Genomic DNA, 56,618 nt, shown 5'->3' on the forward strand with positions numbered 1-56,618 from the left:
AAGGTGGACATCCCGGTCGCCACGGGTGAACGCATCCACGACCGCGTCGAGTTCCGCGAGCTGTTCGAGAGCTAGGCCGTCGCCCGAGGGTGCGGCACTACGGGATGCTCGGGACGGGCCATGCGGTCACCATACCCTCCCTGGGTATGGCGACCGCACAAGGGTGGTCTGCCTCCGGTCAGTTCCCCACTGCCGGTGCTTTCGCGCTGCGGTAGGTGGAGATACCCAGCGCGAGCAGCCAATAACTGAGAATCGCGCCCATGAGAGCGGTGGTGCCCCAGCCGTTCGCCGCGTAGAAATTCGCCGGAGAATTCCCGAAGAACAGGGACGGCACGAAGGCCAGATTGATCCCGGCCAGGACATAGCCCGACCTGCTGGTCCAGCGCGGCAGGAGTTCCGTGCGGGAGACGGCGAATCCCAGCGCGGTCAGAAAGAACGCGAGCATGAGCCGGGAGATCGACCCGTAGAGAATGTAGGTGCCGCTGACGTCGATCGTCGGGTCGATCGGATGGTCGGCGGCGATCACCGCACCGGCTTCCAGACCGCTGGAGACCAGCGTGATCGTCGTGTAGACCAGCCCGGCGGTGAAAGCCATGGAACCGGCCCACTCGTACGCGGGATTCACGCGCTTCACCAGTTCACGGAAGGCCGTCACGAACACCAGCAGAAACGCCAGCGCGACGATCCCGATCAGCAGCCGGGCCAGCACATTCGCGTCCGGCGGCGGTCCCGAATAGATGAAGTAGAGCGGAACTTCGACGATGAGAGCGACCGCGGCGGCGATTCCCGCACCGCCCGCAAGACGCCTGGCCGACATTTCGTTCATGGTGTCCCCCGGAATTTCCGTGTGGTGGATTCGGTACACCTCGAATCCTGCCGCCGACGGCACACACAGTCCCTGGGCCTGAGGACCGGATCGGGGGTGTGCCTGGCGACACCCTCACCTACGGCCCCAAAAACGATCGAGGGGCGGTTCCGGATTCCTCCGGAACCGCCCCTCAACCAACGACTCAATCGAGTCGGGACGACAGGATTTGAACCTGCGACCCCTTGACCCCCAGTCAAGTGCGCTACCAAGCTGCGCCACGTCCCGTCGCGCTTTCCTGCGGTGAACCGCGTGATCGCGCGAACAGCAGCCTACCCCACGGTCGGGGGTGCGCCGAAGCCGGTGCCGGGCGCGGGACAATCGTCGTATGAGCGACACATCCTCGGACGGCGCGGACGGTACGAACGGGGTGCGGGACCGGGACGGTGAGGGCCGGGCGCGCAATGCCCGGCCCCGGGACGGGCTCGGGCGGCCGCTGCCCTACGGCGTGGACGGCGTGGCACGGCAGCCCGAGGGCGTTGTGCGGGCGCCGGAGGAGACCGTCGTCGAGGCGCAGGCGTTGCTCGACGAGGGGAAACCGTTCCACGCGCACGAGGTCTTCGAGGACGCCTGGAAGTCGGGGCCGGACGAGGAGCGTGCCCTGTGGCGCGGGCTCGCCCAGCTCGCGGTGGGACTGACGCACGCGGCCCGGGGGAACGTCACCGGCGGCGCCCGGCTGCTGCGGCGCGGTGCCGGAGGCGTGGAGGAGTGGTCGTCCCTGAACGGGCGGGCGCGGCCGTACGGGATGGATCTCGCGGGGGTCGCCGCCTGGGCGCGCGAACTCGGCGACGACGTGGAGCGGGGCGGCGGGAACGTCGACGCACGGGCGCGGGCGCCCCGGCTGCGCGGAACGTCGTAGCCGGTCGATGCCGTGTCGGTACCGGTCGATGATGCCGTCGATGCCGTGTCAGTACCGGTCAGTACCGGTCGGTGTACTGACTGTCAGTGGCGTGAGGCAGACTCGGGGGCGTGCGAAAGATTCATGTCATCGGTATCGGCGCGGGCGACCCCGAGCAGCTCACCCTCCAGGCGGTCAGGGTGCTGCGGAGCACCGACGTGTTCTTCATTCTCGACAAGGGTGAGGTGAAGTCCGACCTCACCGGGCTCCGCCGGGACATGCTCGACGCGCACATACCGGAGGGGACGTACCGCCTGGTAGAGGCTCGCGACCCGGAGCGGGACCGGAAGGCCGGGGGTGCCGCGTACTCCCCGGCGGTCGGGGACTGGCGCAGCGCTCGCGCGGACATCTACGAGCGGCTGATCACCGAGGAGTTGGGCGAGGACGAGAGCGGCGCGTTCCTGGTGTGGGGGGATCCCTCGCTGTACGACAGCACGCTCGGGATCCTGGAGGAGATCCTGGAGCGGGGCGCGGTGACCTTCGAGTACGACGTCGTGCCCGGCATCAGCAGTGTCTCGGCGCTCGTCGCCCGGCACCGCACGGGGCTGAACCGGGTGGCCGGGCCGGTGCAGATCACCACGGGCCGGCGGCTGTCCGAGGGGTTCCCGGAGGGGGTGGACGACGTGGTCGTGATGCTCGACGCGCGGCAGACCTTCCGGCAGTACGCCGACGACGACATCGACATCTACTGGGGCGCCTATATAGGTACCCCGGACGAGATCCTCGTCTCCGGGCCGATAGCCGAGGCCGCCCCGCGCATCGAGCGGTTGCGCGCGGAGGCCCGTGAGCGCAAGGGCTGGATCATGGACACGTATCTGCTGCGCCGGCACCCGGCAGCGGAGTAGGCGCGGGCAGGCACCCGAGCGGACCCGCCCACTGTGCAAGGAGGGTCCATCGGTGTGAAGGTGACCTCGTGACAGTCGCCGAGGAAACCGCGCTGCCCTCCGCGCAGCAGCCCCCCGTGCTGGACTCGCGCCGCCGCAACGTCGTCTTCGTGACGATCGTGCTCGGCATGCTGCTGGCGGCCCTCGACCAGACGATCGTGGGCACCGCCCTGCCGACGATCGTGTCGGACCTGGGCGGTGCCGCGCACATGTCGTGGGTGGTCACCGCCTATCTGCTGGCGGAGACCGTGGCGACCGTGCTGGTCGGCAAGTTCGGCGACCTGTTCGGCCGCAAGGTGGTCTTCCAGGTCTCGGCGATCGTGTTCATCACGGGTTCGTTCCTGTGCGGTCTCGCCACCAACATGACGTTGCTGATCGCCTGGCGCGCGGTGCAGGGCATCGGCGCGGGCGGGCTGATGGTGACGGCGATGGCGCTGATCGCCGACGTCATCCCGCTGCGGGAGCGCGGCAAGTACCAGGGCGCGATCGGCGCGGTGTTCGGCGTGGCCACGGTCATCGGACCGCTGCTGGGCGGCCTGTTCACCGACCATCTGACCTGGCGCTGGGCGTTCTACGTCAACGTGCCGATCGCGATCGTCGTCGTCATCGCGGCGGCCCGCACCATCCCGGTGGTCAAGTCGGCCGTACGGCCCGTCATCGACTATCTCGGCATCGCACTGGTCGCGGTCGGCGCCAGCTCCCTGATCCTGGCGACGAGTTGGGGCGGCAACGAGTACGCGTGGGGTTCGGCGACCATCATCGGCCTGTTCGTGGGCGGCACGATCGCGCTCGGCCTGTTCTGCTGGGTAGAGACGCGGGCCGCCCAACCCATGCTGCCCATGCGGCTGTTCGGCAACCCGGTGTTCGCGGTCTGCTCGATCCTCAGCTTCATCGTCGGCTTCGCGATGCTCGGCGCGCTGACGTATCTGCCGACCTATCTCCAGTACGTCGACGGCGACTCGGCCACGGTCTCCGGTGTGCGGACGCTGCCCATGGTGATGGGGCTGCTGATCGCGTCCGTGTTCAGCGGCAACGTGGTCAGCAAGACCGGCCAGTACCGCCTCTTCCCGATCATCGGCTCCGCGGTGATGGGCGTCGGGTTGTATCTGATGTCCCTCATGGGTCCGGGCACCGGGGCGTTCCTGGAATCGGTGTACATGTTCGTGCTCGGCACCGGCATCGGGCTGTGCATGCAGGTGCTGACGATCGCCGTGCAGAACACCGTCGAGTACACCGACCTGGGCACCGCGACCTCCGGCGTCACCTTCTTCCGTACGCTGGGCAGTTCCTTCGGCACCGCCGTCTTCGGCACGATCTACGCCAACAGCCTGGCGCCCAACCTCAAGGACGGCATCGCGTCCGCCGCGAGGACGAGTGCGCTGAACCCGGCCGTCATCACCAAGGCGGCGACCAGCCCCGAGGGTCTGCACAAGCTGCCGCACGCCGCCGCCGCGCCGATCATCAACGCGTACGCCGACACCATCCAGACGGTGTTCCGGTGGACGGTCCCGGTCGCGGTGATCGGTTTCGTCGTCGCCCTGTTCCTCAAGCAGGTCCAGCTGCGCGACAGCGCGCGGATGGGCTCCACCGACATGGGCGAGGGCTTCGCGTCCCCGCGCGGCGGTGACTCGCAGCGCCTCCTCGAAGCGGCCGTGGGCAAGGTCATCGGCAGCACGGACCTGGACACGGCCCGGCGGATCATCACGGACTCCGACACCCGGCTGGACATCGCCGGCGCCTGGGCCGTGATGCAGGTCGAACTGTTCGGCCGGCTGGTCGGCCACGCCAGCCTCGGTCTGATCGCCGCCCGCCGGCACATGCCCCCGGAGGTGCTCCTCCCGGTCTTCGACCGCATGGTCGAGGAGGGCTACCTCACCCGCACCGGTTCCCTCCTCTCCCACACCTCGGCGGGCGAACGCGAGGCCGAGATCATCGGCAGGGCGTGGGGCAACTGGCTGGAGGCCCGGGTCCAGCAGGACATCGGCCGCCCCTCGGGCACCGACCTCCGTGCCGCGGTCGACACCATCGCCAAGCGCCTGCTGGTGGAAGACCTCAGCTCCGGACTCCCGCAGCGCCCGGCGGAGTTGGCCGAGAGCTCCACCTCCTGAACGGGAACTCCACCTCCTGAAAGGGGACTCCGCCTCCTGAAAACCGGGTGCCGGGCGAGCGGAGCCGCTGTCACACTCACGGCATGTCCCCGACACCCGTGCGCTTCCACGACTCGCGCGCCACGCTCGCCGACTTCGCGTCGTCGGTGCTGGTCCGGTGTCCGCGCTGCGAGCGGATCGCCCACTTCGAACAGCGCCCGTGCACCACTCCGGACGCCGCCGGCAAGAGGTACCCGCACACCCGCCTGGTCTGCCGGTCCTGCGGCCTGTGCCGGATCAGCGTCGGCGCGGTCCACTCCTCGCGGTACTCCAGCGCCTGTTCCTGCCCGTCCCTGTGGCTGCGGACCGGAACCCGGCACGGGGAGCTGTGGGCGTACAACCTCCAACACCTGGGCCTCATCAGGCGGTTCGTCGCCGCCGACCTGCGCGAACGCGCGTCCTGGTACGACACCGGCCGGAAGATGACGCTGGTCGCCCGACTCCCGGCCTGGATCAAGAGCGCCAAGAACCGGGACGAGGTACTGCGCGCGGTGCACCGCCTCCGGGCCACGGTCATCACCCCGGGCTGAACCCCGGCCACCCCGGCCACCCCAGCCACCCCAGCCACCCCAGCCACCCCAGCGCCCCGGCGACATCAGGCACCACACGCACCCCCTCCGGCAACGGCGGCCGTCCTACGACCACCACCGGGACGCCCGCCTCCCGCGCGGCCGTGAGTTTGGCCGCCGTAGCCGCTCCCCCGCTGTCCTTCGTCACGACCACGTCGATCCGGTGCTCGCGCAACAGCGCCGCCTCGTCGGCCACCGTGAAGGGGCCGCGCGCGAGCAGTACCTCCACGTCCGGTGGCATCGGGGGCTCGGGCGGCTCCACCGACCGTACGACGAAGTGCAGTTGGGGCAGGTGGGCGAAGGCGGCGAGGCCCAGGCGGCCGGTGGTGAGGAGGATACGGCGGCCGAGTGCGGGCAGCGCGTCGGCGGCCTCGGGCAGTGAGGCGACCATGTGCCAGCGGTCTCCGGGGACCGGCCGCCAGCCCGGTCTGCGCAGCACCACGGCGGGAAGTCCGGTGTCCGTCGCGGCCCACGCCGCGTTCGCGGTGATCGACTCGGCGAAGGGGTGCGTGGCGTCGACGACCGCGTCCACGTGCTGCTCCCGCAGCCACTCGGCCAGCCCCTCCGCGCCGCCGAACCCGCCGATCCGTACGTCCCCGGCCACTGCCCCGGGCCGCGAGACCCGCCCGGCGAGCGAAGTCGTCACCCGGGCCTCGGGACGCCGTACCGCCAGCTCGGCGGCCAGCTCTCGTGCCTCGGTGGTACCGCCGAGGATCAGGATGTGCGGGAGCATGCGGCGAGCGTACGAGGTCACGTCAGCGCAGGAGGAGTTGCAGGCCGCCGATGATCGTCGCCGCGATCACGATCCGCTCGAACAGGCGCTGGTTGATGCGGTTCACGGCCCATTTGCCGATCAGCGCACCCGGCACGACGAACGCCGCGAGCGCTGCGTCGAGCAGCAGTGAGTGGCCGTCGATCAGGCCGAGCCCGACGCTGAAGGGCACCTTGGTGACATTGACGATCAGGAAGAAGAAGGCGGACGTGCCGAGGAAGCCCAGCTTCCGGAAGCCTGCCGAAAGCAGGTACATCGACATCACCGGGCCGCCGGCGTTGGCGACCATCGTCGTAAATCCGCCGAGCACTCCGTACGAGCTGGCTTTCACCCGGCCGGACCGGGTGGCCACCGAGTCCGGATCCTCGTCGGTCTCGGCCTTGCGGCGGCGCCACAAGGTCACTCCGGCCATGAGCAGCAGGATCGCGCCGATCGACGTCCGTACGACCGCGTCGTCGGCCCACACCAGGAACAGGGTCCCGATCACGACCCCCGCCGCGACCGCCGGGAACAGTCGCCACAGGGTGGGCCAGTGGGCGTGCCGACGGTAGGTGAGGACCGCGAGGACGTCGCCGACGATCAGGATCGGGAGCAGTACGCCGGTGGAGGCGCGGGCGGGCAGGACGGCCGCGAAGATCGCCAGACTGACCGTGTTGGCCCCGCTCACGGCGGTCTTGGAGAAGCCGACGAGCAGGGCCGCGGCGGCGAGCGCGGCGAATTCCCAGCCGGATATGTGCCAGAGCGTCATCGTGTTCATGCGAGGACCGATCGTATGTCCTTACATCTGTCCGCGTAAGGAGTGTCTCGCCAGGTGGCCCCTGCCACACCTCCGTGGATCATGGCGCCGAACGGGCGGTGTTAGTTTCTGACCGTGGCCGACACCCGCGCGCATGTCCTCCCCGGTACCCGGAGCACGATCACCGCACGCGAGTGGCCGCACGAGCGCCCGCGGTGCGTCGCCCTCGTCGCGCACGGATACGGCGAACACATCGGCCGGTACGCCGAGTTGGCCGCCGTGCTGGTGGCGCACGGTGCCGCCGTCCTCGGGCCCGACCACCAGGGTCACGGCGAGTCGGGCGGTGAGCGGGTGCTGATCGGCGACTTCGAGGACGTGGTCACGGACCTGCGCTCCGTCGCCGACCTGGCCCGCGCCACCTACCCGGGCGTCCCGCTCGTCCTGATCGGCCACTCCATGGGCGGCCTGATCGCGTCCCGTTTCGCGCAGCGCCACGGCGACGAGCTCACCGCGCTGGTGCTGTCGGGGCCCGTGATCGGGGACTGGAGGCTGCCGGGCAGGCTGCTCGCCCTCGACGAGATCCCGGACGTCCCGATCAGCCCGGCCGCGCTCTCCCGTGACCCGGAGGTAGGTGTGGCGTACGCCGCTGATCCGCTGGTCTGGCACGGTCCAATGAAGCGGCCGACGCTGGAGGCCTTCGCCCGCACCCTGACGACGGTCGCCGACGCGGTTGACGTCGGCTCGTTGCCGCTGCTGTGGCTGCACGGCGCTGACGACCGGCTCGTCCCGCTCCCCGGCAGTCGCGTGGGCGTCGAGCGGTTGAGCGGCGGCGAGTTGACCGAGCACGTGTATCCGGGTGCCCGGCACGAGCTGTTCCACGAGACGAACCGGGCGGAGGTCTTCGCGGACCTGATCCGTTTCCTGGACGGTGTGTTGAGCGGCGGCACGCGCTCAACATGACCGTGCCGAACTGCTCGCACACCCCAACTGGGCTGTCACATCACGGCACTTGACCTGGGCGCCCCGCGCACGGCACCGGGCCGACCACTGGTTCATTCAGCGGGCGACGCTGCTGCTGGTCCGGCGGTCGGGCATCCGGCGGTTCCTGGACGTCGGCACCGGGATACCGGCTTCACCCGACCTCCACCAGATCGCCCGGCCCACCGCGCCGGACGCGCGCATCGTATACGTCGACAACGACCCGATCGTCCTCGCGCACGCGGCGGCGCTGCTGCGCGGCACGCCCGAGGGCGCGACGGAGTACCTCCAGGCCGAGGCCCGCGAACCCCTCACGATCCTCGAACAGGCCGCCCGCCGGTTCCGCCCCTCATGGCCGCCCCGCCGGAAACAGCGCCCGCACCTCCCATCCGCCCCCTGCGCGCGGACCGGCCCGGAGTTCACCGCCGAGTGCCGTCACCCGTTCCGTGAGGCCGACGAGACCGAAGCCGCCGCCGTGCGCGGCGGCCGGGAGCTGGGTGCCGCCGCGGCCGTCGTCCGTCACCGTGACCTCCAGCCGGCGGCCCGCCCGGCGCAGCCCCACGGTGACCTCGGGGGCGTCGGCCGCGTGCCGCCGTACGTTCGTGAGGGCCTCCTGTACGACGCGGAAGGCGGCGGCCTGCACCTCGTGCGGGAGGTCGTCGGGGAGTGCGGGGTCGCGGTGCAGGGTGACCTTCTGGACCGGGCTCGCGAAGCCGTCGACGAGTTCGGCGACGGCCGCGAGGTCGCCGGCCGGGCGGCGGTCGGCCGCGTCCGGTCCGGCGTCGCGCAGTACGCCGACCGTGCGCCGCATGGACGCCAGGGCCTCGGTCGCGGCGCGTTCGATACCCGACAGCACGGGGTCGAGGTCAGCGGGCCTGCTGGTCGCCATCATGCGGGCCACCTGGGTCTGCACGAGGATGCCGGTGACGTGGTGGGCGACGAAGTCGTGCAGGTCGGCGGCGATGGCGAGGCGTTCGGCGCGCCGGGTCTCGGTGACCGCGACGGTACGGCGGTAGTCGAGCGAACGCAGATAGCCGGCGAACCCGGCGATCGCGCCGACGAGGACCAGTCCGACCGTCGTGACCAGCAGCAGGTTGTCGTCGGTGAGCGAGTGGAAGTAGCGGGCGGGCAGGGCGAGCAGCGCGAGGCCGTCCAGGACGCCGCACACCGCGGCCCAGGGCCGCTGACAGTGCCGTACGGCGATGAAGGTCAGGGTCAGCAGGATCACGATCTCGCCGGGGCCGAACAGCTCCGCGTGATCGGCGAGGATCGCGCCCGCGCTGTACAGCAGCGAGAGGACGGCGGGCACGGCGGTGCGCAGCTGCGGGGTGAGCCATGGCGGGCGCCGGGCGACGGGCCACAGGACGGCGGCCAGGCCGGTGCCGAGCACCAGGACCGCGGGCCAGGCCGAGCGGCCGGTGGAGGCGGTGAAACTCAGGTCGTAGGCCGCGAGACCGAGCAGGGCGCCCACGGCGAGCCCCCGTGCGCAGCCCCGGCCGGTGACGGATCTCATGCTGGTCACGGTATGCGAGGCGTGGTGGGGTGGGATCGGCCGAACGGTCGAGCGGGGTGCCGCGAACCCTGGCCGTTCGGCCGAGGCGGGCCCGGGTCCGGGCCGACGAGAGTGGGACCGCTTCCTCCCCTCCCACCCTTCAGGAGTACGTGATGCAGTCCACCAGGTTCGTCATCGGGGTGATCGGCGGCGCGGCGGCCGCGGTCGCCCTCGGTGCGCTCGGCACCCATCTGCTGTCGGGCACGCAGTCCACCACCGAACTCGACGCGCACAGCACGGTCACGGTGGACGGCCACAAGGCGCTGTCGGCGGACATCGTGGCCGGCCGGGCGCAGAGCAGGTACCACCCGCTCCCCTGGGTCGGCGACAAGGTCTCGGGGGTCACCTGCCCCACCGGCCTGAAGGCCGTCGCCGGAGCGACCGTCACCTGCACCGGCAGGAAGAGCGACGGTACGGCGGTCGACATCCCGGTCACCGTGGTCAAGGCCTCGGCGGACTCCGTCACGTGGAAGTTCGACCGCTCATGAACGCCGTCCTGGCCGGTGTCGGCCTCGTCAAGAAGTACGGCTCCACGACGGCCCTGGCGGGCGTGGACGTGGAGGTCGGTGCCCGCGACTCCCTCGCGATCATGGGCCCTTCGGGGTCCGGCAAGTCCACGCTGCTGCACACCCTCGCGGGGATCGTCCGCCCGGACGGCGGGCAGGTGCTGCTGCGCGGTGAGCGCATAGACGACCTGGGCGAGAACCGGCTCAGCGCCCTGCGCCGCAAGAGGTTCGGATTCGTCTTCCAGTCCGGCCAGTTGCTGCCCGAACTGCCCGCCGAGGAGAACGTCGCCCTCCCGCTGATGCTGGAGGGCCTGCCCCGGGCGCAGGCGGTGGAGCGCGCCCGGCGCTGGTTCGCCCCGCTCGGTCTGGACGGTCTGGAGCTGCGCCGCCCCGGCCAGTTGTCCGGTGGTCAGGCCCAACGGGTCGCCATCGCACGGGCGTTGGCCGTGGCGCCGGACGTGGTCTTCGCCGACGAACCGACCGGCGCCCTGGACCAGGCGACCAGCACGGAGGTCGTACGGCTGCTGACGTCGGTGACCCGTGAGCAGGGTGCCGCGCTGGTGATGGTCACGCACGACGCCGAAGTGGCCGCGCACTGCGACCGGGTCCTGCGGGTCCGGGACGGCCTGATCAGCGACTACAGCCAGTTCACCGTCAGTTGAGCCTCCGGAGTCCCCGATGCGTTCCCCCGTCCTGCCCCTGACCTGGCATCTCGCCAAGGCGTCCGGCCGTCGCGGCCGACAGAGCCACCTCCTCGCGGCCACTGCCGCCGCCGTCGGCTCACTCGTCCTACTCACCCTGCTCGCCGCCTACTTGGGCGCCGGGGCCCGCGCCGACCGCACCGCCTGGCGCACCCCCGCCCCGGACCGCCACGGCACCGCGGTCCAGGCCCTCGCCACGACCTACGTCCGCGACGAACCGATCACCGTCGTCTCCCTCGCCCAACTCCCCCACCACACACCGACACCCGCCCCACCCGGCCTCAACTCCTTCCCGAAGCAGGGAGATTGGTACGTCTCCCCGGCCCTCGCGCGACTCCTCCACACCCTCCCCCCGACCCAACTGGCCGACCGCTTCCCGAAGTCGACGTCCTACGGCACGATCGGCGCCGCCGGGCTCGCCTCGCCCGACGAGCTGGTGGCGGTGATCGGCCGCGCTCCCACGGACCCGGCGGTCGCCAAGTCGGCGGGCGGGCAAGGGATTTACGACGTGGGGCTGACCGCGCGGTCCGTCGTCTCCGGGTTCTCCGGTACGCGGCGCAGCGTGTTCACCGTCGACGACCAGGGCGCCGTACTCCTCGGTGTGGGTCTCCTGGTCGTTCCTGTGATCGTGCTGGCCGCCGCGGCCGGGCGGCTCGGTGCGGCCCGCCGGGAGCAACGCCTGGCCGCGCTGCGGCTCGCCGGGGCGACTCCCCGGCAGATCCTCGCCATGACCGGCGTGGAGGCGGCTGTGGTGGGTGCGGCCGGTGCCCTGGTGGGTGCGGTGGCCTACGGGGCGCTGCTGCCCGCGCTCGCCCAGGTGCCGTACGGCATCGGGACCTGGTACGTCGGGCAGTTGTGGGTGGGGTTGCCGTGGGTGGCGGCGGTCGTGGTGGGGGTGGCCGGGCTGATCGCGGTGAGCGCGATGTCGACGCTGCGTCAGGTCGCGTCCTCGCCGCTCGGGGTCGCCCAGCAGTCGGACCCGCGCCGCACCCGGCTGGTCCGGCTCGTGCTGTTCGTGGCGGTGCTGGTCTACATCCGGGTGAGCACCCACGGCAGCACCCTCAAGCCGGGGACGCTGGTCGCGCTGATGGTGCTGTTCTACGGCGCGTTCTGGATGTTCGGGCCGTGGCTCGTGGACCGGCTGGGCCGGGTCGTGGGACGGTTCGCGCGCCGTCCGGCGACCCTGCTGGCGGCCCGCCGCCTCAGTGACGATCCGCGCGGTGCCTGGCGGACGGTCAGTGGTCTGGTGCTGGCCGGGTTCGTCGCCGGGTTCTTCACCGTCGGTCTGCTCGGCATCGTCGGTCTCGACCATCGGGGCCAGGTCGCCGTACCGACCGCGAGCGCCGCGGACGCCCGGCACGCGGTCGGCGAGGCTCGCCGACTGCTGCGCGCGGCGGGCGTCGAGGCGACCGTGGGCACGGACGACGACGGGTTCCTGCTCGGCGGCAGCGACGGCGTGGTCGCGCATGTCTCCGGCGGACCGGCCTCCCTCGACACGGCCGTCACCGCCCTCCAGCCGCTCGGCGCGGGACGGTTGCCGTACGCGGGTGCCTACGCGGAGGCGCAGGACGCGGCCGTCAGCGACCGTCTGGCCCAACTCGGCACCGCCACACTGGCGGTGAGCTTCCTCGTCGCGACGGCCTCGGCGGGTCTGACCGCCGCCGCGAACGTCCTGGACCGGCGCCGTACGTACGGTCTGCTGCGTCTGTCCGGTGCGCCGCTGAAGGTGCTGGACCGGGCCAGGGTCCGCGAGACGGTCCTCCCGCTGGTCGTGCTGGCCGGCGGTACCACCGCGACCGGTCTGTACGCGGCCGTGCAGGTCAACAAGGCGGCGGGCAGCACGATCAGCACCTCCGGCGCCGTACAGCTGGCCGTCTGCGTGACCCTGGGCGCCCTCGCCATGCTCGCCGCGATCGGCGCGAGCCGCCCGTTGCTGCGCGTGGTCACGGCGGACCCGGCCCGGGCGACGGACTGACACCGACCGCCCCCTCCCCTCTGAGGCATGATCGACCCATGACCGTCCCCTCCCCGCCCATCCGTGTGCTGATCGCCGACGACCAGGAGATGGTCCGTACCGGTTTCCGGTTCTTCCTGGACGCGCAGCCCGACATCACCGTGGTCGCCGAGGCCGTCGACGGCGAGGAGGCCGTGGCGCTGGCCCGGCGTGAGCGGCCCGATGTGTGTCTGCTGGACATCCGGATGCCGAAGCTGGACGGTCTGGCGGCGACGCGGTTGCTGGCGGGGCCGGACGTGGCCGATCCGCTGCGGGTGGTCGTGGTGACGACCTTCGACCTGGACGAGTACGTGTACGGCGCGTTGCGCGGCGGTGCCTGCGGGTTCCTGCTGAAGGACTCGGGGCCGACGCTGCTGGCGGAGGCGGTCCGGGCGGCGGCGGCCGGTGATTCGCTGGTCTCGCCCTCGGTCACCGTCCGGCTGCTCAGGCATCTCACCGACACGACGACGGCGGCGCCCGAACCGGCCCCGCCCGCACCGGCGTTGCGCGAGCCGCTCACGGACCGCGAGGCCGAGGTCGTCCGGCTGGTGGCGCTCGGCCGGACGAACGCCGAGATCGCGGCCGAGCTGTATGTCTCCCTGTCCACGGTGAAGACACATCTCTCCAGCGTCCAGCTGAAACTGGCCGCGCGGAACCGCGTCGAGATCGCGGCCTGGGCCTGGCAGCACGGTCAGGTGCGGCCGGGTTCCTGAAAGCGCTCAGGCCGAGATGTCCACGGCCGCTTCCGCGTGCGTGACGAAGTCGTCGACCAACCGGTGGAAGAGCGCGGCGAGTTGGCGCAGGTCCTCGGAGGACCAGTCCGCCAGCGCCATCTCCATGCCCCTGCGGCTCGCGTCCCGGATGCGGTTGATGGCGGCCAGTCCGCTGTCGGTGAGCTGGATGCGCTGGGCTCGGCCGTCGTCGGGGTCCGGGATGCGGACCACATGGCCGAGTTGCTCCAACTGCCGTAGCTGGCGGGTGACATGGGAGGCCTCCACCGACATCCGGACCGCGAGGACCCCGGGGCGCAGCGGCTCGCTCTCGGCGATGTAGCGCAGGATCGCCACGGCGGCCCGGTCCAGGGGCAGGCCGACCAGCGCCATCAGGCGCTCGTGCTGCCGGGCCCGTCCGGCCAGATAGGAGATCCGGGTCAGGACCCGCTCGATCTCGGCTATGTCCGCCGGGACGGACGCTGTTGCGGGTGGCGGTGTGGACATGTGTCCACCGTAACAGGTACTTGCCTGAGTTAAGCAAGGTCGAAACGATTGCTTGACTTAAGTAACGCATTTATGGTTGCCTAACTCAAGCAAGTCCAGAGCTGGGGTCACCGAAGCGGAGGTGTCCCCGTCGCGCCGTACGCCGTGGGGACGGAGTATGGCGCCGTCACCGGTTCCCGGCGGTCGGAGCACTCCCCCCGTCCGCCGCCGGGGCCGGTGACACCCCTCACGCACATGGAAAGCGAGTCCCCTCATGGCCACGATGAAGTCCGTCCAGACCGGTGCCGTCGACAAGATCGACGTGGTGGACGTCGAGCGTCCGGTACCCGGACCCAAGGACGCCCTCATGAAGATCCGTGCCTGCGGGATCTGCGGTACCGACACCTTCTTCCTGCACATCGGCGGCGGCCCGTTCGGCGCGGGCGGCGCCATGGTGCCGGTGCCCCTCGGGCACGAGCCGGCCGGTGAGATCGTCGAGGTCGGTGCCGAGGTCGACGGTCTGAAGACCGGTGACCGGGTGGTCGTCAACCCGCAGGGCTCCCCCTCCGGGATCATCGGCTGCGGCGGCAAGCACGGCGCCATGAGCGACTACCTCCTGCTGGAGGACTGCGAGGTCGGCAAGAGCGTCACCGTCTTCCCCGACACCGTGCCCTTCGACGTCGCCGCCCTGAACGAGCCGATGGCGGTGGCCCGGCACGCCGTCAACCGTTCGGAGGCCAAGCCCGGCGACAAGGTCGTCATCTTCGGCGCCGGACCCATCGGTCTGGGCGCGGCCATCTGGCTGAAGCTTCGCGGGGTCGAGCACGTCGTCGTCGCCGACGTCATCGCCTCCCGCCTGGAGACCGCGCTCGCGGTCGGCGCGGACGCCGTCATCAACTCCGCCGAGGAGGACGTGACGTCACGCCTGACCGAACTGCACGGGCAGGCCGCCAACGCGCTCGGGCAGCCCCGCCCCGGCACCGACATCTACATCGACGCCGCCGGTGTCGCCGCCGTCGTCAACACCACGGTCGACTCCGCGAAGTGGGGTGCCAAGCTGGTGATGGTCGCCGTACAGAAGAAGGGCGCCGACATCGACCTCGGCGGGATGCTGCGCAGCGAGCTGACGCTGATCGCCTCGCAGGGCTACCCCACCGAGATCTTCGAGGTCACCCAGGAGATCGTCGAGCACCACGAGCGGTTCGCCAAGCTGATCAGTCACCGGGTGCCCTTCGGCGAGGTCGAGCACGCCTTCGAGCTCGCGCTGACACCGGGCGCGGCGGAGAAGATCGTCGTCACCTTCGACGAGTAGACGAGCAGCGGGCGGCGCGCCGGTCCCCCGCCCCCCGGCGGGGCCCGGCGCGCCGCCCGCCCGCCTCGGACAGGACCCCCACACCATGATCCACCGCCTGCAGCGGGTGCTGCGCTGCCATCCCCGTACCGTCGACCTGGTCCTCGCCGCCGCGCTCCTCGCCTGCGCCTTCCCCGGCAGCATGCTGACGATCCCGGGCCGCGATCTCGAAGTCCCTTGGTGGCCCGGCGTGTTGGTCTCGGGTCTCGCCTCGCTCGCCCTGCTGTGGCGGCGCACCCTGCCGCGCACCACCGTGGTGGTCACCCTCTGCTGCGCCATGGCGGTGGCCGCGCTCGGCTACGTCGTCACGGTCCTGGTGATCGGGCCGCTCATGGTCGCGCTGTACACCCTGGCCCTGCGCTCCGAGCGGACCACCGCGAACCTCTTCACGGCCGCCGGCATCACTCTGCTGGTGGCAACGGCCGTGATCGTGGGCCCCAACAGCGAACCGCTGATCCTGAAACTGCTCGGCCCGGTCTTCTGGCTGCTGCTGCCCACCTCGCTGGGCACCACGACCCGGCTCCGCGCGGCCTATCTGGAGGCGGTGCAGGCCCGTGCCGAGCACGCGGAACGCACCCGTGAGCAGGAGGCCCGGCACCGTGTCACCGAGGAACGCATGCGGATCGCCCGCGATCTGCACGACGTCGTCGCCCATCACCTCGTCCTGGCCAACCTCCAGGCCGGCACCGTCGTACGGCTGATGCGCAGCCGCCCCGAGGAGGCAGAGCGGATCGCCGGTGAACTCGCGGGCACCACACTGTCGGCCGTCCGCGAACTCAAGGCCACCGTGGGCCTGTTGCGGCACGCGGACGACTCGGAGTCGCCCTCGGGCCCTGCGCCGGGACTCGCCCAACTCACAGAGCTGGCAGCCTCGTTCGAGCCCGCCGGGCTGGTCGTCAGCGTCAGCACGGAGGGCAGGCCGCAGCCGCTGTCCGCCGGTACGGATCTCACGGCGTACCGCATCGTGCAGGAGGCGCTCACCAACGTGACCAAGCACGCGGGCACCGGTTCGGCCGAGGTGCGGCTCAGCTACTCGCACGACCGGCTGGGCATCACCGTCACCGACCACGGCGGTACGGCGACGCCCTCGTCCCCCGTCACCGGTGGCGGGTACGGCGTGATCGGCATGCGGGAGCGCGCGCTCTCCGCCGGTGGCCGACTCCACGCGGGTCATCGGCCCGAGGGCGGCTTCGAGGTCGTCACCGAACTGCCGTTGCTCCCCCGTTCACCGGCCCACTCCCAGAATGTACTTGCGTAACTCAATCAATCTCATTATGGTTGAGTGAGTCAAGCAAGCTAGCTCGTCCCTGATCGTCGCAGCTCGTTCCCGTTCCCGATGGAGGCTCCGCCATGTCCGACGCCCTTGCCCGACCCGCCGAAGCGGGTTCCTCCGCTCCGCCGAGGTCGAACGCCGTCGTCGCGGTGCTGGCCTTCGCCGGAATCGTCGTCTCGCTGATGCAGACGCTGGTCATCCCGATCATCCCGGAGCTGCCGAAGTACCTGAACGCCTCCGCGTCGAACACCGCGTGGGCGGTCACCGCCACCCTGCTGGCCGCCGCCGTGGCCACCCCGGTCGTGGGCCGCCTCGGCGACATGTTCGGCAAGCGCCGGATGCTGCTCACCAGCATCGTGCTGCTGGTGTCCGGCTCGATCGTGTGCGCCCTGGCCGACTCGCTGGTCCCGATGGTCATCGGCCGCGCGCTCCAGGGCCTGGCCGCCGCGGTCGTCCCGCTCGGCATCAGCATCATGCGGGACGTACTGCCCAGCGACCGGCTGGCCGGCTCCACCGCCCTGATGAGCGCCTCGCTCGGCGTCGGCGGCGCCCTGGGTCTGCCCTCGGCCGCCTTCATCGCGGACCACTACAACTGGCACATCCTCTTCTGGGTCTCCGCCGTCCTCGGTGTCCTGTCCTTCCTGCTGGTCCTGGTGCTCGTACCCGAGTCCAAGGTCCGCACCGGTGGCCGCTTCGACCTCGTCGGCTCCCTCGGACTCTCGACCGGACTGATCTCCCTGCTGCTCGCCATCTCCAAGGGCTCCGACTGGGGCTGGACCAGCGCGACCACTCTGATCCTCGGCATCGCCGCCGTCACGATCCTGCTCTCCTGGGGCTGGTACGAGCTGCGCAGCACGCAGCCGCTGGTCGACCTGCGGACGACCGCCAAGCCGCAGGTGCTCTTCACCAACCTGGCCTCGATCGCCCTCGGCTTCTCGATGTTCGCGATGTCCCTGGTCCTCCCCCAGCTGCTCCAGCTGCCCACCCAGACGGGCTACGGCCTGGGCAAGTCGATGCTGACGGTCGGCCTGGTGCTGGCCCCGCAGGGCCTGGTCATGATGGCCATGTCCGCGGTCTCCGCGGGCGTCACCAAGGCCAAGGGCCCCAAGGTCACCCTGATGATCGGCGCGCTGATCGTGGCCTCCGGCTACGCCCTGAACATCGTCCTGATGTCCGAGGTCTGGCACCTCATCCTGGTGTCCTGCATCATCGGCGCGGGTGTCGGCTTCACCTACGGCGCCCTGCCCGCCCTGATCATGGGCGCGGTCGACCCGTCCCAGACCGGTGCCGCCAACAGCCTCAACACCCTGATGCGGTCCCTGGGCACCAGCTTCGCCAGTGCCATCGCCGGGGTGATCCTGGCCCAGATGACCACCGACTTCGGCGGCGCCGCCCTTCCCTCGGAGAACGGCTTCAAGGTGGTCATGGCGATCGGTGCGGGCGCCGCGCTGCTGGCCTTCTTCCTCGCGAGCCTGATCCCCAAGGCCCGTGCGGCCGTCGAGGCATCGGCCGACAAGGAACCGACCCCGGCTCCGGAGGTCTCCGAGGCCAAGGCCTGAGGCATTCTGGTTCATCGAGCACACGGCGGTCGCCGCCCCGCACCCAGCGGGACGGCGACCGCCCTCGGTCTGCCCGCGCACCCTGCCGTCCCCGAGCGAGGAGTCCACGATGACAACACCCAACTCCCGTGACACAACGGCCGGTTCGGCCATCGCACCGGTCGTGCGGCTCGCCGCCGGTGCGGTGCGCGGACGACTGGAGGACGGACTCGCGGTCTTCCGCGGCATCCCGTTCGCCGAACCGCCCGTCGGGGACGCCCGCTTCCAGGCACCGCGCCCGGTACGCGGCTGGGACGGCGTGCGCGACGCCCTCGAATTCGGGCCGCCGCCCCCGCAGGAGTCCGGCATCCAGGGCCGCCGGGGCGTGCTGACGGGACCGATGGGCGACGACTGGCTGACCGTCAACGTGTGGACACCGGCACCCGATCCGGCGGCCCGCCGCCCGGTCATGGTGTGGATCTACGGCGGCGCCTACAAGTTGGGGCACGCGGGCAGCCCCGGCTACGACGCCCAGCACATCGCGCGCGACGGCGACGTCGTGGTCGTGAGCCTCAACTACCGTGTCGGCATCGAGGGGTTCGCGCGCATCGAGGGGGCGCCCGCCAACCGGGGGCTGCTCGACCAGGTCGCCGCGCTGGAGTGGGTGCGGGAGAACATCACGGCGTTCGGCGGTGATCCGGAGCAGGTCACGGTCTTCGGCGAGTCGGCCGGTGCCGGGTCGGTGGCCTCGCTGCTGGTCATGCCGAGCGCGTCCGGACTGTTCCGGCGGGCGATCGCGCAGAGCATGCCGGACACCTTCTTCTCCGACACACTGGCCCGGGACATCGCGTCCGCGATCGCCGCGGAGGCGGGACTGCGCCCGACGGCCGCCGACCTCGCGACCGTGGCACCGCGTCAACTGACCGGCGCGGGCGGGACGTTGACCGACAAGATGCACCAGTACGAGGACCGGTGGGGGTCGGTCGCGCACACGCCGACGCCGTTCTCGCCCGTCGTCGACGGCGAGGTGCTGCCCACCACCCCCTGGGAGGGCCTGGCGGCCGGTGCGGCCCGGGACGTGGAGCTGATCCTCGGTCACAACCGGGACGAGACCCGTCTGTTCACCGTGCTCGGCGGACAGCTCGGGAAGATCACCGAGGAGGACGCGACGGCGAGCCTGCGCCGGTTCGGGCCCGGGCCCGACGCCGAACAGGTCTATCGCGCCGCCTTCCCCGACGCCTCGCCGGGCGAATTGGACGAACTCGTCCGCTGCGACCGGGTGTTCCGCATGCCCTGTCTGCATCTGGCCGAGGCGCAGGTCGGCGCCGGCGGTCGCGCGTTCGTCTACGAACTCACCTGGCCCGCCCCGGGGTTGGGCGGTGTACTGGGCGCCTGCCACGGCCTCGACGTCCCGTTGCTGTTCGGCAACTTCACCGCCGACCTGGGAAATCTGCTGTTCGCCGATGTCGAGCCCTCCCCCGAGGCGCTGGCGCTGTCGTCCCGGTTCCGCTCGTCCTGGGCGGAGTTCGCGAGGACGGGCGACCCGGGCTGGCCCGCCTACGACACCGAGCGCCGGTCGGTACAGATCCTCGACGCCCACCCCGTGGTCACCGCCTACCCCGAGGAGACGTCACGGCGACTGTGGGAGGGCCACACCTTCCGCGCGCTGCCGCTGACCGCGTGACCGAGGGGGAGGCGTACCGTCACGGGCCCTCTCCCTTCCCGGCGAGCAACCGCTCCAGCCGGTCGAAGCGTTCGTGCAGGGCTCGGACGGCCTCCTCGCCCAACTCCTCTGCGCCGTGGGCGAGATGGTGGCGGCGGCGCTGTTCGCGGCCGACGAACCAGGTGGCCAGCGCCGCGGTGACCAGGCCGTAGGTGGTGATGCCGACGACCATCACCACCGAGCCGACGACGCGGCCCCACAGCGTGACCGGGAAGAAGTCGCCGTACCCGACCGTCGTCGCCGTCTCGATCGACCACCACAGGGCCCTCGGGTAGGTCGTCAGGTTGGCGCCGCGGGCTCCGTGTTCGGCGGCGACCACGGCCCACGAGCCGACGAGCATCACCACGCCGAGGACCGCCGTCGCCCCGCCCGCCGCCTTCAGATGGAGCGAGCGGCCCTCCCGGCCGAGCAGCAACTCGACCGCCCTGGTGAGGAATCCGGGCAGCATGGCCACTCCTTCGCGTCACGGTGCCGGGGCCTGGGGCCAGTGTCGGGGCGGGCGGGGACGCGGGCATGCCGGACGGGGCGTTCGAGTTGCCGTACGACCTGTGGCGTTGTGCGCTGGAGGGCCGGGCGGCCCGACCCGTCCGCCCACGAGACGGAGGGCCGTGCCATGACGGCGGAACCCCGAGCCGTTCCCGAGACCTTCGCGTTCACCTGTGGTGACTGCGGGCACTCCTGGGAGGCCACCTTCCAGGTCATGTTCTTCACCGACCCGACCGACGCCTCCGGCCTGACCACGCAGGAGTACGTCGACGAGGAGGGCAGGGCCATGAGGTCGCCGCTCACCGACGCGGTCTGCCCGAAGTGCGGCGGACGCACGGTGCATGTGGTGGCGGCCGGGCTCGCCGAACGGGCGCGCCGCGCGGAACACGAACCCCGACAGCGCCACGAGCACCACCTGCATCTGCCGCACCGGCATTCCGGGCCGTCCGAGCCGCCGCCGGACAGCGCGCCCTGACACCACACCCCTCACCCGAACGGCCCCCTGCGCTGGAGGGCCGGGCGGCCCGATGGTGCCCTGAGGGGGACTGCCACTCCCCCTGGAGGCCCCGCCATGCACCGTCGCCCGTCCTCCCGCCCCGTCCGCGTCCTTGCCGCCGCCCTGGCGGCGGGCACGCTGCTGACCTGCGCGGCCTGCTCCGGCGGCAGCGGTGGTGCGGGCGGTGACAGCGCCTCGGACGTCGCCGCCTCCCCGCTCGCCGCCGAGTCCCCGCTCGCCTCGCCCCGTACCGGGAAGTCCGCCGCCGCCCTCACCGAGGCGGGAGCCAAGGCCGCGCTGATCACCGAGGCCGACCTGGAGGACAACTGGACCCAGGTCAAGGACGCCGCCACCTGGGGCGACAAGCTCGTCATCGGCAAGGTCGACGTCGGCGCCCTCCTCACCGCGAAGACCAACGCCGCCGACTGCCAGAAACTCCTCGACGCGCTCTACGGCGACGATCTCCTCGGCAAGCCGTCCGGCGCCTCCGCGCTGACCGGGTTCGAGCAGAGCGAGTCCCGGCTGCTCTACCAGGTCGCCGCCTACGACCGCGCCAAGCTCGGCGCCTCCCTGAACTGGCTGAAGACGCTGCCGGTGAAGTGCGACCAGTTCACCGCGACCGACTCCAAGGGCGGCCGGCGAACGGTCCAGGTCATCGAGAACGACGTACCCGCCGTCGGCGACGCCCGGCAGGGTCTCCAGGTGACCGTCACGAGCACGGGCGCCGCCCAACCCACCACGCTCACGCTGGAGTTGGCCGTGGTCCGGGTCGGCACCGACGCGATCACCGTCACGTCGGGCGGCCTTGAGGGCACGGAGTCCGACACGACCGAGGCCGCCGTACGGCAGGGCACCTCGAACCTGAAGGACGTCCTGGCCGGCCGGACACCGCCCGCCCAACCCGGCAACCTGGGCTGAGAGTTGGCCGTCCCCGAAGAACATGTGCCCCATCGCCGCGACCCCTTGGGCCGGGTGATCGACCGGCGGCACAATGGCGGGGACGGCGACGCGGGCGACAGGGAGTCAAGACGTGAGTGACAGCGGCACCCCGGCAGCGGGACCGGCCCGGCTCGACACCGGTGTGGCGCACAACGCGCGTGTGTGGAACCACTGGATCGGCGGCACGGACAACTACGAGATCGACCGGCGGGTCGGCGAGCACGTCGCCGGCCTGTTCCCGGTGATCCGTGAAGTGGCCCGCGCCGACCGGGACTTCCTCGGCCGGGCGGTGCGGTTCCTGACCGGCGAGCGCGGGGTACGGCAGTTCCTCGACCTCGGCACCGGACTGCCGAGCGTCGACAACACGCACGAGATCGCCCAGCGCGTCGCACCGGACGCGCGGATCGTGTACGTCGACAACGACCCGCTGGTGCTGGTCCACGCCCGCAAGCTGCTGACGAGCACGCCCGAGGGCGTCACCGACTACATCGAAGCGGATGTGCGCGACCCGGCGTCGATCGTCCAACGGGCCACTGGCACCCTCGACTTCGACCGTCCCGTCGCGGTGATGATGCTGGGCGTCCTGAACTTCGTCCTCGACACCGAGGAGGCCCGGCAGGTCGTGCGCGACCTCATGGCCGCGGTCCCCCCGGGCAGCTTCCTGGTCCTCACCCACCCCACCTTCGACGCGGATCTCGGCGGCGAGGGCAACGTCCCGGCGATGGAGTTCTGGAACGCGAACGCCACTCCCCCGATCACCGCCCGCGGCCGCGCCGACATCACCGCCTTCTTCGAGGGCCTCGACCTCCTCGAACCCGGTCTGGTGCCGTGCTCTCGGTGGCGCCCGGACTCCGACTCCCCGGCCGTGGTACCGCAGTTCGGAGCAGTGGCCGTGAAACCCTGACGGGGCAGCCGACCGCGCAGGACGCGACCGTGGAGGACGTATGACCACCCTTGCCGACCCACTGCCCGGCGGACGCCCCGGCGAGGTGGAACGCGCCACCGCACTGGCCACGGAACTGACCGGACGGGGAGTGCACGGGATCGTCCTGGCCTACGTCGACACCGCGGGCGTGGGCCGGGTGAAGACGGTCCCGACCGCGAAGCTCGCCTCGGCCGCGGCCTGGGGCGTCGGCATGTCCCCGGTGTTCGACACCTTCCTGGCGAACGACTCCATCGTCACCACCGACGTCCTCGGCTCACCGGACGGCGACCTGCGCCTGTACCCCGACCTCGACCAGCTGGCCGTCCTGGCCGGGCAGCCCGGCTGGGCCTGGGCACCGGTCGACCGGATCACCCAGGAGGGCGAGCGGCACCCCGGCTGCACCCGCACGTTCCTGCGCCGGGTCGTCACGGACGCGGAGCGGCGGCACGGGGTCACCTTCCGGGCGGGCATCGAGATCGAGTGGGTCCTCGGCCTCGGTACGGCGGCCGACGGCGCCTTCGTCCCCGCCACCACGGGCCCGGCGTACAGCGCGACCCGGCAGGTCGAACTGAGCGACTACGGCGCCGAGTTGCTGTCCGCCCTGGCGGCGCAGGGCGTGGACGTGGACCAGTTCCACCCCGAGTACGCGGCCGGGCAGTTCGAGCTGTCGGTGGGCGCGCTCGACCCGGTCGCGGCGGCCGACCGCAGTGTCCTCGTACGGCAGACCGTGCGCGCGGTCTCCCAACGGCACGGCCTGCGCGCCTCGTTCACGCCGGCCGTCCTCGCCCGGGGCGTCGGCAACGGCGGGCACATCCACCTCTCGGCCTGGCGCGACGGCGCGAACCTGCACACCGGGGGCGACCGGCGCTACGGCATGACGGCCGAGGCCGAGTCGTTCGCGGCCGGTGTCCTCGCCCACCTCCCGGCGCTCACCGCCGTGACCGCGCCGAGCCCGGCCAGCTACTTCCGCCTTCAACCCTCCCAGTGGGCGGGGGTGTTCACCGCCTGGGGCCGGGAGACCCGCGAGGCCGCGGTGCGTGTCGTCACCGGCACGGCAGGGCTGCGCGCCCAGGCCGCGAACCTGGAGGTCAAGCCGGTCGACCTGGCCGCCAACCCCTATCTCGCCCTCGGCTGCCTGATCACCGCGGGCCTCGACGGCCTCACCTCCGCCACCGCCCTGCCCGAGGAGACCACCGGCGACCCCGCACACCTCGGCGCGCCGGAGGCAACGGCCCGTGGCGTACGGCGACTTCCGACCTCGCTGGCCGAGTCGGTCGCCGAGTTCCGCAAGGACGAGCTGCTGCGGGCCGCACTTGGACCGGTCCTGGCCGACGCGGTGATCGCCGTACGACAGGGCGAGATCGCGGCCGTGGCCGACCTGGACGACGACCGGATCGCGGCGGCCTACCGCTGGAAGTACTGACGATGGGCACTGGACCGGTCCACGAGGCGCTCGCCGCCCTGGAGTTGGTGGACCACCACTGCCACGGAGTCGTCACCGAGGACCTGGACCGGACGGCCTTCGAGTCTCTGCTCACCGAGGGTGACGTCTGGCCCGGCAGCGGGCTCTCACCGTTCGACAGCCCGGTCGGAATCGCCGTACGCCGTTACTGCGCGCCCCTGTTGGATCTGGAGCGGCACGCGCCCGCCGACGAATACCTCGCCCGGCGCGCCGAGTTGGGGCCGGGCGAGGTCAACCGGCGTTTCCTCGCCGCGGCCGGGACCGGAGTGTTCTGCGTCGACACCGGGTTCGCCCCGCACGCCATCACCACGCCCGCCGAACTCGCCGGGGCGGCGGGCGCGGTCGCCCACGAGGTCGTACGGCTCGAAACCGTCGCGGAGGGTGTGGCCGCGCGGGGTGTCGAGCCGGACGCGTACGCGGACGCCTTTCGGGCCGCCGCCCTGGACGCGGTGCGGCGGCCGGGGGTGGTGGGCGTGAAGTCGGTGGCCGCGTACCGGACCGGGTTCGATCTCGACCCCGCCCGGCCCTCGGACGCGGAGGTGACCCGGGCGGCCCGCGCCTGGCTGGCCCGCGGCGGGCGGCTCGAACACCCGGTGCTGATGCGGGAGTTGCTGTGGACCGCGGTCGACCTGGGACTCCCCCTCCAGCTCCACACGGGCTTCGGTGACAACGACATCCGGCTGCACCGCACGGACCCCGCCCTGCTGACGGACTGGCTGCACCTGACCGCCGACACGATCCCGGTGCTGCTCCTGCACTGCTGGCCGTACCAGCGCCAGGCCGGCTACCTGGCGGCCGTCTTCGAGCGGGTGTACCTGGATGTCGGACTCACCCTGCATCATGTAGGTCCGGTCCGGGCTCGGGCGGTACTGGCTGAGGCGCTGGAGATCACACCCTTCCGCAAACTGCTGTACAGCTCCGACGCCTATGGTCTGGCCGAGTTCTACGGGCTCGGCGCGCTGGCGTTCCGCCGGGGTCTGGGGGATCTTCTCCAGGACCGGGTGGACGCCGACGAACTGGGCCTGCCCGACGCGCTGCGACTGGCGCGCTGGGCGGGAGCGGACAATGCCCGCCGGGTCTACCGGCTATCCGACGGACACTGAAAGTATGATCAAGCAATGTCTGACATGACCGATACCACGCCCGGTTGGCTGTCCGCCGACGACCTCGAACAGGCACGCGCCCGCATGCCGATCCTGTACGTCGAGGCGGTGCCCGTCCGCGTCGACGACAGCGGCGAGGTGACCAGCATCGGCCTGCTGCTGCGCATCGGCCCCGACGGCACCGTCAACCGCACCCTCGTCTCCGGCCGCGTACTGCACCACGAGCGGGTCCGCGACGCGCTGCTGCGCCACCTGGAGAAGGACCTCGGCCCGGTCGCGCTGCCCCGCATCCCGGCCTCGCTCCAGCCGTTCACGGTCGCCGAGTACTTCCCGACGCACGGGGTCACCCCGTACCACGACCCCCGGCAGCACGCGGTGTCCCTCGCCTACGTCGTGCCGGTCACCGGTGACTGCCGGCCCCGCCAGGACGCTCTCGACCTGGTCTGGTTCAGCCCGGAGGAGGCCGCCTCGGAGGCGCTGCGGAGCGAGATGCCGGGCGGGCACGGGGTGTTGCTCAAGCAGGCGCTGGCGCATGTGGGCTGCGTGTCCTGACCGGGATCGTCACCGCGGCTCAGGCAGTGTCGCCGGGGCTGCGCTGACTGGTGCCGGGTTCGCCGTTGTCGCGCCGCCACTCGACGACCAGTTCGTCCTTGGTGCCGAAGCGGACCAGATGCCGGCCCACCACGTCTTCCAGCCGATCGAGGAACTCGGGCTCCGCCTCCACCGCGAGCAGCAACGCCCCCTCGGTGGCGGTCAGCGATCCTGTGCCGTCCTGGAAGACGAGACGCCCCTCCCCGGTCTCCTCGTCCCAACTGGTCTCGCTGCGACGCCCCAGGTGGGAGGCGAGCTGCTTGGCGTAGCGCTGCGGCCGGTCGGTGACGACGCGGGCTTCGGATCGGGACATGACGGCTCCAGGGTGTCGGGGGTGCACAACGACTCGATGGTGCCGGAGAGTTGGGGCCACCGCACGGACACGACACCCGGCGCGATCCGAAACGTATGGATGCCGTGCCCGTCGGCTTCTCCCCTGGGTCAGTTCTTGCCCTTGGTGACGACCCACTTACGGCCCACCCAGTTGCCGACCGTCTCGTAGCCGGAGCGGAAGGAGCCGAGCCAGTTGAGCTTGAGCTCGGCCTCGGCGGTGGACTTGACCGGGGTGTAGCTGCTCGCGTCGGTGTCCGGACCGCCCGTGGTGTTCTTGGCGTAGTACGGGAACGGGTAGACCGGGCGGGAGGCGGTGGTGTTGCCGCCGCTGTCGACGGACTTGGTCGTCAGGCTCGCCGGGGCGTCGCCCTTGGTGACCCAGTCGGTGATCGCGGTCAGCGCGTCGAAGGTGTTCGGGCCCTGGCCGCCGCCGCAGTGCGCGACGCCGGGGAGCAGGAACAGCCGGGCGAAGGACTTGGTGGCCGCCTCGCCGCCGACGGCCTTCTCAACCGCCTTGTAGTAGGCCATCGTTCCCACGGCCGGGATGTGCTGGTCGCCGAGACCGTGCCAGAGGATGAGCTTGCCGCCGGCCTTCTTGAACGCGGTGAGGTCGGGGTCGGTGGCGTCGTACATGCCCTCGTTGGGCCGCATCACCTTGTCGTAGTAGGCGGCCGTGAACTTGATGTCCTTGTAGGTCAGGGCCGGTTGGGGGCTGTCGAAGATCTGGTAGCGCAGGGTCTCCCGGACGAAACCGATGTCGCCGCTGGCGCCGGTCGCGGTGGCCGGGGTGATGATGCCGGCCCAGTTCAGCTCGGAGCCGCGCAACTGGTGGCCCGGGTAGAGGAGTTGGCCGTGCCCGTCGGTGGGTCCGGCGTAGATGCGGCGCAGGGTGGTGACCTGGTCGGCGGTCAGGCAGTAGCTGTCGGTCGTCGACGCCTGACCGGTCGCGCACTGGATGGTGCCGGGGTCCCAGGTGCAGGTGAGCGGGTCGGCGATGATGCCGTCGGCGGGGGCGCCGCAGCCCTTGAGGACGGCCTTGTGGAGGTCGGCGAGGTCGGCGTTGGTGATCGTCGCCGGACCGCCGTTCAGGTAGACGGACTGGGCGGTCCAGGCGTGCGAGAAGGTGTTCAGCGCGGTGAAGTTGTTGGCCGGGGCGCCGGCGATGATGCCGTCGAAGTCGGTCGGGTAGCGCTGCGCCTCGGTGAGGCCCTGGTGGCCGCCCTGGGAGCAGCCGTCGAAGTAGGAGTGGGTGGCCGCCTGGCCGTAGTACCGCTCGATGATCGCCTTGGCCGCCTGGACCAGTTCGTGGTCGGACTTGTAGCCGAAGTCGGCGCTCAGGGTGGGGTCGGTGGAGAAGAGGGCGCCGCCGACCTGGTGGCCCTCGTCGCTGGAGGCGACGGCGAAGGCGCCGGTGGTCAGCGGGACGCAGCCGGCGGAGGCGGGGGCGTTGGTGACGGTGGCGCCGCCGCACAGGCCGCCGCAGCCGAGCTGGAGGTAGTTGGCCTGCCAGCCGGTCTCGGGGAGCTTGATCTCGAAGTGGAGTTGCGGGGCGATGACGCCCTTGACGTCACAAGCGGCCCAGTTGCCAAGGGTGTTGGCGCTCGCGGCGAGTTCGGTGGCCGAGCTGATCTCGAAGGGCACCCCGGGGACGGCGGCGGCCAGGTCGAGTTGGGCGACTCCGGAGCAGGACATGGCCGGTGCGATGCCCGAGGTCGTGGCACCCACCGAAACGGCCTTCGCCGAGGCCGAGTCGGCCGCCTGCGCACCGCCGGTCACGCTGTTGGCCAGCGCCACACTCGCCCCGATCACCAGGGCGACGGCTGCCGCGAGGGTGGCCAGGAAGGTAGCCGAATTCCACCGACACCATCTGAACAGCTTGGGCATGCTGGGCACTCCGTTCGCTCGCCGGACCGGGGTCGTGCAGGCACGGCGAGGAACGTAGCTCTCCGGTAATCCGCAGGCAATAGCGTCGACTGTATTGTTGACGATTTCGTCGAAGACTTGGCTCGATACCGCTGACCAGGGCCGGAGCCGACACCCACCACAACGTTAGTTTTCTTTCTGCGCAACTTATTGATTGTACCGACCGTTAGGTCTAATTTATCGGCTCTCTGGACCTTCGCTCCGCTCACTTACGGAAGGCCGCCGATGTCCTCCCAGACCCAGATCAGTCCCCCGCAGGATGACGAAACACCGCCCTCCACCAGACGCAACGTGCTCGTGATCATCGCGCTCGTGTGGACAGTTCAACTCGTCGCACTCATGGCCGCGTTGTCCGGCATCGCGCAGGCCGACATCGCGATCCACTTCAGAACCACCGAGATCGCGTGGTTCACCCTGATGACCCTGTTGACCGGTACGTTCTTCCTCCCGTTCGTGGTCAAGGCAGCGGCCATCTTCGGCAAGAAGCGTGTGCTGCTCGTGGCCATCGGGCTCGGCCTGGTCGGCGACCTGGTCTCCGCCCTCGCCACCGACTACCGCACCCTGCTGATCGGCCGCGGCATCGCGGGCATCTACACCGCCAGCGCGCCGCTCGCCTACGCCATCACCCGCGATGTGTTCCCCCGCAAGTGGGTCGGTGTCGCCAGCGGCATCCTGGCCGGCGGTATCGGTCTCGTCGCGTTCGGCGGGCCGTTCCTGTCCGGCTGGCTGCTGGACGACTACGGCTTCCGCGGCGTCCTGTGGTTCATGGCCATCAGCACCGCCGTCAGCTTCCTGCTGGTGGGCGCCTTCGTGCCGGAGAGCCCGGTCCGCGCGGCGGCCACCCGCATGGACTGGGTCGGCGGAATCCTCCTCGGCGGCGGCGTCACGGCCATCGTCTACGCCGTCGGCCAGGGCTCCAACTGGGGCTGGGGCAGCGGCAAGTTCATCGGCTACGTCATCGCAGCCGCCGTCGCCCTCATCGCCTTCGTCTTCGTGGAGCGCCGGGTCGCCGAACCCCTGTTCCCCCTCTCCATGACCCGGCGTCGGCCCGTGTGGACCGTCCTGCTGGCCACGTCCATCGCGGCAGGCTCGCTCAGCGCGGTCGGCGTGGTGATCCAGCTCCTGATCCTGATGCCCAACATCCCCACCATCTCGGCGGGCCTCGGCTGGTCCGGAACCCACAACGCCATCGTCACCAGTCCCATCAGCGCCATGATCATCATCGGGGCCGTGGGCACCGGTTTCCTCGCCCGCCGGCTGGACGCACGCATCCTCCTGGGCACCGGCGCCTCACTCGCGGTCCTCGGCTACGGCATCGGCACCCATCTGCACCACAGCGCCGCGCAGATCATCGAGATGGGCGTGATCGCGGGACTCGGCACCGGCATCACCATGGCGATCGTGCCCATCATGATCATCGAGGTGGTCACACCCGAGGAACAGGCGCTGGCCAACGGCGTCCAGAACCTCGGCCAGGGCGTCGCCCAGATCGTCGTCTCCCAGCTGGCCTTCGTCGTGATGGCCCAGCACGGGGCGATCCTCAAGGGCACCCAGTTCTACCTCGACGCCGGCTTCACCAACGGCCTCTGGCTGGTGGTCGGTTGCGTTGCCGTGGGCGCGGTGCTCGTCGCTCTGATCCCCAAGAGCAAGCACCTCGACGAGGTGGAGGTCGGTCAGGCGGCCTGACGTCCGCACACCGTGAAGGCCGTTCTCCCGGCGACGGGCGAACGGCCTTCGGCGTACGGCGGGTTCAGTCGTTCCGCGTGTACTCGGCCGCCGCGTCGAGCAGCCAGTCCGCCAGATACCCGGCGAAGGACGAACGCACCAACACCCAGAATCCGGCCCCGGGTTCGTCCCGGGCGACCAGCACGACCTGGGTACGGGCCACGGTGGTCTGAGCGCAGCGCCCGGCGCCGAAGGCACGCGGGTGCAGGTCCAGGGGGCAGCCGTGGGCGAGCAGGTCGCGGGCCCGGGAACCCGAGACGAGAAGAGTGGTGCGCTGGGCGGACATATCGGTGACGGCCACGTGCTCGTCACCGCTCGCCGCCCGGATCCGGCCCTCCACATCCCGCTGCGTGTCCGGCGGCCCCACCACCAGCCACTCGTCCGGACCGAGCCACAGCACCCGCAACTCCCCGGACCGCACAACCGTGTTGGGCTCCAGAGGCAGAGGCAACCCAAGAGCGAGTCCTACGGCGTCCGCCGCCGCGCCCTTCGCGTCGAGCCGGACGTTCACCTGGGCCAGGAAGGGCAGTTCGGCCAGCCGGACCGTGCCGCCGGAGGAGCGGGTCGCGGCGGCCAACCGGCCTACGGCACCCGCGAGGGGGCTGCGGCGCGGCACGGAGAGGACGGTGTCAGCCATCGCGGCGGGCTCCTTCGGGGTCGTAGAGGACGGGGCTCGCGACGGTGACCGGGATCAACTCGTCGCCCACGGGGGCGTAGAGGCGTTCGCCGATGCGGTCCCGGCCGCCCTTGATCAGGGCGAGGGCGAAGGTGCGGCCGAGGGCGGCGCTGCGGTAGCTGGAGGTGACGTGGCCCAGCATCGGGACGGGTGGGGCCGGGAGCACGCTGTCCGCGATCAGTTGGGTGCCCTCGGGGAGGAAGGCGGCGGGGTCGTCCGGGAGCAGGCCGACCAGGTGCTTGCGGTCGGGGCGGACGGCGTCGGCGCGGGCGTAGGAGCGCTTGCCGATGAAGTCGGGCTTCTTCTTCGACACCGCCCAACTCATGCCGAGATCCTGGGGAGTTACGGTGCCGTCGGTGTCCTGGCCGATGATCGGGTAGCCCTTCTCGGCGCGCAGGACGTGCATGGTCTCGGTGCCGTACGGGGTGATGCCGAAGGGGGCACCGGCCTCGTACAGCGCCTCCCACAGGGCGAGCGCCTCCCACGGTGACACGTTGATCTCGTAGGCGAGTTCACCGGAGAAGCTGATCCGGCACACCCTCGCCTCGATGCCCGCGACGGTCGTGTCCCGCCAGGCCATGAACGGGAAGTCGTCGTTGCCGACGGCCAGTTGGGGCGCGAGCGAGCCGAGCACCTCGCGGGAGCGGGGGCCGACCAGGGCGACGGTGGCCCACTGTTCGGTCACCGAGGCGCAGTGGACGCGGAGTTCGGGCCACTCGGTCTGGTGCCACTCCTCCATCCAGTCGAGTACGGCGGCGGCGTTGCCCGTGGTCGTGGTGACCAGGTAGCGGTCCGGTGCGAGGCGGATGGCGGTGCCGTCGTCGAAGACCATGCCGTCCGGGCGGCACATGACGCCGTAACGGATCATGCCGACCTTCAGGTTGCTCATCATGTTGGTGTAGAGCCGGTCGAGGAAGACGGGGGCGTCCGGGCCCTGTACGTCGATCTTGCCGAGGGTGGAACCGTCCATGAACCCGACGCCCTCGCGGGCCGCCGCGCACTCGCGCAGGACCGCGGTCTCCATGTCCTCGCCATCCCGCGGGTAGTACCAAGGGCGCTTCCACTGGCCGACGTTCTCGAACAGGGCGCCCTGCATGACGTGCCAGTCGTGCAGGGCCGTCGTACGGATCGGGTCGTGCAGCGCGCCCCGGTCGCGACCGGCGAGGGTGGCGAAGGAGACGGGGGTGTAGGGCGGGCGGAAGGTCGTTGTGCCGAGGTCCGAGATGTCGACGCCGAGGAGTTCCGCGACCACGCCGCTCGCCAGGATGCCGGAGGTCTTGCCCTGGTCGTTGGCGGTGCCCGCTGTTGTGTAGCGCTTGGTGTGCTCGACCGAGTCGAGGCCGGCGGATGTGGCGCGGGTCAAGTCGGCGACGGTGACGTCTCGTTGGAGGTCCACGAAGCGGGGTGCTTCGGTGGCGGAGGGGACGAGGAAGACCTGCATGGCGGGGGTGGTGGCGGGTTCGGTGGGCACCTGGGGCAGGTTCGGCGCCCCGGCGGTGTAACCCTCGGCCTCGATCGCGCGGGCGCCCGCGGCCGCGCCCTGCGCGAGGACTTCGGCCAGGTCCAGCGCTCCGTTCGCGCTGCCCGCGACCTCGACCGCTTGTCGGCAGGTGTCGGGGACGAAGGAGCCGAGGGTGTCGTCGTAGCGGAGCTTGCCGCCGGCCTGGCTGAAGAGGTGGGCGACCGGGTTCCAGCCGCCCGAGACCAGGAGGAGGTCGGTCGCGAAGTGCCTTGTCGTGCCTGTGGTTTCGCCGTACGGGGCGACCGTCACGGCGGTGAGTCGCGGGGCGCCCTCGGTGGCGACGACGGCGTGGCCGGTGAGTACCTCGATGCCGGCCTCGCGGGCTCGGCGTGCCCACTCCGTCGGCTCGTTCTCGGACGGGCGGGTGTCCACGATCGCCGCGAGGTGGACTCCGGCCCTCGCGAGGTCCAACGCGGCTGCGTACGCACTGTCGTTGGTGGTGAAGACGACGGCCTGGCGGCCGGGCAGGACGCCGTGACGGTTGACGTAGGCGCGGGCCGAGGCGGCGAGCATCACGCCGGGGCGGTCGTTGTCCGCGAAGGCAAGTGAGCGTTCGTGCGCGCCCGTTGCGAGAACTACTCGGCGGGCTCGGATGCGCCAGACGCGTTCGCGGGAGACGTGGGTGGGGGCCGCGGCGCCGAGGTGGTTGGTGCGGCGTTCCACGGCGAGGAGGTGGTTGTCGTCGTAGTGGCCGAAGACGGTGGTGCGGGGCAGTACGCGCACTTCGGGGGTGGTGGTGAGTTCCTCGGTCAACTCCGCTACCCAGTCGCCGAGTTGGGCGGTGTCCAGGAGGCTGCCGCCCAGTTCGGGGCGGTCGTCGGCGAGGATGACTCGGGCTCCGCTGCGGGCGGCGGCTGCGGCTGCCGCGAGGCCGGCGGGGCCTGCGCCGACCACGAGCAGGTCGCAGTGGGTGTGGACGGCGTCGTAGCGGGCGGGGTCCGGTTCCGTGGCGAGGCGGCCCTGGCCGGGGAGGCTGGTCGCGACGAGGCCGTCGTAGAGCTCGATCGTTGTCGCGGGGAGCATCGGCTCTGGGAAGGGGGCCTCTATCTGGATCACCGCGTTGGGTTCTTCCACTCCGGCCGTGAAGATGCCTCGGGGGCGGCCGAGTTTGATGCTGGTGCCGGTTTGGATGATGCCGTTGGCGAGGAGGGCGGAGGCTAGGGTGTCGCCTTTGTAGCCCGTGTATTCGGTGCCGTCGAAGGTGAAGGTGAGGGGGGTGTGGCGGTGGATTCGGCCGTGGGTGGGGTGGCGGTAGGGACTTGTTTCGCCCCCGCCGCCCCTACCCGTCCCGTTCCCAGGGGCCTCTGCCCCCTGGACCCCCGTCGGCCCTGAAGGGGCCTCGTCCTCAAACGCCGGACGGGCTGATTGTGTGGGCCTTCGCTCAGAAATGGACGCCGGACGGGCTGAATTTTCCTGGCGCGGTTCATATGTGTCCGGGCGTGGCTCGCCCGACCTGTACACCCTCAGGATCTCGTTCGTCGACGTGTCCCGTACCGCGTTGAACCAGCGGCGGCAGCCCGCCGCGTGGCTCCAGCGTTCCGCGAACGGGCCCTTGGGGTTGGCGCGGAAGAAGAGGTAGCGGGCCCATTCCTCGTCGGTCAGGTCGGCCTGGTTCTCCGGGTAGGCCACGTGGGCCTGGCCGCCGTAGTGGAACTCGGCCTCGTCGCGGGGCCCGCACCAGGGGCAGGGGATCAGCAGCATGGTTGGGCTCCCTAGTGGGCCACCGCGGCGGCGCCGTGCTCGTCGACGAGCGCGCCGGTGGTGAAACGGTCGAGCGAGAAGGGGGCGTTGAGGTGGTGAGGCGTGTCGTGGGCGATCGTGTGGGCGTAGACCCAGCCGACGCCGGGGGTGGCCTTGAAACCGCCCGTTCCCCAACCGCAGTTCAGGTAGAGGTTGTTGACCGGGGTGAGGCCCACTATGGGTGAGGCGTCGGGGGTGACGTCCACGATGCCGCCCCACGTACGCAGGACGTGCGCGCGGGCGAAGACCGGGAACAGCTCCAGCGCCGCCGCCATTTGCTCCTCGATGATGTGGAACGCGCCTCGCTGTGTGTACGAGTTGTACGAGTCGATGCCCGCGCCCATCACCAACTCGCCCTTGTGCGCCTGGCTCACGTACACGTGGACCGCGTTGGACATCACGACCGTGGGGTGGACCGGCTCAAGGAGTTCCGACACCAGCGCCTGCAACGGGTGGCTCTGGAGCGGGAGTTCGATGCCCGCCATCGCCGCCAGGACCGATGTGTGGCCTGCCGAGCAGAGTGCCACCTTGCCCGCCGCTATCGGGCCCAGTGTCGTCTGTACGCCGACCACCCGGCCACCCTCGATGTCGAGTCCCGTGACCTCGCAGTTCTGGATGATGTCGATGCCTGCGGCGTCCGCCGAGCGGGCCAGGCCCCACGCCACGTGGTCGTGCTTGGCGATGCCCGCGCGTGGTTGGTAGGTGGCGCCCATGACCGGATAGCGCACGTCCGGCGAGATGTTGACGATCGGGCAGACCTCTTTGACCTGCCGTTCGTCGAGCCATTCCGCGTCCACGCCGTTCAGGCGGTTCGCCTCGACCCGGCGCACGCTGTCGCGGACGTCCTGGAGGCTGTGCGCGAGGTTGAGCACTCCTCGCTGGGAGAAGAGGATCGGGTAGTCCAGCTCCTCCTCCAACCCTTCCCACAGTTTCAGCGCGTGCTCGTAGATGCCCGCGCTCTCGTCCCAGAGGTAGTTGGAACGGATGATCGTGGTGTTGCGGGCCATGTTGCCGCCCGCGAGCCAGCCCTTCTCCAGCACCGCGACGTTCGTGATGCCGTGGTTCTTCGCCAAGTAGTGGGCGGTGGCGAGGCCGTGGCCTCCGCCGCCGACCACGATCACGTCGTACGAGCGTTTCGGCTCGGGTGTGCGCCAGAGCCAGTCGGGGTGTTCGGGGAGGTCGGCGCCCGGGGTGCGGGTGGTCATCGGGGGGCGTCCTCCTCGGACAGGTGCGGGTAGAGCGGGTGTTTCGCGGCGAGGGCCTCGGTGCGGGAGCGCAACTCGGCTGTGTCCGGGGCCGGTTGGAGGGCCAGCGCGATCACGTCGGAGACCTCCGCGAAGTCCTCCTCCGTGAAGCCGCGTGTCGCCAGTGCCGGGGTGCCGATGCGCAGTCCCGATGTGACCATGGGCGGGCGCGGGTCGAAGGGGACTGCGTTGCGGTTGACGGTGATGCCGATCTCGTGGAGAAGGTCTTCCGCCTGCCTGCCGTCCAACTCCGAGTCACGCAGGTCGACCAGGACCAGGTGGACGTCCGTGCCACCCGTGAGGACCTTCACCCCGGTGTCCGCCACGTCCGGCCGCGTGAGGCGTTCGGCGAGGATGCGGGAACCGGCGAGTGTGCGGGCCTGGCGTTCGACGAACTCGGGTGAGGCCGCGACCTTGAACGACACCGCCTTCGCGGCGATGACGTGCTCCAGCGGGCCGCCCTGCATGCCGGGGAACACCGCCGAGTTGATCTTCTTGGCCAGGTCCGCCTCGTTGGTGAGGATGACTCCGCCGCGTGGGCCGCCGAGGGTTTTGTGCGTCGTCGTCGTGGTCACGTGGGCGTGCGGGACGGGGTTGGGGTGCAGGCCTGCCGCTACCAGGCCCGCGAAGTGCGCCATGTCGACCATCAGCAGCGCGCCCACCTCGTCGGCGATCCGCCGGAACTCCGCGAAGTCCAACTGCCGTGGATACGCCGACCAGCCCGCGATGATCATCTTGGGGCCGTGTTCCTTGGCGAGGCGCTCCACCTCGTCCATGTCGACCAGATTGTCGGTCTCGGAAACGTGGTAAGGAACCACGTTCAGCATCTTGCCGCTGTAGTTGAGGCGCATGCCGTGCGTGAGGTGGCCGCCGTGCGCGAGGTCGAGGCCGAGGATCGTGTCGCCGGGCTTCAACAGGGCGAAGAAGACCGCCGTGTTGGCCTGAGCGCCCGAGTGCGGCTGGACGTTGGCGAAGCCCGCGCCGAAGAGGGACTTGACCCGCTCGATCGCCAACCGCTCGGTGACGTCGACGTGTTCGCAGCCGCCGTAGTAGCGGCGACCGGGGTAGCCCTCCGCGTACTTGTTGGTGAGGACCGAGCCCTGCGCCTCCAGTACGGCGGAGGGGGCGAAGTTCTCGGAGGCGATCATCTCCAACGTGGACTGCTGGCGGTGCAGTTCGGCGCGGAGCGCGGCGTGGACCTCGGGGTCCAGTTCGGCGAGGGGCGTGTTCAGCGCGTTCATTCGGCGTTCGCGTCCTTCCGGCTAGCCTCGGAGTCGGGACATCGTCGGGTCGAACAGTGGCTCCGCCGCGACGACCGCTTCCACGCGCTCGTCGAAGTAGCCGATGTGCAACTGGGTGCCAGGGGTGGTGAGTTCGGTCGGCAGCCAGGCGTAGGCGATGCCCTTGCCGATCGTGTAGCCGTAGGCGGCGCTGGTGACGTAGCCGACGGCGCGCTCGCCGTCGTAGACGGGCTCCTTGCCCATGACGACCGAGCGGGGGTCGTCGATGGTCAGACAGGTCAACTGCCGTCGCACGTCGGCCTTTCGGCGTTCCAGGGCCGCCTTGCCGATGAAGTCGCCCTTGTCGAGTTTGACGGCGAAGCCGACGCCGGCCTCGTAGGGGTCGTGCTCGTAGGTCATGTCGGTGCCGAAGGAGCGGTAACCCTTCTCCAGGCGGAGGCTGTTGAAGGCGCCTCGGCCCGCGATGACACCGCCGAGGGGCTGGGCCGCCTGCCACAGGGTGTCCCAGAGTTTCTGGCCCTGGTCGGAGGTGGTGTACAGCTCCCAGCCGAGTTCGCCGACGTAGGAGAGGCGCATGGCGGTGACCGGGACCGTTCCAATGTAGGCCCGCTTGGCGCGGAAGTACTTGAGGCCCTCGTTCGTGAAGTCCTCGTCCGTCAGGGGCTGGAGGACCTTGCGGGCCAGTGGGCCCCACAGGCCTATGCAGCAGGTGCCGGGGGTGATGTCGTGGACTTGGACCGTTCCATCGGCGGGCAGATGGCGGGTGAACCAGTCGAGGTCGAGGTTGCCGTTGGCGCCGACCTGGAAGCGGTCGCGGGCCAGGCGGGCGACGGTGATGTCGCTGCGAATGCCGCCGTCATGGTCGAGGAGCAGGGTGTATGTCACCGAGCCGACCGACTTGGCGACCTTGCCGGTGACCAGGCCCTCCAGGAAGTCGGCGGCACCGGGGCCGGTCACCTCCAGGCGCTTGAGGGCCGTCATGTCGTACATCGCGACGGTCTCGCGGGTGGCCTGTGCCTCGGCGCCGACGATGGGCGACCAGTACTGGGCCGCCCAGTCGTTGGGGGTCGGGATCGAACGGCCTTCCACCAGGCCGGAGTTGGCCTCGTACCACTGGGGGCGCTCCCAGCCGTTGGCCTCCAGGAAGAACGCGCCGTGTTCCTGCTGGCGGGTGTGGAAGGGGCTGGTGCGGATCGGGCGCGGCTTCCCGGACGGCTGGAGGGGGTGAAGGATGTCGTAGACCTCGACGAAGTTCTGGCAGTCGCGGGCCAGCACGTATTCCGGGGCGAGTTGGTGCTGCTCGAAGCGGTTGACGTCGCACTCGTGGAGGTCGAAGGACGAGCAGTGACCGTCGACCAGCCACTCGGCCATCGCACGGCCGACGCCCGCCGAGTGCGTGACCCAGACCGCCTCGGCGACCCAGAAGCCCTTGACCTCCGAACTCTCCCCGAGGAGGGGGAAGTTGTCGGTGGTGAAGGAGAAGAGGCCGTTGATGCCCTCCTCGACCTTCGTGTCCTTCGTCGCGGGGAGCAGGGACTGGGTCTCCGTCCACGCGGACGCGAAGTCGTCCTCGGTGAACTTGAGGACGGACGGCATGTCGGCCGCCTCTTCGACCGAGAGGATCTCGTCGGCCGAGATGGGCATCGGGCGGTGGCCGTAGTAGCCGATGCCGATGGCGTCGAAGCGGTCGCGGTAGTAGAGGTCGGCGTCCTGGTGGCGCAGGATCGGGCGGACCGCTTCCTCCGTCTGGCCGGCGAGGGCCGGTACTGGACCGGTCCAGGCGAGCTGGTGGCCGAGCGGGGTCAGCGGGAGGTTCATGCCGACCATGCGCGCGATCTTCGGGCCCCAGATGCCGGCGCAGCACACGACGATGTCGGCGGGGATCTCGCCCTGGTCGGTGAGGACGCCGGTGACGCGGCCGTCGGACCGCTGGACGTCCAGGACCTCGTGGCGGGCCAGGAAGGTCACGCCACGGTCCGTGGCGCGGCGGATCTGGGCCTCCACGGCGAGGACGGCCTTCGCGAGGCCGTCGGTGGGGACCAGGAGGCCGCCGAGGACCTTGTCGGGGTTGAGGAGCGGGTGGTGCTCGACGCACTCCTCGGGGGTGAGGAGGTGGGCCTCGATGCCCCACGCGGTGATCCAGCCGTGGCGGCGGTGGAGTTCGGCGACACGCTCGGGGGTGGTGGCGACTTCGAGGCCGCCGACCTGGAGGAAGCAGGGCTTGCCGTCGACGTCGAGGGAGCAGAACTTCTCGACCGTGTAGCGGGCCAACTCGGTCATGGTTTTTGAGGAGTTGGTCTGGAAGACCAGTCCTGGGGCGTGCGAGGAGGAGCCCCCGGTGGCGGGCAGCGGGCCCTGGTCGACCACGGTCACTTCGGTCCAGCCTCGCGCGGAGATCTCGTCCGCGAGCGCCGCCCCCACGACGCCCGCTCCGATGATGACCACTCGGGGTCCCGCCATCGCCGCACCTCCGGCTAGAGAGCAATCCAGTTGCTGTCTGCGCAACATGCTTCAGGTTGCGCAACTCAATGTGCCCGGCGCGAGGAGCGGGTGTCAAGGGGTCCGAGACGTCGGCCGACGCCCCTGATCACCGGCCCGAACACGGCGATGCCCGGTGGGCGGTACGCGTCCGCGCGCACCGCCCACCGGGCATGGTCAACCGGCTTTCCGCTGGGGCTACTTGAGCCGCTACTTGAGCCAGGCGTCCACCTTGGCCTGGTTGGCGTCGACCCACTTCTTCGCCGCCGCGTCGTCGGACAGCTTGTCCTGCGCTATGTACTTGGCGACGGTGTTCTGGTCGTCGTTGGTCCAGTTGAAGTTCTTCACCAGGTTGTAGGCGGGGCTGCCCGACTTGGCGAACTTCGCGCTGACGATCTTGTCGAGGTCGTAGACCGGATAGTCGCAGGCGATCTTCGAGGCGACCGCGTCACAACCCGTCGTGTATGCGGGCAGGGTGACCTTCTTGAGCGCCACCTCGGACAGGAACCACTGCGGCTCGTAGAAGTAGCCGATGACCCACTGCTTGTTCTTCTCGGCGGTGCGGAAGGCCTGGATGAGCGCGGTCTCGCTGCCCGCGTACACCACCTTGAAGTCGAGCTTCAGGTTCTTCACCAGCGCGGCGTCGTTCGTGACGTACGACGGGTCGCCGTCGAGGAGTTGGCCCTTGCCGCCCGACTCGGAGGTCTTGAACTTGGACGCGTACTTGTTGAGGTTCTTGTAGTTGAGGATGTCCGGGTGGGCCTTCGCGAGCCACGGCGGCACGTACCAGCCGATGATGCCTTTGTTGCCGGTCTGGCCGGCCTCGACGGCGGTCTTCTGGCCGGTGATGTACTTCTTCTTGAGGTCGTCGTGGCCCCAGTTCTCCAGGACGGCGTCCACCTCGCCGGTCCCGAAGCCCTGCCAGGCGATCTCCTCTTTCAGGTCCTTCTTGTTTACCGTACAGCCGAGTTGGTGCTGCGCGACGTACGCGACGACCGCCGCGTCCGCCTCGTAGCCCACCCACGGGTTGACCGCGAGGTTGAAGGTCCCGCACTTCGCCGAGCTGCCCGAGCTGCTGCCCGAGTCCGAGCCGGAGGACGTGTCGCCGACCTTCGCCCCGCCGCAGGCGGTGAGGGAGAGGCCGAGAACGGCCAGGCCGGCCGCGCCGGTTCGCCAGTGTCTTGCCATGGTGTCGTGCTCCTTTAAGCGCTGGTTCGGCGCGCGGCCGCCTGAGTGATCCGGTCGAACATGACTCCGAGCAGGACGATGGCCAGCCCCGCCGCCAACCCCTTGCCGTACAGCTCGCTCTGGGAGAATCCGGCCACGACGTCGTAGCCGAGGGCGCCGGCTCCCACCAGACCGCCCACAACAACCATCGACAGCACATAGATCAGGCCCTGGTTGGTCGCGAGGGTCAGGGCGCTGCGTGCCATCGGGAGTTGAACCTTGGTGATGATCTGCCAGGTGTTGCACCCGGCCGCGGTGGCCGCCTCAACTGTCGTCTCCGGTACGGCCCGTACCCCGTCGGCGGTGATCTTGATGGCGACCGGTACGGCGTAGACGACGGCGGCGACGATCGCGGTGAAGCGGGTCGCGCCGAACAGCGCCAGGAACGGCACCAGATAGACGAACGGCGGCATGACCTGCGCCGCGTCCAGCGTGGGCCGCAACACCCGGTCCACCATCATGCTGCGCCCCATCCACACGCCGAAGGCGATGCCGAACAGCATCACGATCACGGTCGCGACGACGGTCGAGGCCAGCGTCGTCATCGCGTCCGACCACACGCCGGTGCCCACAAGTAGGCCGACACATATGGCAGTTGTGACCCCGGAACGCCAGCCGCCGACGACCACGCCGATGCCGATGAGGGCCGCGCCGACGAGCCACCACGGGGAGTCGGTCAGCAGCGACTGGAACGGGTTGAGCAGCCCGTTGGTGATCGCGTCCCGGAAGGCGTTGGTGATGCCGGACAGGTTGTCCTGCGCCCAAGTCGTCACGCTGTCCGCCGCGTTGGCGATGTGGCTGCCAGTGGTGCCGTCACCCGGGAACTGCGCCGCCCAGAGGTAGGTGTGCGACAGATAGATCAGGACTACGACACCCACGGCGCCCGAACCGAGCAGCGGGCGACGCCACTTGAGGAAGCGGCCGGACGAGTTGCGGGCCTGTTCCGCCCTCGTGCTGGACGCGGTGGTGACCCGGTCGAGGACGATGGCCATGATGACGATGGCGAGGCCCGCGTTGAACGCCGTACCGACGTCGAGCGACTGCAATGCCTGCATGACGGTCTTGCCGAGACCGGGCGCGTCGATCAGGGCCGCGATGGTGACCATCGCGAGGGCGGCCATGATGGTCTGGTTGACACCCATCACCACGGTCCGCTTGGCCATCGGCAGCAGCACCTTGATCAGCGACTGCCAGCGCGTCGACCCCATCGAGTCGGCCGCTTCCACGGTCGTCTCCGGGACGTTGCGGATGCCGTGCGCGGTGATGCGGATCGCGGGCGGGGCCGCGTAGATGACCGTGGCGATCACGGCGGAGGCCGGTCCGATCAGGAAGATCAGGGTGAGTGGGGCGAGGTAGACGAAGGTCGGCATCGTCTGCATGAAGTCGAGGAAGGGCGTGATGATCCGGTTGAACCGGTCGGACAGCCCCGCCCACACCCCCAGCGGGATGGCGAACACCAGCGCCACGAGGACGGCGGAGAGGGTGAGCGCCAGGGTGTCCATGCTCTCCTGCCACAGGCCCTGGAGCCCGAAGAAGGCGAAGCCGGCCATGGCGAGGAGCGCGACCCGCCAGTTGCCGACGGCCCAGGACACGAAGCCGGTGATGCCGACGACCCCGAGCCAGCCGATCTGCGGCACCGGCCGGTCGCCGCTCGGCTGCGAGATCAGGTCCTGGACGAAGGTCACCAGGTTGTCGATGACCAGGCGGATCTCGTTGAAGAAGTAGAGGAAGAGCGGGTTGGAGTTGCGGTTGGCGCCGACCGAGTCGTTGAGGTCGTTGAACCACCGGTGCAGTCCGGTGAGATCGGCCGCCGCGAGCGTCAGCGTCTGCTTTCCGCGCAGCACGGCGAACAGCACCAGCCACACGACGACAATGGCGCCGACCATCATGGGCCGGGTGACCTTGCGGCGCGGGCTCTTCAAGTCCGGTACGGCGTCCGCGACTTGGGCTGCGGGCTCCGGTTTCTCCACGGCGACGGTCATCACGCGTCGCCTTCCCGCCCGGCGACGACCGCGAGGATCTCCTCGTCGCCGACGATGCCGAGCAGCTTGCCGTTCTCGACGACCTTGACCGGCTTGTCGGCCGCGAGCACCGCGCGGGTGGCCTCGCGTACGACGACGTCGGGTCCCAACTCCGGCCCGTCCAGGGGGTCTTCGTCGACGGCGGGGCGCATGATCCAGCGCAGGGTGAGGACGTCTCCGCGCGGCACGTCCTTCACGAACTCGCGCACGTAGTCGTCGGCGGGGGCCCCGACCAGCTCGTCACCGGTACCGCACTGCACCATCTTGCCGTCGCGCATGATGAGGATGCGGTCGCCCAACTTGAGGGCCTCGGACAGGTCGTGGGTGATGAACACCATGGTCTTGCCGACCTCGTGGTGCAGCCGGATGACCTCGTTCTGCATGTCACGGCGGATCAGCGGGTCGAGCGCGGAGAACGGTTCGTCGAAGAGGAGGACGTCCGGGTCTCCGGCCAACGCCCGCGCCAGACCGACGCGTTGCTGCATACCGCCGGAGAGCTGGTCGGGATAGGAGTTCTCGTACCCGGAGAGCCCCACCAACTCCACGACCTCCAGGGCCCGTTTGGTGCGCTCGGCCTTGCTCATGCCGCGGATCTCCAGGCCGAACGACACGTTGTCGACGACCCGGCGGTGCGGCAGCAGCCCGAAGTGCTGGAAGACCATGGAGAACTTACGGCGCCGCAGCTCGCGCAGCCGCTTGGCGTCCGCGTCCCGGATGTCCTCGCCCTCGAAGACGATCTCACCCGCGGTGGGTTCGATCAGCCGGGTCAGACATCGCACCAGGGTGGACTTCCCGGAGCCGGACAGGCCCATGACGACGAAGACCTCGCCGGGCGAGACCTCGAAGTTCACATCGCGTACGGCGGCGGTGCAGCCGGTGCGGTCCATCAGTTCACGACGGGTGAGCCCGCACAGTTCCTCTGAGTCGGGTACCTGGTCGGCCTTCGGCCCGAACACCTTCCACAGCTTGCGCACGGAGATGACCGGGGTGGGGCCCGAGTCCTGGGGCGTGCCGCGCCGCTGCGGCACCTCGGTCTGTGCTGGGGTCACGATCGACCTCTTTTCGGCGTTCAGCCGCGGAACCAGTGCTGCGGCCGGGGTTGGATGTTCTGCCAGATGTGCTTGGGCTCTCGGTACTCGTTCAGGCCGGTCGGTCCCAACTCCCGTCCCACACCCGAGTGTCCGAAGCCACCCCATTCCGCCTGCGGCACATAGGGGTGGTAGTCGTTGATCCACACGGTGCCGTGCCGCAGCCGCCGGGCGACCCGCTGGGCCTTCCCCGCGTCCTGGGTCCAGACGGCGCCGGCGAGTCCGTACTCGGTGTCGTTGGCGATGCGTACGGCGTCGTCCTCGTCGGTGAAGCGCTCGACGGTCAGGACCGGTCCAAAGGACTCCTCGTGCACCACCCGCATGTCCTGCGTGCAGCCGTCGAGGACGGTCGGCGGGTAGAAGTGCCCGTCGGCGAGGGTGGGTTCGGTCGGGCGCTCGCCACCGCACCGCAGTACGGCGCCCTCGGCGATCCCGGCGGCGACATACGCCTCGACCTTCTCGCGGTGCTGAGCGGAGATCAGCGCGCCGGTCTCGGCCTCGGGGTCGAAGGGCCCGCCGAGCCTGATCTGCCGGGCGCGGCACACCACTTCGTCCACGAAGCGGTCGTGCAGCGAGTCCTCGACGATCAACCGGGCGCCGGCGGAGCAGACTTGGCCGGAGTGCAGGAAGACGGCCGTGAGCGCGAAGTCCACGGCCGTCTCGAAGTCGGCGTCGGCGAAGACGACGTTGGGGTTCTTGCCGCCCAGCTCCAGCGCGACCTTCTTCACGGTCGCGGCGGCGGTGGCCATGATGCGTTTGCCGGTCTCCAGGCCCCCGGTGAAGGAGACCATGTCGACGGCGGGGTCCTCGGAGAGCGGTGCGCCCACCTCGGGTCCGGTCCCGAGGACGAGATTGGCGGCCCCGGCCGGCAGGCCCGCCTCCTCCAGCGCCTTCATCAGCAGGATGGAGGTGGAGGGCGTCAGCTCACTGGGCTTGAGGACGATCGTGTTGCCCGCAAGAAGCGCCGGAGCAACCTTCCAACTGGCTTGCAGCAGCGGGTAGTTCCAGGGGGTGATGAGCCCGCACACCCCAACGGGCTCATAGACGACTCGGCTTACGGCGTCGTCGCGCCCGGTGTCGATGACCCGCCCGGCGTCGGTGCCGCCGATCCCGCCGTAGTAGCGGAAGCAGGAGACGACGTCGGCGATGTCGTACTCGCTCTCCACCAGCCGCTTGCCGGAGTCCAGCGACTCGGCGCGGGCGAACTCCTTGGCGTCGCGCTCAAGGATGTCGGCGGTGCGCAGCAGCAGGGCGGCACGCTCCCGCTCGGGGGTATGCGGCCAGGGTCCCTCGTCGAAGGCGCGGCGGGCGGCGGCGATCGCGGCCTCGGTGTCGGGACGCGTTCCTTCGGACACGGTCGCGGTGAGCGTGCCGTCGGCGGGACAGCGGATCTCGCGGTGACCACCGGCCACCGCGTCGCGCCATTCTCCGTCCACATACAGGTCTGCCACGTGTGGAGCCCTTCGAGCGAATTCCGTTGCGCATTGTGCACCGTATTGCTTGTGGTGGAACACCCTGGCGAATGTGCAGACATACGTCAAGGGGTTGGCAGATGACGATTTCGCCATGCGGCCCATTGCCCGGTCACCTCTTGACCGCGAGCGGCGCACGGCCCAACCATGTTGCGTATCGCTCACCATGTTGCGCAACACGCACCGACGGAGGCCGTTCATGTCCCCTCGACCGCACCCTGGCCGCGAATTCGTCCTCACCCTCTCGTGCCCGGACACCACCGGACTGGTCCACGCCGTGAGCGGCTTCCTCGTCCGGAACTCCGGCAACATTCTGGAGAGCCGGCAATTCGATGATCGGCTCAAGGGCCGCTTCTTCATGAGGGTCCACTTCGACGTTTCCGATCCAAACGCCGATCTGAAAACACTGCGTTACCGATTCGGTCCGGTCGCCGAGGCGTATCGCATCTCCTGGACCCTCCGGGACGCCTCGACGCCGACCAGGACCCTGATCATGGTGTCCAAATTCGGCCACTGCCTGAACGACCTGCTCTTTCGCAAGCGCACCGGCGCCCTCAACATCGAGATCCCCGCGATCGTCTCCAACCACCGCGACTTCGAGGGCCTCGCGGACACCTACGGCATTCCCTTCCACCACATCCCGGTCACGAGGGACACGAAGGCGGAGGCCGAGGCGCGTCTTCTGGAACTGGTGCGCGACCTGGACATCGAGCTGGTGGTGCTGGCCCGCTACATGCAGGTCCTCTCCGACGACCTGTGCAAGGAGCTGGAGGGCCGCGCCATCAACATCCACCACTCCTTCCTCCCCAGCTTCAAGGGCGCCCGCCCCTACCAGCAGGCGTACGACCGGGGAGTGAAGCTCGTGGGCGCCACCGCGCACTACGTCACACCGGAGCTGGACGAGGGCCAGATCATCGACCAGGACGTGGTCCGGGTGGACCACTCGCTCGACGCGGAGGAGCTGGTGACGGTGGGGCGGGACGTGGAGGCGCAGGTGCTGGCGCACGCGGTGAAGTGGCACAGCGAGAGCAGGGTGATGGTGGACGGGAATCGGACGGTGGTGTTCCGGTGAGCGACGGTCGTATACGGGACCGGCTGGGCTAGCCGCCCAGCCGGTCCAGCGCCGCACGACGCCAACGCTCGGTCTCCGCGAGCTGGTTGAATGTGAAGACGTGCAGGCCCGCCACCCCCGCGGAGGGCGCGGTCAGCGCCCCCGCACCGCTGGTGAGCAACCGGTCCGGCGAGTAGCCCCCGGGCGCCGCGAACCGCAGGAACCACGACGCGTGCCTCGTGAGGAACCGCGTCGACTCCCCCACCCCGATCTTCGTCGCCATGGCGAGCAGCTTCGCGCGCTGCACCGGCCCCGCGACGCCCACGTACACCGGCAGCGTCACGTCACGGCGACGGATCCGGCCGACCCACTCCCCCAGCACGCGTGCGTCGAAGCACAGGTTGCTGACGATGTACGTGGCGTGGGCGCGCTTGTCCCACATGGCCTGGATGGTGAGGTCGTCGTGGATGAGGGGGTGGCTCTCGGGATAGCCGGTGATGCCGACGCGGCCGAACGGGCTGCCCAGTTCGCCGAGTCGGCGCAGCACCGGCAGCGCCCCGTCGTAGACCCCGGCCGGTGGATCGGCGTCGCCGGCCGGGACGAACACGTCGTCGACACCGGCCTGTCGGAGCCGGTCGACGACGTCCTTGAGATGCACGTCGTCCCGCAGCAGCCGCGCGGGCACGTGCGGGACCACGCGGTAGCCGTGTGCCGCCAATCGCTCGACGAGGTCGAGGGTCGGTTCCAGCCCCTTGACCGGCGACGCCGTCACGGTGACGACGACGTCGCGCGGCACATGGGCGAGGACCTTCTCCTCGGTCGCCTTGGCGGGCAGCACCTCGTAACGGACGCTCGACAGCAGCGCCTTGAGACCGTCGCCGCCCAACACGCCCTACCCGGCCTGCTTCTGGGCGTCGCGGTGGCGGTAGTACACGGCCTTGGAGGGAGCCAGCGGCTCCTTCCCGAGGATAAGGTCGGCCGCCTTCTCGGCGATCATCATGACGGGCGCGTAGATGTTGCCGTTGGTGACGTACGGCATCACCGACGCGTCGACGACCCGCAGCCCCTCAACTCCGTGCACCCGCATGCTGGTTGGATCGACGACCGACATCTCGTCGGTGCCCATCTTGCAGGTGCAGGACGGATGCAGGGCGGTCTCGCCCTCCTTGGCGACCCAGGCGAGGATCTCCTCGTCGCTCTCGACGGAGGGGCCGGGCGAGATCTCGCCGTCGTTGTAGGGGGCCAGCGCGGGCTGGTTGAGGAGCTTGCGGGCGACCCGGACGGACTCGACCCACTCCCGCCGGTCCTGTTCCGTGGAGAGGTAGTTGAAGCGCAGCGCCGGGTGCTCCAGCGGGTCCTTGCTCTTGATCTTCACCGAGCCGATCGCGTCGGAGTACATGGGCCCGACGTGCACCTGGTAGCCGTGGCCGCCGGCCGGCGACGAGCCGTCGTAGCGGACCGCGATGGGCAGGAAGTGGAACATCAGGTTGGGGTAGTCGACGTCCTCGTTGCTGCGCGCGAAGCCGCCGGCCTCGAAATGGTTCGTGGCGGCGGGGCCCTTGCGGAACAGCCACTGGAGGCCGATGAAGGGGGCGCGCCACTTCGCCATGTACGGCTGCATGGAGACGGGTTGCTTGCAGGCGTACTGGATGTACACCTCCAGGTGGTCCTGCATGTTCTCGCCGACGCCCGGCAGGTCGTGGACGACGTCGATGCCGAGCGCGCTCAGCTCCTCGGCGTTGCCGACGCCCGAAAGCTGAAGCAGTTGTGGGGAGTTGATGGCGCCGCCGCAGAGGATGACCTCGCGGGCGCGCACCTGGTGGAGCTTGCCGCGATGCTTGTACTCGACGCCGACGGCCTTCTTGCCCTCGAAGAGAACGCGGTTGACCATCGCGCGGGTGGTGATGGTGAGGTTGGGCCGCTTGCGGACCGGCTTCAGGTAGGCCTTCGAGGCGGAGAGGCGGCGGCCCCGGCTGACGTTGCGGTCGAAGGGCGCGAAGCCCTCCTGCTGGTAGCCGTTGACGTCGTCGGTGCGCGGATAGCCCGCTTCCTGCACGGCGTTGAGGAAGGCGCCGAACAACGGGTTGGTGGCGGGGCCGCGTTCGAGGACGAGCGGGCCTTCGTGGCCGCGGAACTCGTCGTCGGGCTCGGCCGCGAGGCAGTTCTCCATCCGCCGGAAGTACGGCAGACAGTGCGCGTAGTCCCAGCTCTCCATGCCGGCGTCGGCGGCCCAGCGCTCGTAGTCCATGGGGTTGCCGCGCTGGAAGATCATGCCGTTGATGCTGCTGGAACCGCCCAGCACCTTGCCGCGGGCGTGGTAGACGCGCCGGTCGCCCATGTGCGGTTCGGGTTCCGACTCGTACTTCCAGTCGTAGAACCGGCTGCCGATCGGATAGGTCAGCGCGGCGGGCATGTGGATGAAGACGTCCCACGGGTAGTCGGGTCGGCCGGCCTCCAGGACGAGCACCTTGTTGCCCGGGTCCGCGGAGAGCCGGTTCGCCAGTGCGCTGCCGGCGGATCCACCGCCGACGATGACGAAGTCGTATTGCAGGGGAGCCATGATCTCTCGTCTCGCTCGCGCCGTAGATACGCGAGGCATGCTAATACGGGTATCGCCATACGCACCAGGTTGCGAGCAACGCAACTTGCAAGGTCCGGGTTTCCGGGTTGTTACAGGTCGTCGAGTGTGCCGGGGCCGGGGCGGGCAGCGCTCGGCGGGCCTGGGCACCGGGCGAGCGGCAGGTGGGGTGAGGCTACGGGACAAGCGGGTGGACCGCGCCCATGGCCTGGTCGAGAAGCTGCGGCAGCGACACCGTGCCGTCGCGCTCGACCCAGGTCTCGATGGCCGCGTCGAGGCAGCTGAGGGCGCCGGCGATGAGAGCCGGCGCGCCCGGGTCGCCTGGAGTGCGGCGGCACTGTCCTTGCCCGGCCGGACGGCGGGCTCCAGGGCGTGCCGCAGCGTCGTCCAGATCGGTTCGTCGTCCGGCCGCCGCCCAAGGGCGTCCCGCGCGCGCCGGGCGTGGTCCTCCGTCATGACCAGGAGGACGTCTTCCTTGGTGGGGAAGTAGCGGAAGAACGTCGCCCGGGACATGCCCGCAGCCTTGGCGATCCGCTCGATCGTGGTCTGCTCGAAGCCGCGCGACAGGAACATCTCCAGCGCGATCTCGGCGACCTGCGCCTTGGCGGCCAGTCGCGTGCGCTTCGCAGCGACAGCACCGGTTCGCCGGGAGAGACATCCATGATCAGACGCCATCACGTCTCTTTTATGCGACTGAGGCTCATAAGCGGGACTCGACCGAGGAGCCCGTATCGCTGCGCGAGGCTGGGGCGGCGATTCGGCCACGACCGGCACCCCCCTCGGCCCCGCAATTCGGGGGTGCGTGACCGGGGCACCCCGCAATCACGGGGCAGGGAAGCGACTCAAACACGCGTGTTCGAAACCAGCGGCGGGCGCGTTGTCCCGGTCATCATCAGTCGTCCCCAACCCGGCCTGTACGCGGCCCTGTTGGTGATCGTTCCGGTGGCTGCGGTACACACCGCCACCGGTCCACGCCCGCTCGCCCGCCCGATCGACCTCTGGAGGAACCATGAACCCCAACCCCAACCCCGCCCTCTGCGCCCATCCCATCCCCGGACGGCCCGAGGCCACTCGGGCGGCCGCCGATCCTCGTACGACGTTCGGTCCCCGTACGACGTTCGGTGCCCGTGCCGCCGTATCGCCCGTCGCGGATATGTCACGTCCGACACCGAGGTGGGGGGCATGACCGACCCGAACCTCCTTCCGGCGCCGCTCCGTTCATGGGCCGAGAACACCCTGGGCGCGCTCGCCGCGGTACGCCGTCTCCCGTCCGGCCCGTCACCCGCGACCGTGTGGCATGTGGTCCGCGGGTCCGACAACGCCCGCTTCCACCTCAAGACCGCGCCGTCGCCGGGGGCCTTCACCCGGGAGACGTTCGCCCACCGGCACGCCGTACCCGCCCTCGGTCCCGGCAACGCGCCGCGCCTGGTGGCCACTTCGGCCCGGCACCTGGCCATGATCCTCACCGCCCTGCCCGGCGCGCCCCTGACGCGGGTGCGGCTGACGGAGGCCGCGCTGCGGGCGGTGCACTGGCGGGCCGGGATGCTCGTCGCCGAACTGCACCAGGCCGGACGGCCCACCACCACCGCGCGCCGTGAGGCAGCCGCGTACCTGTCCCGTCTCGCCGACGCGGCGCCGCGCCATGCCGAGGCGGCCGGTGACCAACTGTCGGCGGAGGACCAGAAGTTCGTCCTGCTGCTCGCCGACCACCTGTGTGTCCTGGACCGGCTGCCCGTGGGCTTCATCCACGGAGGCGGCATCGAAGCCGGCCTCCGCTGGTCCGGGACCACGAGGCCGACCCTCCAGGACTTCGACCGGGCGCGTTTCGCCCCGGTAGTCGTCGACTTCGTCCATCTCGCCTACGGGCTGTGGGCCGAACGGCCGCGCGTGCGCGCCGCGTTCTTCGACGGCTACGGCCGCACACTGGGCGCCGAGGAACGGCAGGCCCTGCGCTGTCTGACGGGACTGCACGCGGTGCGGTCACTGGCCGAGGGCCTGGTCCGCGCGGACCGGGCGGCAGTGGACACCGCCCGGACGGTCTTGGACCGGGTCAAGAGCGAGGTGGGCGTATGAGCCCCGCTCCCCGACCGACGGTGTCCCCAAGGGTGGTGGGGGCGGGGCGAGTCGCGCCACCACCACCCGCCGAGCTGCGCTACGGCGGCAAGTACAGCAAGAGCCCGCTGGAGGAGGCCTGTTCGCCGACCTACTGGCCCTGTCCACCGACCGATGATGCGTCCGTCACCCGAACGACGAGAAGGAGCAACCCCGTTGGAAGTGGCTCGGGCTCAGGCATGTCCGGCCATCACCCCTTCATAGCCGCCCGCCGCGCCCAGGGCGTGGAGCGTGCCGTGGAATGCGACTCGTCCGGAGTTCAGGATCGTGACGCCGTCGCACGCCGCCCGCACGTCCTCGCCCAGGTGTGTCGAAAGGACGATGCAGGCGAGGGGCTTCAGCCGGGCCAGGAGGCGGTGGAAGTTGGCGCGTTGCCCCGGGTCGAGCCCGGAGGTCGGTTCGTCGAGCAGGAGCAGTGCGGGTGAGTTGACGATCGCCTGCGCGATGCCGACCCGTTGCTTCATCCCGCCGGAGAGGGTTCCGAGCCGCTGGTCCAGGTGGTCGGTGAGGTCGAGGGACTCGGCGGCCTCGGTCACCGCACCGCTGATCCGGCCGCCCGGCATCTCACGCAGCCACGCCGCGTAGGCGAGGAACTCGCGGACCGTGTAGCGGCGGAAGACGCCGAACTCCTGTGGCAGGTAGCCGAGTCGGCGTCGGATCTCCAGGCGTTGCGCGGGCACGTACGGGTCTCGGCTCAGGAGGGTCACCGAGCCCTCGGTGGCGGCCGTCGCCGTGGCCAGGACACGCAACAGGGTTGATTTTCCCGCGCCGTTGGGACCGATGAGCGCGTGTACTCCACGCTCCAGACGGAGGTCCACGCCGTCCAGGAGCAGGGTCCGGCGCCGCCGTACGGACAGCCCCTCGATCTGGACGACGGGGTCGCGGTCGGTCATCGTGACCCCGGCCGGTCGAAGACGTGGCGGCGCAGCACGAGCAGTTCGGCGAGCACCGTGGCCGCCGCGCCCCACGCCAGGGATTCGGCGACTCCGACAAGTTTCTCCGACGCTTCGGCGAGCCTGTGGGCCAAGTGTCCTGACGGGTGTTGCTTGTCGGAGTCCGCCGGCGGCTTGGTCAGGAGCGACAGGACGAGCACCCAGGAGCAGCTGACCAGGAGGGACGCGGTCCAGTTCCCGACGTACGAGCTGAGGAACAAAGTGGCCAGGGTCAGCGTGAGGCAGGGCAGCAGCCACCCGGCCGACGCGAACGGCGGCCGCCCGTCATCGGGGAGCAGCAGGGCCATGCCCGTCAGCAGGGGCATGCCCAGGACGAGAACGTGACCGGTGCGCAGCAGCAGTACGCGCAGGCCGCCCGCCGGTGTGGTCCGCGTGACCTCCGCGAACGGATCCCCTGTGCCGCCGTAGCTGCCCGCCACGCACAGCACGGGCAGCAGCGGTGCCGTCACCAGCAGCAGCGGACGGGCCGACGCCACGTGTCCCACCTGGGCGAGCACGACGCCTGTGACGCAGACCGCGACCGTCGCGAGCAGCCAGGGCAGTCGCAGGGCGGGCGCGGCCTTCGCCCACGGAGGCGGCCAGACCCGTGGCCCGCCCGCTCCCGACCCCGGCACCGGACTCGGACCGTCTCCGATCCGTTCCGGGAGCAGCCGGTGTGGTGCGGGCGGACGTACGGCGGGTGGCGGGTCGACCATGGGAACGCTGTCTCCAGACGGGGCGGTGCGCGTCGGCGCGGGCCGGGTTCAGGGCAGGAGCGAGGTGAGAGCCGTAAGGGGCGGAGCCAGCACCACTACGGGCACGGCCGCGACGACAGCGGCGGGGAACCAGCGTCGGGCGCACAGCAGGACACAGACCGCCGCGATGACCAGGTTGAGGCCGCTGAAGTACCAGGGCCGCAGGACTGCCGGGACGGTGGCGATCAACGCGGCGTGGGGCAGCAGGATCGAGTCGTAGCTGGTCTCGCACCGGCCACCGGCAGTGCAGGACGTAAGAAAGGTTCCCATCACCGCGACAAGGAGGAGCCCCACGACCACGACCAGTGGGGTCATCCGCACCGGCAACACACGACCCACGAGGTGTCCGGCACAGGCGAACGCGATCACGTTGGTGGCCATGATCACGGGCGGCACATAGCCGGACGGACTGGAGGGAGTGGGCGCCGGGGCGATGCACAGCGCTGTCGCCAGCACCGGGGCGAGACCGGCCAGCGGCCACAGCACTCCAGGGGCGAAGGCGAGCGCGTCGGCGGACAGCGGGGGTCGGCTCGCGGTGACCCGCAGCCACTGGGTGCGGGAGCGGACGTACGCACCGCCCTGCCAACAGGCGAGACCCGCGGCGACGGACAGGACAGGGTCCGTCAGTTCCATCGCCGCCTGCCACGTGGTGTCCGAGTGGGCGGGCGGGCCGTCGCGCACCAGTAGCTGCACAAAAGCGGCCACCGTGAGCAGCATGATCAGGGCCGAAGCGGCCGCGGCGGGCCCGTGGCGCAAGTGGCCGCGCAGCACGCTCGGATGGCCCTGCCCCCGGCCGGGGATCCAGCCACGCCCGACGTCCGGAACGCCTTCCGACCGAGTCTGCGTCACACCATCACCTCCGAGCGCGGAACCGTGTCGGGCCGAAGCCGCCTGCGCGACCGCGTGACGCCCGCCCTCTGCCTCCTGTCCCAACGCTCGAATCAGCGTCGGGGTACGCGAGATGACGGCCGTGCCGACTGGTCGGCCGGTGCAACGAAGCACTGTGGTGGTGTGCGTCGGCGCCTGCGCGCCGGTCGCGGGGGCGAGCGTGCTCGTCCACGCCCCGCGCGACCCCGCGCGCGGCTCGGTGCCGTCACCCTTGTCGTACGACCCGGGACTGACAAGCCCCGTCTCGTACGCGACGACGACGGCCTGGGCGCGGTCACGGAGGGTGAGTTTGCCGAGGATGTGGGAGACGTGGGTCTTCACCGTGGCCTCGGACAGGTGGAGTCCGGTGGCGAGTTCGGCGTTGCTCAGGCCCTGGGCGAGGAGGCGCAGGACGTCCCGTTCGCGGGGTGTGAGGGGGGCCAAGTCGCGGTGCAGGGAGGGGGGTTCGGTACCGCAGCGGGCGAATCGCTCGACGAGGCGGCGGGTGATGGCGGGGGCGAGCAGCGCGTCGCCGGCCCGGACCGTGCGGACGGCGTCCACCAGGTGTTCCGGCGTGACGTCCTTGAGGAGGAAGCCGCCGGCTCCGGCGGCGAGCGCCGCGTAGACGTAGTGGTCGAGGTCGAAGGTGGTGAGCATGACCACGCGCGGTGTGTCCACGGAGCCGCCGAGGATGCGCCGGGTCGCCTCCAGGCCGTCCATGTCGGGCATCCGGATGTCCATCAGCACCACGTCGGACCGGGTGCGCCGGACCGCCTCGACGACTTCGGCGCCGTCGGTCGCCTCGGCGACGACCTCGATCCCGTCGGCGTCGAGGATCAGCCCGAAGCCGGTGCATACGAGGGCCTGGTCGTCGGCGACCACGACGCGCGGCGCGCGGTTCACGAGTCCTCCAGGGGAAGTACCGGGACTGCCGGGATCAGGGCCTGTACCCGGTAACCGCCGAGCGGGCTGGGGCCGTTGCGCAGGGTGCCGCCGTAGACGGCGAGGCGTTCGCGCAGGCCGATCAGTCCGCGGCCGTTGCCGGTGGCCGCGGCGGGGCCGGGCCTGCCGCCGGTGTCGGTGACCTCGACGTGGAGTTCGTCGTCGCCGTACGACACCCGGACCCTGGCGTCGGCCCCGGAAGCGTGCTTCACCGTGTTGGTCAGGGGCTCCTGGACCACTCGGTACGCGGCCAGTTCGACTCCCGGGGACAGCGGGCGGGGGCTCCGGAGACGGACTTCCAGCGGCGGGCCGGGGCCGGTGGGCAGTCAGGGCAGCTGCCCGGCTCCGCGAGGCGGGCCCAGACCGACGGACGGCGGAGCCGACCGCCCGACCTCCAGCAGCGAGCCGGGACCGGCGGGCGACCGAGGCTGCCGCCCGACCTCCAGTGGCGGGCCGTGGCCGGTGGGCCGCCGGGGTGGCTGCTCGGCTTCCGGTGTCGCGGTCGGTGGGGCTCGGGCCGGCGCGGCCGTTCGCGCGGCCCGCCCGTACCGTCGCGATGGTCGTGGCGGTGTTGTTCGGCGTCGCCGCCGTCACCTTCGCCACCGGTCCGGCCGCGTCGTTGGGGGAGGTGATCGCGGCCAAGAACCACCACGCGCCGGACGTCACGGTCGGGGCGCGGGCCGGACCGGCGGGCTCCGGCAAGGTGGTCCGCCAGGGGCAGCCGACTGCCGCCGAACCGGCCGGGATCACCGCTCCCGTCATCGCCGCCATCGCGGCCCGACCCGGCACCCACGCGTCCTACGGCAGCGTCTCCCTCGACGCGGCCGTGTCGGGGATGAGCGAGACCGTCACCGTGACGGCGTTCGACGGTGATGCCTCCTGGGGCGGATTCACGGTGGTCGGCGGGCGGTGGTTCAGCAGGGCGGGCGAGGCCGTGGTGCCCAGCACGATCCTGACCGCCACTGGAACGAAAGTCGGCGACAGCATCACAATCACCTCGCACGGCACGGCAGTTGGCGTGCGGATCGTCGGCGAAGTGTTCGACACCGGCAACGACGGCCGCCGGGTCTTCACCGACGCCGCCACACTCAGGACCGCCGCACCCGGCCTCAACTCCACGACCGAGTACGTCGATCTGAGGCCCGGCACCGACACGGACGCGTATGTCACTGCGCTCAACGCCGAGTTGAAGCCCCTCGGGGTCGGCGCGACGAGCGCCAGGTCCACGAACGGCAGTGACACCGCGGCCGTGCTCGACTCGCTCACCGCTCTGCTCACCGTGCTGCTGGTCTGTGTCGCCGGGCTCGGTGTGCTGGGCGGAGCTGTGCTCGACACCCACGAACGCGTCCACGACCTGGGCATTCACAAGGCGCTCGGCATGACACCCCGCCAGACTGTCACGATGGTCGTCACCTCGGTCGTCCTGCTCGGGCTCGCCGGAGTCGCCGTCGCCGTCCTCGGCTCCCTGCTCCCCGCCGGTTGGGCGGCCCGTGTCCGCACCGCGACCGCGCTCCGAGCCGAGTGACCGAGTATCCGAGCCGAACGGACACGCAACCCTCTCGCAACCTCGCGTGTGCTGCGATGGGCCACCACATCCCGCTACTCATCCCGCTACTCATCCGGCTACTGGGGACGGCAGACATGGACGACAACACCCCGCGCGTCGAACTCACCCCCGCCGCGGCGGACCTGCTGCGCCAACTGCACGCCCAGCACGGCCCGCTGATGTTCCATCAGTCGGGTGGTTGCTGCGACGGCAGTGCGCCCATGTGCTACCCGGAGGGCGAGTTCCGGACCGGCGGCTCGGACGTGCTGCTCGCCGAGCTGACCGTCGAGGGCGTGCCGGAACCCGTGACGTTCTGGATCTCGCGCAGCCAGTACGAGGTCTGGAGCCACACGCGGCTGATCGTGGACGTCGTAGCGGGTCGCGGCAGCGGTTTCTCGCTGGAAGCACCCGAGGGGGTGCGTTTTCTCACCCGTTCCCGTGTAGTCGGCGCCTAGGAGCCCCGCCGGTCATCGTCTTCTGATGCACTTCCCCTGAGTCCTGGGAGAGTTGACGAGACATCAGGGGATACTGTGACGCACCGTCAAGAGCGTTCCAGAGCAGCACGTTTCAGAGCCGAACGTTTAAGAACTGGCAAGTCGGCACTCGCGTTTCTCACGGCGTTCGGTGCGCTGGCCGGTGCGGCCCTGGTGGGGGCGGCACCGGCCGGCGCCGTGCCGGGCACCACGCGGCTCGCGCCGGGTGTCACCTACCGGCAGTTCGACATCACGGCCGCCAGGGGTGTGACCCACGCCCATGTGGTCGTGGTGGACCTGCGCGACACCCATGTGCGGGTCAACCTGCTGTACCCGGGCGCGGTGGCCGCCCGGGAGCCCGTCTCCGAGCTGGCCGACTCGGCGGGCGCCGTCGCAGGTGTCAACGGTGACTTCTTCAACATCACCGAGACCCAGCACCCGGGCGTCGAGGCCACGGGTTCCACCGACGGACCGGCCATCGCGAGCGGTGTCGCGCTCAAGGGGGCCGTGCCGGACGGCCAGCGCTTCGGGCCCGCGCTGCCGCCCGGCACGAACACCCGGAACGTGCTCGGCGTGGGCATCGACCGCGTGGCCCGGCTGGACAGCCTCACCCTCAAGGGGACGGTCGGTACCCCGGAGGGCCGGATGCCGCTCGGCGGGTTCAACCAGTACGCGTTGCCGGTGAACTCCATCGGTGCGTTCACCACACAGTGGGGCAGCGTCTCCCGGGTGCGCGCCACATGTGGCACGGACACCAACCGGGCTGCCGCGTGCAGCACGGATGCGTATGAAGTCGCCATTCGGCACGCACGGGTCGTGTCGACGTCCAACACTCCCGGCAGTGGTGCCATCGCCGCGGGCACCACCGTCCTCGTCGGCCGTGAGGCGGGCGCGCAGCAGCTGCGGAAGCTGTCCGTCGGCGAGCGGGTGCAGGTGCTGCACCGGCTGGTGGCGTCGGGGTCCGGGGTTCCGTACCGCTTCGCCCTGG

The 56,618-nt window shown here is 70.5% G+C and carries 46 protein-coding genes, 1 tRNA gene and 4 pseudogenes (1 of these 51 running past the window's edge); 26 read left to right on the forward strand and 25 right to left on the reverse strand.

Features of this window, described 5'->3' with window-relative positions:
• Positions 1-178: 178 nt before the first annotated feature.
• Positions 179-826: a hypothetical protein gene (locus tag ACWIHT_RS29500; RefSeq protein WP_456171553.1), complete on the reverse strand. Its 648-nt coding sequence runs from the start codon at positions 824-826 to the stop codon at positions 179-181.
• A 193-nt stretch (positions 827-1,019) separates the two neighbouring features.
• A tRNA-Pro gene (locus ACWIHT_RS29505) sits at positions 1,020-1,093 on the reverse strand.
• Between the two features lie 100 nt (positions 1,094-1,193).
• Between ACWIHT_RS29505 and ACWIHT_RS29510 the strand changes: the two genes are divergently transcribed.
• The 4 genes from ACWIHT_RS29510 to ACWIHT_RS29525 all read left to right on the forward strand — a co-directional run bounded on the left by ACWIHT_RS29510 (position 1,194) and on the right by ACWIHT_RS29525 (position 5,324).
• Positions 1,194-1,724 carry a DUF309 domain-containing protein gene (locus ACWIHT_RS29510; protein WP_456171333.1) on the forward strand — a complete coding sequence of 177 codons (531 nt, stop codon included), beginning with the start codon at positions 1,194-1,196 and terminating at the stop codon, positions 1,722-1,724.
• Between the two features lie 110 nt (positions 1,725-1,834).
• Positions 1,835-2,608, forward strand: a complete 774-nt coding sequence (cobF, locus tag ACWIHT_RS29515) for a precorrin-6A synthase (deacetylating) (RefSeq protein ID WP_456171334.1) — start codon at positions 1,835-1,837, stop codon at positions 2,606-2,608.
• Between the two features lie 68 nt (positions 2,609-2,676).
• Positions 2,677-4,755 (forward strand): MDR family MFS transporter, encoded by a 2,079-nt coding sequence (locus tag ACWIHT_RS29520; RefSeq protein WP_456171335.1) that lies wholly within the window; start codon positions 2,677-2,679, stop codon positions 4,753-4,755.
• Positions 4,756-4,838: 83 nt separating this feature from the next.
• Positions 4,839-5,324, forward strand: coding sequence for a hypothetical protein (locus tag ACWIHT_RS29525; protein WP_456171336.1), 486 nt, complete (start codon positions 4,839-4,841; stop codon positions 5,322-5,324).
• On the opposite strand, the gene ACWIHT_RS29530 is transcribed toward ACWIHT_RS29525, so the two are convergent.
• Together ACWIHT_RS29530 and ACWIHT_RS29535 are read right to left on the reverse strand one after the other, a co-directional pair.
• Entirely contained in the window at positions 5,311-6,096 is a 786-nt protein-coding gene (locus ACWIHT_RS29530) for a cobalt-precorrin-6A reductase (protein ID WP_456171337.1), read from the reverse strand. The genes ACWIHT_RS29525 and ACWIHT_RS29530 overlap by 14 nt on opposite strands.
• 22 nt (positions 6,097-6,118) lie before the next feature.
• Positions 6,119-6,892, reverse strand: coding sequence for a sulfite exporter TauE/SafE family protein (locus ACWIHT_RS29535; protein ID WP_456171338.1), 774 nt, complete (start codon positions 6,890-6,892; stop codon positions 6,119-6,121).
• A 114-nt stretch (positions 6,893-7,006) separates the two neighbouring features.
• Between ACWIHT_RS29535 and ACWIHT_RS29540 the strand changes: the two genes are divergently transcribed.
• Together ACWIHT_RS29540 and ACWIHT_RS29545 are read left to right on the forward strand one after the other, a co-directional pair.
• Positions 7,007-7,831, forward strand: coding sequence for an alpha/beta hydrolase (locus tag ACWIHT_RS29540; RefSeq protein WP_456171339.1), 825 nt, complete (start codon positions 7,007-7,009; stop codon positions 7,829-7,831).
• A 91-nt stretch (positions 7,832-7,922) separates the two neighbouring features.
• A pseudogene (locus ACWIHT_RS29545) lies at positions 7,923-8,186 on the forward strand (SAM-dependent methyltransferase); the annotation flags it as partial.
• A gap of 12 nt (positions 8,187-8,198) precedes the next feature.
• Here ACWIHT_RS29545 and ACWIHT_RS29550 read toward each other — a convergent pair.
• On the reverse strand, positions 8,199-9,362 hold the full coding sequence (locus ACWIHT_RS29550) for a sensor histidine kinase (protein ID WP_456171340.1): 1,164 nt from the start codon (positions 9,360-9,362) through the stop codon (positions 8,199-8,201).
• Between the two features lie 152 nt (positions 9,363-9,514).
• On the opposite strand from ACWIHT_RS29550, the gene ACWIHT_RS29555 reads away from it, so the two are divergent.
• Genes ACWIHT_RS29555 through ACWIHT_RS29570 form a run of 4 tightly spaced genes read left to right on the forward strand, consistent with a single transcriptional unit; the run spans position 9,515 to position 13,314 of the window.
• On the forward strand, positions 9,515-9,889 hold the full coding sequence (locus tag ACWIHT_RS29555) for a DUF4333 domain-containing protein (RefSeq protein ID WP_456171341.1): 375 nt from the start codon (positions 9,515-9,517) through the stop codon (positions 9,887-9,889).
• Positions 9,886-10,569: an ABC transporter ATP-binding protein gene (locus tag ACWIHT_RS29560; RefSeq protein ID WP_456171342.1), complete on the forward strand. Its 684-nt coding sequence runs from the start codon at positions 9,886-9,888 to the stop codon at positions 10,567-10,569. The genes ACWIHT_RS29555 and ACWIHT_RS29560 overlap by 4 nt, the downstream gene beginning before the upstream one ends.
• A gap of 16 nt (positions 10,570-10,585) precedes the next feature.
• Positions 10,586-12,583 (forward strand): FtsX-like permease family protein, encoded by a 1,998-nt coding sequence (locus tag ACWIHT_RS29565; protein WP_456171343.1) that lies wholly within the window; start codon positions 10,586-10,588, stop codon positions 12,581-12,583.
• Between the two features lie 38 nt (positions 12,584-12,621).
• Positions 12,622-13,314, forward strand: coding sequence for a response regulator (locus tag ACWIHT_RS29570; protein WP_456171344.1), 693 nt, complete (start codon positions 12,622-12,624; stop codon positions 13,312-13,314).
• 6 nt (positions 13,315-13,320) lie between these two features.
• On the opposite strand, the gene ACWIHT_RS29575 is transcribed toward ACWIHT_RS29570, so the two are convergent.
• On the reverse strand, positions 13,321-13,818 hold the full coding sequence (locus tag ACWIHT_RS29575) for a MarR family winged helix-turn-helix transcriptional regulator (RefSeq protein ID WP_456171345.1): 498 nt from the start codon (positions 13,816-13,818) through the stop codon (positions 13,321-13,323).
• A gap of 253 nt (positions 13,819-14,071) precedes the next feature.
• On the opposite strand from ACWIHT_RS29575, the gene ACWIHT_RS29580 reads away from it, so the two are divergent.
• The 4 genes from ACWIHT_RS29580 (at position 14,072) to ACWIHT_RS29595 (ending at position 19,643) form a co-directional block, all read left to right on the forward strand.
• Positions 14,072-15,109, forward strand: coding sequence for a zinc-dependent alcohol dehydrogenase (locus tag ACWIHT_RS29580; protein ID WP_456171346.1), 1,038 nt, complete (start codon positions 14,072-14,074; stop codon positions 15,107-15,109).
• An 85-nt stretch (positions 15,110-15,194) separates the two neighbouring features.
• Positions 15,195-16,406, forward strand: a complete 1,212-nt coding sequence (locus tag ACWIHT_RS29585; protein ID WP_456171347.1) for a sensor histidine kinase — start codon at positions 15,195-15,197, stop codon at positions 16,404-16,406.
• 92 nt (positions 16,407-16,498) lie between these two features.
• Positions 16,499-17,980, forward strand: coding sequence for an MFS transporter (locus ACWIHT_RS29590; protein ID WP_456171348.1), 1,482 nt, complete (start codon positions 16,499-16,501; stop codon positions 17,978-17,980).
• 109 nt (positions 17,981-18,089) lie between these two features.
• The gene (locus ACWIHT_RS29595) at positions 18,090-19,643 is read left to right on the forward strand and encodes a carboxylesterase/lipase family protein (RefSeq protein ID WP_456171349.1); all 1,554 of its coding nucleotides are present in this window, start codon (positions 18,090-18,092) and stop codon (positions 19,641-19,643) included.
• Between the two features lie 19 nt (positions 19,644-19,662).
• Here the strand turns inward: ACWIHT_RS29595 and ACWIHT_RS29600 are convergent, their stop codons facing one another.
• Positions 19,663-20,130 carry a potassium channel family protein gene (locus tag ACWIHT_RS29600; RefSeq protein ID WP_456171350.1) on the reverse strand — a complete coding sequence of 156 codons (468 nt, stop codon included), beginning with the start codon at positions 20,128-20,130 and terminating at the stop codon, positions 19,663-19,665.
• A gap of 165 nt (positions 20,131-20,295) precedes the next feature.
• Between ACWIHT_RS29600 and ACWIHT_RS29605 the strand changes: the two genes are divergently transcribed.
• From ACWIHT_RS29605 to ACWIHT_RS29630, 6 genes are all read left to right on the forward strand, one after another.
• A complete protein-coding gene (locus tag ACWIHT_RS29605) occupies positions 20,296-20,643 on the forward strand; it encodes a hypothetical protein (RefSeq protein WP_456171351.1) in 348 nt (115 codons plus the stop codon).
• Between the two features lie 96 nt (positions 20,644-20,739).
• The gene (locus tag ACWIHT_RS29610) at positions 20,740-21,582 is read left to right on the forward strand and encodes a hypothetical protein (protein ID WP_456171352.1); all 843 of its coding nucleotides are present in this window, start codon (positions 20,740-20,742) and stop codon (positions 21,580-21,582) included.
• Positions 21,583-21,694: 112 nt separating this feature from the next.
• Positions 21,695-22,507 carry an SAM-dependent methyltransferase gene (locus ACWIHT_RS29615; RefSeq protein WP_456171353.1) on the forward strand — a complete coding sequence of 271 codons (813 nt, stop codon included), beginning with the start codon at positions 21,695-21,697 and terminating at the stop codon, positions 22,505-22,507.
• A gap of 40 nt (positions 22,508-22,547) precedes the next feature.
• Positions 22,548-23,951 carry a glutamine synthetase family protein gene (locus ACWIHT_RS29620; RefSeq protein ID WP_456171354.1) on the forward strand — a complete coding sequence of 468 codons (1,404 nt, stop codon included), beginning with the start codon at positions 22,548-22,550 and terminating at the stop codon, positions 23,949-23,951.
• A 2-nt stretch (positions 23,952-23,953) separates the two neighbouring features.
• On the forward strand, positions 23,954-25,093 hold the full coding sequence (locus tag ACWIHT_RS29625; RefSeq protein WP_456171355.1) for an amidohydrolase family protein: 1,140 nt from the start codon (positions 23,954-23,956) through the stop codon (positions 25,091-25,093).
• A 15-nt stretch (positions 25,094-25,108) separates the two neighbouring features.
• Complete coding sequence (locus ACWIHT_RS29630; protein ID WP_200711346.1) at positions 25,109-25,645, forward strand: NUDIX hydrolase family protein; 537 nt, start codon at positions 25,109-25,111, stop codon at positions 25,643-25,645.
• 19 nt (positions 25,646-25,664) lie between these two features.
• Here the strand turns inward: ACWIHT_RS29630 and ACWIHT_RS29635 are convergent, their stop codons facing one another.
• Together ACWIHT_RS29635 and ACWIHT_RS29640 are read right to left on the reverse strand one after the other, a co-directional pair.
• A complete protein-coding gene (locus tag ACWIHT_RS29635) occupies positions 25,665-25,997 on the reverse strand; it encodes a DUF2218 domain-containing protein (RefSeq protein ID WP_427923998.1) in 333 nt (110 codons plus the stop codon).
• Between the two features lie 128 nt (positions 25,998-26,125).
• Entirely contained in the window at positions 26,126-27,901 is a 1,776-nt protein-coding gene (locus ACWIHT_RS29640; protein WP_456171356.1) for a tannase/feruloyl esterase family alpha/beta hydrolase, read from the reverse strand.
• A gap of 264 nt (positions 27,902-28,165) precedes the next feature.
• Between ACWIHT_RS29640 and ACWIHT_RS29645 the strand changes: the two genes are divergently transcribed.
• Entirely contained in the window at positions 28,166-29,626 is a 1,461-nt protein-coding gene (locus ACWIHT_RS29645; RefSeq protein WP_456171357.1) for an MFS transporter, read from the forward strand.
• 64 nt (positions 29,627-29,690) lie between these two features.
• Here ACWIHT_RS29645 and ACWIHT_RS29650 read toward each other — a convergent pair whose 3' ends face one another.
• The 9 genes from ACWIHT_RS29650 to ACWIHT_RS29690 all read right to left on the reverse strand — a co-directional run bounded on the left by ACWIHT_RS29650 (position 29,691) and on the right by ACWIHT_RS29690 (position 44,353).
• The gene (locus tag ACWIHT_RS29650; protein WP_456171358.1) at positions 29,691-30,302 is read right to left on the reverse strand and encodes a sarcosine oxidase subunit gamma; all 612 of its coding nucleotides are present in this window, start codon (positions 30,300-30,302) and stop codon (positions 29,691-29,693) included.
• Positions 30,295-33,564: a sarcosine oxidase subunit alpha family protein gene (locus ACWIHT_RS29655; RefSeq protein ID WP_456171359.1), complete on the reverse strand. Its 3,270-nt coding sequence runs from the start codon at positions 33,562-33,564 to the stop codon at positions 30,295-30,297. Before ACWIHT_RS29655 ends, ACWIHT_RS29650 begins: the two co-directional genes overlap by 8 nt.
• 11 nt (positions 33,565-33,575) lie before the next feature.
• A complete protein-coding gene (locus tag ACWIHT_RS29660) occupies positions 33,576-34,808 on the reverse strand; it encodes a sarcosine oxidase subunit beta family protein (protein ID WP_456171360.1) in 1,233 nt (410 codons plus the stop codon).
• Complete coding sequence (gene glyA / locus ACWIHT_RS29665) at positions 34,805-36,088, reverse strand: serine hydroxymethyltransferase (RefSeq protein WP_456171361.1); 1,284 nt, start codon at positions 36,086-36,088, stop codon at positions 34,805-34,807. Before glyA ends, ACWIHT_RS29660 begins: the two co-directional genes overlap by 4 nt.
• Before the next feature lie 21 nt (positions 36,089-36,109).
• Positions 36,110-38,548: a GcvT family protein gene (locus tag ACWIHT_RS29670; RefSeq protein WP_456171362.1), complete on the reverse strand. Its 2,439-nt coding sequence runs from the start codon at positions 38,546-38,548 to the stop codon at positions 36,110-36,112.
• Between the two features lie 228 nt (positions 38,549-38,776).
• Positions 38,777-39,754 (reverse strand): ABC transporter substrate-binding protein, encoded by a 978-nt coding sequence (locus ACWIHT_RS29675; RefSeq protein WP_456171363.1) that lies wholly within the window; start codon positions 39,752-39,754, stop codon positions 38,777-38,779.
• Positions 39,755-39,768: 14 nt separating this feature from the next.
• Positions 39,769-41,775, reverse strand: coding sequence for an ABC transporter permease (locus tag ACWIHT_RS29680; protein WP_456171364.1), 2,007 nt, complete (start codon positions 41,773-41,775; stop codon positions 39,769-39,771).
• Positions 41,775-42,863 carry a quaternary amine ABC transporter ATP-binding protein gene (locus ACWIHT_RS29685; RefSeq protein WP_200678406.1) on the reverse strand — a complete coding sequence of 363 codons (1,089 nt, stop codon included), beginning with the start codon at positions 42,861-42,863 and terminating at the stop codon, positions 41,775-41,777. Before ACWIHT_RS29685 ends, ACWIHT_RS29680 begins: the two co-directional genes overlap by 1 nt.
• 20 nt (positions 42,864-42,883) lie before the next feature.
• Positions 42,884-44,353: an aldehyde dehydrogenase family protein gene (locus ACWIHT_RS29690; protein WP_456171365.1), complete on the reverse strand. Its 1,470-nt coding sequence runs from the start codon at positions 44,351-44,353 to the stop codon at positions 42,884-42,886.
• A 220-nt stretch (positions 44,354-44,573) separates the two neighbouring features.
• Between ACWIHT_RS29690 and purU the strand changes: the two genes are divergently transcribed.
• Complete coding sequence (gene purU, locus ACWIHT_RS29695) at positions 44,574-45,446, forward strand: formyltetrahydrofolate deformylase (RefSeq protein ID WP_456171366.1); 873 nt, start codon at positions 44,574-44,576, stop codon at positions 45,444-45,446.
• A 28-nt stretch (positions 45,447-45,474) separates the two neighbouring features.
• Here the strand turns inward: purU and ACWIHT_RS29700 are convergent, their stop codons facing one another.
• From ACWIHT_RS29700 to ACWIHT_RS29710, 3 genes and pseudogenes are all read right to left on the reverse strand, one after another.
• On the reverse strand, positions 45,475-46,311 hold the full coding sequence (locus tag ACWIHT_RS29700) for a 5,10-methylenetetrahydrofolate reductase (protein WP_456171554.1): 837 nt from the start codon (positions 46,309-46,311) through the stop codon (positions 45,475-45,477).
• 6 nt (positions 46,312-46,317) lie between these two features.
• Positions 46,318-47,985, reverse strand: a complete 1,668-nt coding sequence (gene betA, locus ACWIHT_RS29705; RefSeq protein ID WP_456171555.1) for a choline dehydrogenase — start codon at positions 47,983-47,985, stop codon at positions 46,318-46,320.
• A gap of 489 nt (positions 47,986-48,474) precedes the next feature.
• A pseudogene (locus tag ACWIHT_RS29710) lies at positions 48,475-48,678 on the reverse strand (TetR family transcriptional regulator); the annotation flags it as partial.
• A gap of 507 nt (positions 48,679-49,185) precedes the next feature.
• On the opposite strand from ACWIHT_RS29710, the gene ACWIHT_RS29715 reads away from it, so the two are divergent.
• Entirely contained in the window at positions 49,186-50,076 is an 891-nt protein-coding gene (locus ACWIHT_RS29715; RefSeq protein ID WP_456171367.1) for a phosphotransferase, read from the forward strand.
• A gap of 212 nt (positions 50,077-50,288) precedes the next feature.
• Here ACWIHT_RS29715 and ACWIHT_RS29720 read toward each other — a convergent pair whose 3' ends face one another.
• From ACWIHT_RS29720 to ACWIHT_RS29735, 4 genes and pseudogenes are all read right to left on the reverse strand, one after another.
• A complete protein-coding gene (locus tag ACWIHT_RS29720) occupies positions 50,289-51,008 on the reverse strand; it encodes an ATP-binding cassette domain-containing protein (protein WP_456171368.1) in 720 nt (239 codons plus the stop codon).
• A complete protein-coding gene (locus ACWIHT_RS29725) occupies positions 51,005-51,763 on the reverse strand; it encodes a zf-HC2 domain-containing protein (protein ID WP_456171369.1) in 759 nt (252 codons plus the stop codon). Before ACWIHT_RS29725 ends, ACWIHT_RS29720 begins: the two co-directional genes overlap by 4 nt.
• A gap of 1,131 nt (positions 51,764-52,894) precedes the next feature.
• Positions 52,895-53,572 (reverse strand): annotated as a pseudogene (locus tag ACWIHT_RS29730) (response regulator); the annotation flags it as partial.
• A pseudogene (locus tag ACWIHT_RS29735) lies at positions 53,569-53,895 on the reverse strand (sensor histidine kinase); the annotation flags it as partial. The pseudogenes ACWIHT_RS29735 and ACWIHT_RS29730, both read right to left, overlap by 4 nt.
• Before the next feature lie 221 nt (positions 53,896-54,116).
• Here ACWIHT_RS29735 and ACWIHT_RS29740 point away from each other — a divergent pair.
• The 3 genes from ACWIHT_RS29740 to ACWIHT_RS29750 form a co-directional block, all read left to right on the forward strand.
• Positions 54,117-55,136, forward strand: a complete 1,020-nt coding sequence (locus tag ACWIHT_RS29740; RefSeq protein WP_456171370.1) for an FtsX-like permease family protein — start codon at positions 54,117-54,119, stop codon at positions 55,134-55,136.
• A 116-nt stretch (positions 55,137-55,252) separates the two neighbouring features.
• Positions 55,253-55,612 (forward strand): DUF779 domain-containing protein, encoded by a 360-nt coding sequence (locus tag ACWIHT_RS29745; RefSeq protein ID WP_456171371.1) that lies wholly within the window; start codon positions 55,253-55,255, stop codon positions 55,610-55,612.
• 192 nt (positions 55,613-55,804) lie between these two features.
• On the forward strand, positions 55,805-56,618 hold the 5' portion of the coding sequence (locus ACWIHT_RS29750; RefSeq protein WP_456171372.1) for a phosphodiester glycosidase family protein. The gene runs 338 nt beyond the window's last position; the window shows 814 of its 1,152 coding nt (coding positions 1-814); its start codon is at positions 55,805-55,807; the stop codon falls past the right edge of the window.

It is taken from the genome of Streptomyces sp. NPDC002276 (assembly GCF_053891435.1).

What these genes read in the sequence shown, in the direction of transcription:
- ACWIHT_RS29680 (WP_456171364.1), bottom strand. Translation starts at nt 41,775, where the DNA reads ATGACCGTCGCCGTGGAGAAACCGGAGCCCGCAGCCCAAGTCGCGGAC.
- ACWIHT_RS29600 (WP_456171350.1), bottom strand. Translation starts at nt 20,130, where the DNA reads ATGCTGCCCGGATTCCTCACCAGGGCGGTCGAGTTGCTGCTCGGCCGG.
- ACWIHT_RS29560 (WP_456171342.1), top strand. Translation starts at nt 9,886, where the DNA reads ATGAACGCCGTCCTGGCCGGTGTCGGCCTCGTCAAGAAGTACGGCTCC.
- ACWIHT_RS29530 (WP_456171337.1), bottom strand. Translation starts at nt 6,096, where the DNA reads ATGCTCCCGCACATCCTGATCCTCGGCGGTACCACCGAGGCACGAGAG.
- ACWIHT_RS29655 (WP_456171359.1), bottom strand. Translation starts at nt 33,564, where the DNA reads ATGCTGCTGATCCCCTGCCCCTGGTGCGGGCCCCGCGACGAGGCCGAG.
- ACWIHT_RS29510 (WP_456171333.1), top strand. Translation starts at nt 1,194, where the DNA reads ATGAGCGACACATCCTCGGACGGCGCGGACGGTACGAACGGGGTGCGG.
- ACWIHT_RS29570 (WP_456171344.1), top strand. Translation starts at nt 12,622, where the DNA reads ATGACCGTCCCCTCCCCGCCCATCCGTGTGCTGATCGCCGACGACCAG.
- ACWIHT_RS29720 (WP_456171368.1), bottom strand. Translation starts at nt 51,008, where the DNA reads ATGACCGACCGCGACCCCGTCGTCCAGATCGAGGGGCTGTCCGTACGG.
- ACWIHT_RS29640 (WP_456171356.1), bottom strand. Translation starts at nt 27,901, where the DNA reads ATGCCCAAGCTGTTCAGATGGTGTCGGTGGAATTCGGCTACCTTCCTG.
- betA (WP_456171555.1), bottom strand. Translation starts at nt 47,985, where the DNA reads ATGGCTCCCCTGCAATACGACTTCGTCATCGTCGGCGGTGGATCCGCC.
- purU (WP_456171366.1), top strand. Translation starts at nt 44,574, where the DNA reads ATGTCCCCTCGACCGCACCCTGGCCGCGAATTCGTCCTCACCCTCTCG.
- ACWIHT_RS29565 (WP_456171343.1), top strand. Translation starts at nt 10,586, where the DNA reads ATGCGTTCCCCCGTCCTGCCCCTGACCTGGCATCTCGCCAAGGCGTCC.
- ACWIHT_RS29525 (WP_456171336.1), top strand. Translation starts at nt 4,839, where the DNA reads ATGTCCCCGACACCCGTGCGCTTCCACGACTCGCGCGCCACGCTCGCC.
- glyA (WP_456171361.1), bottom strand. Translation starts at nt 36,088, where the DNA reads ATGAACGCGCTGAACACGCCCCTCGCCGAACTGGACCCCGAGGTCCAC.
- ACWIHT_RS29725 (WP_456171369.1), bottom strand. Translation starts at nt 51,763, where the DNA reads ATGGTCGACCCGCCACCCGCCGTACGTCCGCCCGCACCACACCGGCTG.
- ACWIHT_RS29500 (WP_456171553.1), bottom strand. Translation starts at nt 826, where the DNA reads ATGAACGAAATGTCGGCCAGGCGTCTTGCGGGCGGTGCGGGAATCGCC.
- ACWIHT_RS29585 (WP_456171347.1), top strand. Translation starts at nt 15,195, where the DNA reads ATGATCCACCGCCTGCAGCGGGTGCTGCGCTGCCATCCCCGTACCGTC.
- ACWIHT_RS29715 (WP_456171367.1), top strand. Translation starts at nt 49,186, where the DNA reads ATGACCGACCCGAACCTCCTTCCGGCGCCGCTCCGTTCATGGGCCGAG.
- ACWIHT_RS29605 (WP_456171351.1), top strand. Translation starts at nt 20,296, where the DNA reads ATGACGGCGGAACCCCGAGCCGTTCCCGAGACCTTCGCGTTCACCTGT.
- ACWIHT_RS29650 (WP_456171358.1), bottom strand. Translation starts at nt 30,302, where the DNA reads ATGGCTGACACCGTCCTCTCCGTGCCGCGCCGCAGCCCCCTCGCGGGT.
- ACWIHT_RS29660 (WP_456171360.1), bottom strand. Translation starts at nt 34,808, where the DNA reads ATGACCACCCGCACCCCGGGCGCCGACCTCCCCGAACACCCCGACTGG.
- ACWIHT_RS29675 (WP_456171363.1), bottom strand. Translation starts at nt 39,754, where the DNA reads ATGGCAAGACACTGGCGAACCGGCGCGGCCGGCCTGGCCGTTCTCGGC.
- ACWIHT_RS29550 (WP_456171340.1), bottom strand. Translation starts at nt 9,362, where the DNA reads ATGAGATCCGTCACCGGCCGGGGCTGCGCACGGGGGCTCGCCGTGGGC.
- ACWIHT_RS29635 (WP_427923998.1), bottom strand. Translation starts at nt 25,997, where the DNA reads ATGTCCCGATCCGAAGCCCGCGTCGTCACCGACCGGCCGCAGCGCTAC.
- ACWIHT_RS29535 (WP_456171338.1), bottom strand. Translation starts at nt 6,892, where the DNA reads ATGAACACGATGACGCTCTGGCACATATCCGGCTGGGAATTCGCCGCG.
- ACWIHT_RS29745 (WP_456171371.1), top strand. Translation starts at nt 55,253, where the DNA reads ATGGACGACAACACCCCGCGCGTCGAACTCACCCCCGCCGCGGCGGAC.
- ACWIHT_RS29645 (WP_456171357.1), top strand. Translation starts at nt 28,166, where the DNA reads ATGTCCTCCCAGACCCAGATCAGTCCCCCGCAGGATGACGAAACACCG.
- ACWIHT_RS29590 (WP_456171348.1), top strand. Translation starts at nt 16,499, where the DNA reads ATGTCCGACGCCCTTGCCCGACCCGCCGAAGCGGGTTCCTCCGCTCCG.
- ACWIHT_RS29580 (WP_456171346.1), top strand. Translation starts at nt 14,072, where the DNA reads ATGGCCACGATGAAGTCCGTCCAGACCGGTGCCGTCGACAAGATCGAC.
- ACWIHT_RS29575 (WP_456171345.1), bottom strand. Translation starts at nt 13,818, where the DNA reads ATGTCCACACCGCCACCCGCAACAGCGTCCGTCCCGGCGGACATAGCC.
- ACWIHT_RS29620 (WP_456171354.1), top strand. Translation starts at nt 22,548, where the DNA reads ATGACCACCCTTGCCGACCCACTGCCCGGCGGACGCCCCGGCGAGGTG.
- ACWIHT_RS29555 (WP_456171341.1), top strand. Translation starts at nt 9,515, where the DNA reads ATGCAGTCCACCAGGTTCGTCATCGGGGTGATCGGCGGCGCGGCGGCC.
- ACWIHT_RS29610 (WP_456171352.1), top strand. Translation starts at nt 20,740, where the DNA reads ATGCACCGTCGCCCGTCCTCCCGCCCCGTCCGCGTCCTTGCCGCCGCC.
- ACWIHT_RS29670 (WP_456171362.1), bottom strand. Translation starts at nt 38,548, where the DNA reads ATGGCGGGACCCCGAGTGGTCATCATCGGAGCGGGCGTCGTGGGGGCG.
- ACWIHT_RS29595 (WP_456171349.1), top strand. Translation starts at nt 18,090, where the DNA reads ATGACAACACCCAACTCCCGTGACACAACGGCCGGTTCGGCCATCGCA.
- ACWIHT_RS29625 (WP_456171355.1), top strand. Translation starts at nt 23,954, where the DNA reads ATGGGCACTGGACCGGTCCACGAGGCGCTCGCCGCCCTGGAGTTGGTG.
- ACWIHT_RS29630 (WP_200711346.1), top strand. Translation starts at nt 25,109, where the DNA reads ATGTCTGACATGACCGATACCACGCCCGGTTGGCTGTCCGCCGACGAC.